50 protein-coding genes and 1 tRNA gene are annotated in these 57,671 nt (G+C 61.6%); 37 read left to right on the top strand and 14 right to left on the bottom strand.

What is annotated here, in order from left to right; translation table 11 throughout:
• The 5 genes from ACEK02_RS18875 to ACEK02_RS18895 form a co-directional block, all read left to right on the top strand.
• A partial coding sequence (locus ACEK02_RS18875; RefSeq protein ID WP_371423105.1) for a DctP family TRAP transporter solute-binding subunit occupies positions 1-870 on the top strand: 870 nt, incomplete at its 5' end.
• Positions 871-1,029: 159 nt separating this feature from the next.
• On the top strand, positions 1,030-1,641 hold the full coding sequence (locus ACEK02_RS18880) for a TRAP transporter small permease (protein WP_371423106.1): 612 nt from the start codon (positions 1,030-1,032) through the stop codon (positions 1,639-1,641).
• The gene (locus ACEK02_RS18885) at positions 1,638-2,963 is read left to right on the top strand and encodes a TRAP transporter large permease (protein ID WP_371423107.1); all 1,326 of its coding nucleotides are present in this window, start codon (positions 1,638-1,640) and stop codon (positions 2,961-2,963) included. Before ACEK02_RS18880 ends, ACEK02_RS18885 begins: the two co-directional genes overlap by 4 nt.
• Positions 2,964-3,079: 116 nt before the next feature.
• Positions 3,080-3,727 (top strand): Spy/CpxP family protein refolding chaperone, encoded by a 648-nt coding sequence (locus ACEK02_RS18890; RefSeq protein ID WP_371423108.1) that lies wholly within the window; start codon positions 3,080-3,082, stop codon positions 3,725-3,727.
• 173 nt (positions 3,728-3,900) lie between these two features.
• A tRNA-Lys gene (locus tag ACEK02_RS18895) sits at positions 3,901-3,976 on the top strand.
• Between the two features lie 164 nt (positions 3,977-4,140).
• Here the strand turns inward: ACEK02_RS18895 and ACEK02_RS18900 are convergent.
• Positions 4,141-4,281, bottom strand: coding sequence for a hypothetical protein (locus ACEK02_RS18900; RefSeq protein ID WP_371423109.1), 141 nt, complete (start codon positions 4,279-4,281; stop codon positions 4,141-4,143).
• Positions 4,282-4,440: 159 nt separating this feature from the next.
• Between ACEK02_RS18900 and ACEK02_RS18905 the strand changes: the two genes are divergently transcribed.
• From ACEK02_RS18905 to ACEK02_RS18935, 7 genes are all read left to right on the top strand, one after another.
• Positions 4,441-4,719, top strand: a complete 279-nt coding sequence (locus ACEK02_RS18905) for a hypothetical protein (protein ID WP_371423110.1) — start codon at positions 4,441-4,443, stop codon at positions 4,717-4,719.
• 289 nt (positions 4,720-5,008) lie between these two features.
• Positions 5,009-5,695 carry an MFS transporter gene (locus ACEK02_RS18910; protein ID WP_371423111.1) on the top strand — a complete coding sequence of 229 codons (687 nt, stop codon included), beginning with the start codon at positions 5,009-5,011 and terminating at the stop codon, positions 5,693-5,695.
• Positions 5,686-6,462: an MFS transporter gene (locus ACEK02_RS18915; RefSeq protein ID WP_371423112.1), complete on the top strand. Its 777-nt coding sequence runs from the start codon at positions 5,686-5,688 to the stop codon at positions 6,460-6,462. Before ACEK02_RS18910 ends, ACEK02_RS18915 begins: the two co-directional genes overlap by 10 nt.
• Positions 6,462-7,988, top strand: coding sequence for an FGGY family carbohydrate kinase (locus ACEK02_RS18920; protein WP_371423113.1), 1,527 nt, complete (start codon positions 6,462-6,464; stop codon positions 7,986-7,988). Before ACEK02_RS18915 ends, ACEK02_RS18920 begins: the two co-directional genes overlap by 1 nt.
• A 15-nt stretch (positions 7,989-8,003) precedes the next feature.
• Positions 8,004-9,677 carry an FAD-dependent oxidoreductase gene (locus tag ACEK02_RS18925; RefSeq protein WP_371423114.1) on the top strand — a complete coding sequence of 558 codons (1,674 nt, stop codon included), beginning with the start codon at positions 8,004-8,006 and terminating at the stop codon, positions 9,675-9,677.
• A gap of 3 nt (positions 9,678-9,680) precedes the next feature.
• Entirely contained in the window at positions 9,681-11,222 is a 1,542-nt protein-coding gene (locus ACEK02_RS18930; protein ID WP_371423115.1) for an FAD-binding oxidoreductase, read from the top strand.
• A 15-nt stretch (positions 11,223-11,237) separates the two neighbouring features.
• The gene (locus ACEK02_RS18935) at positions 11,238-11,822 is read left to right on the top strand and encodes a glycerol-3-phosphate responsive antiterminator (RefSeq protein ID WP_371423116.1); all 585 of its coding nucleotides are present in this window, start codon (positions 11,238-11,240) and stop codon (positions 11,820-11,822) included.
• Between the two features lie 112 nt (positions 11,823-11,934).
• Here ACEK02_RS18935 and ACEK02_RS18940 read toward each other — a convergent pair whose 3' ends face one another.
• Positions 11,935-13,107, bottom strand: coding sequence for a LacI family DNA-binding transcriptional regulator (locus ACEK02_RS18940; protein ID WP_371423117.1), 1,173 nt, complete (start codon positions 13,105-13,107; stop codon positions 11,935-11,937).
• 169 nt (positions 13,108-13,276) lie between these two features.
• Here ACEK02_RS18940 and ACEK02_RS18945 point away from each other — a divergent pair, with 169 nt between their 5' ends.
• From ACEK02_RS18945 to ACEK02_RS18990, 10 genes are all read left to right on the top strand, one after another.
• The gene (locus ACEK02_RS18945; protein WP_371423118.1) at positions 13,277-14,356 is read left to right on the top strand and encodes a maleylacetate reductase; all 1,080 of its coding nucleotides are present in this window, start codon (positions 13,277-13,279) and stop codon (positions 14,354-14,356) included.
• Complete coding sequence (locus ACEK02_RS18950; protein WP_371423119.1) at positions 14,353-15,720, top strand: amidohydrolase family protein; 1,368 nt, start codon at positions 14,353-14,355, stop codon at positions 15,718-15,720. Before ACEK02_RS18945 ends, ACEK02_RS18950 begins: the two co-directional genes overlap by 4 nt.
• Entirely contained in the window at positions 15,717-16,634 is a 918-nt protein-coding gene (locus ACEK02_RS18955) for an NAD(P)-dependent oxidoreductase (protein ID WP_371423120.1), read from the top strand. Before ACEK02_RS18950 ends, ACEK02_RS18955 begins: the two co-directional genes overlap by 4 nt.
• A gap of 9 nt (positions 16,635-16,643) precedes the next feature.
• On the top strand, positions 16,644-17,528 hold the full coding sequence (locus tag ACEK02_RS18960; protein ID WP_371423121.1) for an intradiol ring-cleavage dioxygenase: 885 nt from the start codon (positions 16,644-16,646) through the stop codon (positions 17,526-17,528).
• Positions 17,529-17,587: 59 nt separating this feature from the next.
• Positions 17,588-18,988, top strand: coding sequence for an FAD-linked oxidase C-terminal domain-containing protein (locus ACEK02_RS18965; RefSeq protein WP_371423122.1), 1,401 nt, complete (start codon positions 17,588-17,590; stop codon positions 18,986-18,988).
• Positions 18,985-20,523 (top strand): sugar ABC transporter ATP-binding protein, encoded by a 1,539-nt coding sequence (locus ACEK02_RS18970; RefSeq protein WP_371423123.1) that lies wholly within the window; start codon positions 18,985-18,987, stop codon positions 20,521-20,523. The genes ACEK02_RS18965 and ACEK02_RS18970 overlap by 4 nt, the downstream gene beginning before the upstream one ends.
• The gene (locus tag ACEK02_RS18975; protein WP_371423124.1) at positions 20,516-21,466 is read left to right on the top strand and encodes an ABC transporter permease; all 951 of its coding nucleotides are present in this window, start codon (positions 20,516-20,518) and stop codon (positions 21,464-21,466) included. The genes ACEK02_RS18970 and ACEK02_RS18975 overlap by 8 nt, the downstream gene beginning before the upstream one ends.
• Entirely contained in the window at positions 21,463-22,437 is a 975-nt protein-coding gene (locus ACEK02_RS18980) for an ABC transporter permease (protein WP_371423125.1), read from the top strand. Before ACEK02_RS18975 ends, ACEK02_RS18980 begins: the two co-directional genes overlap by 4 nt.
• A 36-nt stretch (positions 22,438-22,473) precedes the next feature.
• The gene (locus ACEK02_RS18985; protein WP_371423126.1) at positions 22,474-23,445 is read left to right on the top strand and encodes a sugar ABC transporter substrate-binding protein; all 972 of its coding nucleotides are present in this window, start codon (positions 22,474-22,476) and stop codon (positions 23,443-23,445) included.
• 66 nt (positions 23,446-23,511) lie between these two features.
• Positions 23,512-23,799, top strand: coding sequence for a YciI family protein (locus tag ACEK02_RS18990; protein ID WP_371423127.1), 288 nt, complete (start codon positions 23,512-23,514; stop codon positions 23,797-23,799).
• A 334-nt stretch (positions 23,800-24,133) separates the two neighbouring features.
• Here ACEK02_RS18990 and ACEK02_RS18995 read toward each other — a convergent pair whose 3' ends face one another.
• Positions 24,134-25,405, bottom strand: coding sequence for an acyl-CoA dehydrogenase family protein (locus ACEK02_RS18995; RefSeq protein ID WP_371423128.1), 1,272 nt, complete (start codon positions 25,403-25,405; stop codon positions 24,134-24,136).
• A 231-nt stretch (positions 25,406-25,636) separates the two neighbouring features.
• Here ACEK02_RS18995 and ACEK02_RS19000 point away from each other — a divergent pair, with 231 nt between their 5' ends.
• The gene (locus tag ACEK02_RS19000; protein ID WP_371423129.1) at positions 25,637-25,933 is read left to right on the top strand and encodes an HU family DNA-binding protein; all 297 of its coding nucleotides are present in this window, start codon (positions 25,637-25,639) and stop codon (positions 25,931-25,933) included.
• Positions 25,934-26,044: 111 nt separating this feature from the next.
• Here the strand turns inward: ACEK02_RS19000 and ACEK02_RS19005 are convergent, their stop codons facing one another.
• Positions 26,045-26,854, bottom strand: coding sequence for a GntR family transcriptional regulator (locus tag ACEK02_RS19005; RefSeq protein ID WP_371423130.1), 810 nt, complete (start codon positions 26,852-26,854; stop codon positions 26,045-26,047).
• A gap of 323 nt (positions 26,855-27,177) precedes the next feature.
• Here ACEK02_RS19005 and ACEK02_RS19010 point away from each other — a divergent pair, with 323 nt between their 5' ends.
• The 8 genes from ACEK02_RS19010 (at position 27,178) to ACEK02_RS19045 (ending at position 38,863) form a co-directional block, all read left to right on the top strand.
• Positions 27,178-28,236, top strand: a complete 1,059-nt coding sequence (locus ACEK02_RS19010) for an ABC transporter ATP-binding protein (protein ID WP_371423131.1) — start codon at positions 27,178-27,180, stop codon at positions 28,234-28,236.
• Positions 28,236-29,264 (top strand): ABC transporter ATP-binding protein, encoded by a 1,029-nt coding sequence (locus tag ACEK02_RS19015; protein ID WP_371423132.1) that lies wholly within the window; start codon positions 28,236-28,238, stop codon positions 29,262-29,264. The genes ACEK02_RS19010 and ACEK02_RS19015 overlap by 1 nt, the downstream gene beginning before the upstream one ends.
• Before the next feature lie 19 nt (positions 29,265-29,283).
• On the top strand, positions 29,284-30,837 hold the full coding sequence (locus tag ACEK02_RS19020; protein WP_371423133.1) for an ABC transporter substrate-binding protein: 1,554 nt from the start codon (positions 29,284-29,286) through the stop codon (positions 30,835-30,837).
• Between the two features lie 62 nt (positions 30,838-30,899).
• On the top strand, positions 30,900-31,856 hold the full coding sequence (locus ACEK02_RS19025) for an ABC transporter permease (protein WP_116662736.1): 957 nt from the start codon (positions 30,900-30,902) through the stop codon (positions 31,854-31,856).
• Positions 31,853-32,728, top strand: a complete 876-nt coding sequence (locus ACEK02_RS19030) for an ABC transporter permease (RefSeq protein ID WP_371423134.1) — start codon at positions 31,853-31,855, stop codon at positions 32,726-32,728. The genes ACEK02_RS19025 and ACEK02_RS19030 overlap by 4 nt, the downstream gene beginning before the upstream one ends.
• 27 nt (positions 32,729-32,755) lie before the next feature.
• Positions 32,756-34,471, top strand: a complete 1,716-nt coding sequence (locus ACEK02_RS19035) for an AMP-binding protein (protein WP_371423135.1) — start codon at positions 32,756-32,758, stop codon at positions 34,469-34,471.
• Between the two features lie 72 nt (positions 34,472-34,543).
• Entirely contained in the window at positions 34,544-37,852 is a 3,309-nt protein-coding gene (locus ACEK02_RS19040; RefSeq protein ID WP_371423136.1) for a carboxyl transferase domain-containing protein, read from the top strand.
• 51 nt (positions 37,853-37,903) lie between these two features.
• Positions 37,904-38,863 (top strand): hypothetical protein, encoded by a 960-nt coding sequence (locus ACEK02_RS19045; RefSeq protein WP_371423137.1) that lies wholly within the window; start codon positions 37,904-37,906, stop codon positions 38,861-38,863.
• 333 nt (positions 38,864-39,196) lie between these two features.
• Here the strand turns inward: ACEK02_RS19045 and ACEK02_RS19050 are convergent, their stop codons facing one another.
• Positions 39,197-39,346, bottom strand: a complete 150-nt coding sequence (locus ACEK02_RS19050; RefSeq protein WP_371423138.1) for a hypothetical protein — start codon at positions 39,344-39,346, stop codon at positions 39,197-39,199.
• Between the two features lie 305 nt (positions 39,347-39,651).
• Here ACEK02_RS19050 and ACEK02_RS19055 point away from each other — a divergent pair, with 305 nt between their 5' ends.
• The 4 genes from ACEK02_RS19055 to ACEK02_RS19070 all read left to right on the top strand — a co-directional run bounded on the left by ACEK02_RS19055 (position 39,652) and on the right by ACEK02_RS19070 (position 44,206).
• Positions 39,652-40,941, top strand: a complete 1,290-nt coding sequence (locus ACEK02_RS19055; RefSeq protein WP_371423139.1) for an acyltransferase family protein — start codon at positions 39,652-39,654, stop codon at positions 40,939-40,941.
• 222 nt (positions 40,942-41,163) lie between these two features.
• Complete coding sequence (locus ACEK02_RS19060) at positions 41,164-41,814, top strand: glutathione S-transferase family protein (protein WP_371423140.1); 651 nt, start codon at positions 41,164-41,166, stop codon at positions 41,812-41,814.
• 45 nt (positions 41,815-41,859) lie between these two features.
• Positions 41,860-42,639: an enoyl-CoA hydratase/isomerase family protein gene (locus ACEK02_RS19065; protein ID WP_371423141.1), complete on the top strand. Its 780-nt coding sequence runs from the start codon at positions 41,860-41,862 to the stop codon at positions 42,637-42,639.
• 121 nt (positions 42,640-42,760) lie between these two features.
• Positions 42,761-44,206: a hypothetical protein gene (locus ACEK02_RS19070; RefSeq protein ID WP_371423142.1), complete on the top strand. Its 1,446-nt coding sequence runs from the start codon at positions 42,761-42,763 to the stop codon at positions 44,204-44,206.
• Between the two features lies 1 nt (position 44,207).
• Here ACEK02_RS19070 and ACEK02_RS19075 read toward each other — a convergent pair whose 3' ends face one another.
• The 7 genes from ACEK02_RS19075 to ACEK02_RS19105 all read right to left on the bottom strand — a co-directional run bounded on the left by ACEK02_RS19075 (position 44,208) and on the right by ACEK02_RS19105 (position 53,121).
• Positions 44,208-44,891 (bottom strand): class I SAM-dependent methyltransferase, encoded by a 684-nt coding sequence (locus ACEK02_RS19075; protein WP_371423143.1) that lies wholly within the window; start codon positions 44,889-44,891, stop codon positions 44,208-44,210.
• Positions 44,892-44,905: 14 nt separating this feature from the next.
• Complete coding sequence (locus tag ACEK02_RS19080) at positions 44,906-45,898, bottom strand: glycosyltransferase family 2 protein (RefSeq protein ID WP_371423144.1); 993 nt, start codon at positions 45,896-45,898, stop codon at positions 44,906-44,908.
• A gap of 144 nt (positions 45,899-46,042) precedes the next feature.
• A complete protein-coding gene (locus ACEK02_RS19085; RefSeq protein ID WP_371423145.1) occupies positions 46,043-47,605 on the bottom strand; it encodes a hypothetical protein in 1,563 nt (520 codons plus the stop codon).
• Between the two features lie 2 nt (positions 47,606-47,607).
• The gene (galE, locus tag ACEK02_RS19090) at positions 47,608-48,621 is read right to left on the bottom strand and encodes a UDP-glucose 4-epimerase GalE (RefSeq protein WP_371423146.1); all 1,014 of its coding nucleotides are present in this window, start codon (positions 48,619-48,621) and stop codon (positions 47,608-47,610) included.
• 113 nt (positions 48,622-48,734) lie between these two features.
• The gene (locus ACEK02_RS19095; protein WP_371423147.1) at positions 48,735-49,700 is read right to left on the bottom strand and encodes a metallophosphoesterase; all 966 of its coding nucleotides are present in this window, start codon (positions 49,698-49,700) and stop codon (positions 48,735-48,737) included.
• Between the two features lie 7 nt (positions 49,701-49,707).
• The gene (locus ACEK02_RS19100) at positions 49,708-50,139 is read right to left on the bottom strand and encodes a heme-binding protein (protein ID WP_309946411.1); all 432 of its coding nucleotides are present in this window, start codon (positions 50,137-50,139) and stop codon (positions 49,708-49,710) included.
• A 12-nt stretch (positions 50,140-50,151) separates the two neighbouring features.
• Complete coding sequence (locus ACEK02_RS19105) at positions 50,152-53,121, bottom strand: FAD-binding and (Fe-S)-binding domain-containing protein (RefSeq protein WP_371423148.1); 2,970 nt, start codon at positions 53,119-53,121, stop codon at positions 50,152-50,154.
• Between the two features lie 231 nt (positions 53,122-53,352).
• Here ACEK02_RS19105 and ACEK02_RS19110 point away from each other — a divergent pair, with 231 nt between their 5' ends.
• Both ACEK02_RS19110 and ACEK02_RS19115 read left to right on the top strand, forming a co-directional pair.
• Positions 53,353-54,552 carry an alanine--glyoxylate aminotransferase family protein gene (locus ACEK02_RS19110; protein WP_371423149.1) on the top strand — a complete coding sequence of 400 codons (1,200 nt, stop codon included), beginning with the start codon at positions 53,353-53,355 and terminating at the stop codon, positions 54,550-54,552.
• Between the two features lie 127 nt (positions 54,553-54,679).
• Entirely contained in the window at positions 54,680-55,477 is a 798-nt protein-coding gene (locus ACEK02_RS19115) for an enoyl-CoA hydratase/isomerase family protein (protein ID WP_371423150.1), read from the top strand.
• Between the two features lie 48 nt (positions 55,478-55,525).
• Here the strand turns inward: ACEK02_RS19115 and ACEK02_RS19120 are convergent, their stop codons facing one another.
• Both ACEK02_RS19120 and ACEK02_RS19125 read right to left on the bottom strand, forming a co-directional pair.
• Entirely contained in the window at positions 55,526-55,930 is a 405-nt protein-coding gene (locus tag ACEK02_RS19120) for a hypothetical protein (RefSeq protein ID WP_371423151.1), read from the bottom strand.
• Between the two features lie 322 nt (positions 55,931-56,252).
• Entirely contained in the window at positions 56,253-57,416 is a 1,164-nt protein-coding gene (locus tag ACEK02_RS19125) for a glycosyltransferase (protein WP_371423152.1), read from the bottom strand.
• Between the last annotated feature and the right edge of the window lie 255 nt (positions 57,417-57,671).

The following is a 57,671-nucleotide window of genomic DNA, read 5'->3' on the forward strand; positions in this document are numbered from 1 at the left end:
GACAAGTTCAAGGAACTCGCCGAGAAATACACCAATGGCAAGGTGAAGGTTGAGGTCTATCCGAACTCGCAGCTCTACAAGGACAAGGAAGAGGTCGAGGCGCTGCAGCTCGGCGCCGTGCAGATGCTGGCGCCGTCGCTCGCCAAGTTCGGCCCGCTCGGCGTCAAGGAATTCGAGGTGTTCGACCTGCCTTACATCCTGCCGGACAAGGCGGCGCTGACCCGCATCACCACCGGGCCGATCGGCAAGGGCCTGCTGGCGAAACTCGAGCCCAAGGGCATCAAGGGTCTCGCTTACTGGGACAACGGCTTCAAGATCATGACCTCGAACAAGCCGATGCATAAGGTCGCCGACTTCCAGGGCATGAAAATGCGCATCCAGTCGTCGAAGGTGCTGGAAGCCGAAATGCGCGCTCTCGGTGCGATCCCGCAGGTGCTGGCCTTCTCGGAAGTGTATCAGGCGATGCAGACCGGCGTCGTCGACGGCAACGAGAATACGCCGTCCAATGTCTATACGCAGAAGATGCACGAAGTGCAGAAGCACATGACGATCTCGAACCACGGCTATATCGGCTACGCGGTGATCGTGAACAAGAAGTTCTGGGACGGTCTGCCGGCCGACGTGAAGCCGCAGGTCGAGAAGGCGATGGATGAAGCCACTGCCTATGCCAACGGCCTGTCGCAGAAGGAAAACGACGACGCCATCGTCGCCATGAAGAAGGCCGGTACCACCACCTTCTACGAGCTGAAGCCGGAAGAGCGCGCCGAATGGATGAAGGCGATGGAGCCGGTGACCGCGGACATGGCGTCGCGCGTCGGCAAGGACCTGATCGCGGCGTTCCAGAAGGAAGCCAACGCCAAGACCAATTGAGGCGCAATGTAGCTTGAGACTTCATCCTGAGGAGCGGCCTGATTGGGCCGCGTCTCGAAGGGTGAGGGAACGACATTCATGGTTCGAGACGCGCGCCAGGAGGCGCGCTCCTCACCATGAGGCCGCCGCCAGGCGGCCAGGGGGAAGGGGACATATTCCGTGCGGTTCTTGTTACGCATCCTCGATCGTCTCGAGGAAACCCTGATCGCGACGCTGATCGGCGCCGCGACGGTGGTGATCTTCGTCGCCGTGGCGCATCGCTACACCACCGATTTCGTGGTGTCGTACCGCAATCTGCCCGGCGCGATGGCGGCCTACAAGTTTCTCGCCGGCATCCATCTGTCCTGGGCGCAGGAACTTTGCATCTACATGTTCGTGTGGATGGCGAAGTTCGGCGCCGCCTACGGCGTGCGCACCGGCATCCATGTGGGCGTCGATGTGCTGGTGCTGCAACTGCCGCCGAAATGGCGCAAGGGCACCATCCTGTTCGGCCTGCTGTGCGGCGCGCTGTTCACCGGCATCATCGGCACCATGGGCGCGAACTTCGTGATGGGTCTGTCGCAGACCGACCAGACATCGCCCGATCTCGAACTGCCGAGCTGGATCGTCTATCTCTGCATTCCACTCGGCTCCTATCTGATGTGCTTCCGTTTCCTGCAGGTCGCCTACAGCTATTTCCGCTTCGACGATCTGCCGCATCATGATCACAGCCATGTGGAGGGCATCGAGGTCGATACCGCAGTTGGTCCGACGCCGGAGGGCGTCCGATGACCACGCTGATTATCTTTGCGCTGCTGATTGCGTTGATGCTCACCGGCATGCCGATCTCGATCGCGCTCGGCCTGACGGTGCTCACCTTCCTGTTCTTCCTGACCCAGGTGCCGATCGAGGCGGTGGCGCTGAAGCTTTTTACGGGGATCGAGAATTTCGAGATCATGGCGATCCCGTTCTTCATCCTCGCCGGCAACTTCCTGACCCATGGCGGCGTCGCCCGGCGCATGATCAATTTCGCGACCTCGATGGTCGGGCACTGGTATGGCGGTCTCGGCCTCGCGGGCGTGATGGCCTGCGCGCTGTTCGCGGCGATCTCCGGCTCGTCACCGGCCACCGTGATCGCGATCGGCTCGATCCTGCTGCCGGCCATGGTCGCGCAGGGCTTTCCGAAGCGGTTCGGCGCCGGCGTCATCACGACGTCGGGCGCATTGGGTATCCTGATCCCGCCGTCGATCGTGATGGTGATCTATGCGGTGGCCACCGGCGGCAGCGTCGCGCTCGGCCCCGATGGCGCGCGCGTCACCTCGGCCTCCGTCGGCCAGTTGTTCATCGCCGGCGTCATTCCCGGCCTGATGCTGGCGACGCTGCTCGGCGCCACCACAGTGTATCGCGCCTGGAAGTTCGATTATCCGCGGCTGCCGCGGGCGTCATGGGGCGAACGCTGGAAGGCCTTCCGCGAATGTATCTGGGGCCTGCTGCTGATCTTCCTCGTGCTCGGCGGCATCTATCGCGGCTGGTTCACGCCGACGGAAGCCGCGGCGGTCAGCGCCGTCTATGCCTTCATCATCGCGGTGTTCGTCTACAAGGACATGGGCCTGAAGGACGTCCCACGGGTGCTGCTCGGCTCGGCCAGCATGAGCGCGATGATCCTCTACATCATCACCAATGCGGTGCTGTTCTCGTTCCTGATGACGTCGGAACAGATCCCGCAGCAGCTTACCGCCTGGATCGTCGACATGGGCGTCAACTGGTGGACGTTCCTGATCTTCGTCAACATCCTGCTGCTGGTCGCCGGCAATGTGATGGAAGCCTCATCCATCGTGCTGATCACCGCGCCGATCCTGTTTCCCATCGCGGTCAAGCTCGGCGTGCATCCGGTGCATCTCGGCATCCTGATGGTGGTCAATATGGAGGTCGGCATGTGCCATCCTCCTGTGGGCCTCAATCTCTATGTGGCTTCGGGCATCGCCAAGATGGGCATCACGGAACTCACCATCGCGGTGTGGCCGTGGCTGCTGACTATGCTGATGTTCCTCGTTGCGGTGACCTTCATCCCGGAGATTTCGCTGTGGCTGCCGCGTATGCTCGGGATGCTGTGACGAAATTGCGGCTGTAAATATTGCGGTGACACATCGCGAAACCACATGGCCAAAGTGTAAGTTGAAGGTCTGGCGGTGCAGGATCATCCTCAGGTGACTTTCCAAAGGAGGTTGTCATGAAGAAGATCTTGCTCGCCGGTGCTGCTGTCGCCGTGATCGCCGGTTCCACCGCGGTCTATGCCCAGCATCGGCCTTGGATGCATCATCAAGCGCAAATGAATCCGGAAGACCGGGCCGCCTTCGCCGATGCGCGCATCGCCGCCGTCAAGGCCGGGCTCAAGCTGACGCCGGACCAGGAGAAGCTGTGGCCGGCGGTGGAGAGCGCGGTGCGCGATTTCGCCAAGCTGCGCATCGACCGCGCCAATGCGCGGATGGAAGAGCGCAAGAATCGCGACGATAGTGCCAAGGGACCGGAGACGCCGGACAATCCGGTCGCCCGCCTGCAGCAGCGCGCCAACGACATGGCCACGACAGCTGCGGCGCTGAAGAAGATCGCCGATGCGGCCGATCCGCTCTACAAGACCCTGGACGATGGCCAGAAGCGCCGTCTGGCAGTGCTGACCCATATGGGCCGCGGCTTCGGCGGGGAGGGCTGGCGCCAGCGCGGCCCGCGTTCCGGCTATGAGCGCGGCAGCTTCGAAGGCGAGGGATTCGGCCCGCGCGGCTTCGATCGCCCGCGCTTCGGCGACCATCATGACCGCGGTCCCGGCGGCCCCGGCGACAGATTCGACCGCGACGCCGCGCCAGACGCCGAACGGCTCTGACGCAACGCTGTTTTCCACTGCCGCAATAACGAAGAAGCCGCTGAATCCCAGCGGCTTTTTCGCATTTTTGCGAATGCGAAATTCGGTGCATTTTTTGTGACAGCGTCGCTGGACATCCCCGGATCGCTTTGCTAAACGACGCCGTCCCCACGGGGATATCCGGATCTGGATCCGGGCGCATAGCTCAGTTGGTAGAGCAGGTGACTCTTAATCACCGGGTCCTAGGTTCGAGCCCTAGTGCGCCCACCATTAAATCTCAACAAATCAATTTGTTAGAATTTCGGTGGCCAGTCATTCCGAACGGGTTTCGGTTTTCATTCCGACCTGACACGCCGTCCCAGCCGACGCCACATAGACGCACGCACCCCCGCCTTCTTCAGGTAGCCTTCAAGGGCAGTGTGTAGCCCCCCAAATCAACCCGCCACATCCTTCTGCTGATCGTGTTCCGCCCGTCGTTCAGTCGCCGGCTCTGCTTCATGAGCGGACGTCTCGATCCACACCTTGGCGCGCGAGCCGATCGGCGTCGTATCGGTGATCACCGGCCGATGCATCATGAAGTTTGGCGGGCATGCGCTTGATCGCGGACTTCAGAGCCGTGTGCTTTTGCTTCGAGGTCGTGTCCCCACCCGTTGCATGTGGCTGCCCCTGTGGCACGATGAGGCAACAACCGGCATTGGGTTTGTGCACAAATGATATTTGAGCCAATTCGATTGATGCCTGATGCACCCGGGCAAACCCCGGCGAAGAACCGCACGATCTTTTCTCTCCTGGCGGCGATTAGATGGGTCCAGCGCTACGTCGACAGCGAAGCCAAGACCACACCGCGATGGGCGAAGCTGATCGCTGTTTTGAACGAGGCGACCCTGGGGCAAATTGAGCCGCCCGAAGTTCGGACCGCGCTCCATGTCGCCTTGATGGCTGAAGGGTGGGCGATGCCGGACGAGCTTGAGCAACCCGATGTATTTTCGTCTACGCATACGGACCTCCCGTAGAGCTGGCCGGAACGTAACCGGGTAACGCTGCGGCTTGATGCGTGACTGAATCCCCGAACATGGCTAGCGAAGCTGGTCATCATCAGACGTCAGCTCTCTTCGCGGATCGCGCGCGCGTCTGCGGCGCTCCGTTCAACTAATTTGCGTTGACGCGTTGACACCTTCAGCAGGTCGCCCTAGGTTGCCCGCACAGAAGCAAGATTTAAGACTGTCTGTAAGATGGTCATCTTGCACGTCTATACTTTGCTTTGACCTCCTTACAGATCAAAATTCTGGGGAGGAAAGCAAAATGAAATCAACAACAACAATGAAGTTGCGTGGCGTGGACGACATCCTGTCGTTCATCGATTCACGCACTGGTATCAACGGCCGTGCCGGCGTCATCTGGTGGCTGGCCCTCGGCGGGCTTTTTCTTGACGCTTTCGCCAATTCCGCTTTGAGCGCAGGCCTCGGGCCGATGACCCGTAATCTCCAGCTCACGGCTGCGCAGGTTGCTCTACTGACATCCTTTGCGTCCTGGGTCGCCATCGCGTTCAACCCGATCGGTGGCTGGATGGCCGATCGCTGGGGGCGTGTCGTGCCTCTTGTCACTGCGAAGGTGCTGGCGATCGTCGGCGCCTTGCTGGTGGTCTTCGCGTCGAATTTCGAGACGATCATCGTCGGACGTTTCTTCGTCGGCGCCGCCTATGGCATCGATTTCGCGATCGCGATGGCCGTGCTCGCGGAATTTACGCCGGCGCGCCTCCGAAGCCGGCTCAATACCTGGCAGGGGATGTGGTACACCGCTGTTTGTACCAACCTGCTGCTCGCGCTGCTGTTCTTCTCATGGGACGTAGGTGACACGATCTGGCGTTACTCGGTCGCTGCGACGGCCATTTTCGCCATTGCGATCCTGATCCTGCAGTATTCTTTCCTGGTCGAGAGCCCGATCTGGCTCGCGCGCAAGGAGCGTCTGGATGAGCGGCCATGGCCATGACCCGCATCTACGGTCAGGCCTTCGTGGCTGCTTCGGCCGCAGAGCGCATTCCGGTCCTGAACCAGGCGCGTCGCGGCTTCGCGAATGTCGCCCTGATCTTCCGCGGCGTCTATCTGCCGCGCACGATCCTTGCCGCCACGGTGCAGATTGGACAGTCTATCCAGTACTTCGCTGTCGGCTGGTATCTCCCGCTGATCAGCGCTGCGCTGTTCGGCAAGGACTTCATCTATGCGACGCTCGGTGCGCTGATGTTCAACGTATTCGGCATTTTCGGCGGCTTCCTGTCGCCAACGATCGGGCGGGTGTTCGGGCTGCGCATAGCATCGGCCGTGGGCTTCGCCGCAGTATTCGTCATGCTGCTGATCCTCGGCCTGTTCAGCGACAAGATGCCGATCTGGCTGGCGGCGATCGTGCCGTCGCTGTTCATCCTGTTCCACTCCGGTGGCCCGGGCGCGAACGGCAAGAGCCTGTCATCGCTGTCGTTCCGCAGCGAACTTCGCGCCGGTGCCAATGGCGTGATCGGCGCTTTGGGATCGATCGGTGCTGCGCTGGGACTGCTGGTCTTCCCGCTGTTCCGTGAATGGTATGGTCTCAACCATACGTTCCTGATCCTGTCGGCCGTTCCGCTGATCGCGAGCATCATCTGCTTCTCGATCAAGTGGGATCCGACGCGGACCGCCATCAATCCCGACAACGAGGCAGGCGCGCCGCAATTCGCCGACGATACACGTCCTGTCAGCGCCGCGCTGCAGCCGTCGAAGTCCTGATGACCGGTCAGCTCAAAGACGTGATCCTGGCCATCGACGAGGGAACGTCCGGCACCCGTGCCGCGACGGTCTCCGCCGACGGCGACGTGTCTTGCCTCGAATATCTGTCACTCGAGGTCGACACGCCGCGACCAGGCGTCGTCGAGCAGGATGCGAATGCGATCCTCGAGAAAACTGTGGCGGCCTGTCGCGCGACCATCGCACAGGCCGGGCAGGCGGGATTGCGGATCGTCGCATTGGCGATCGCCACCCAGCGCGCGACCAGCGTGTTATGGGACAAGAACACCGGGCGGGCACTTGTGCCCGCCATGGTCTGGCAGGACACGCGCTATGCCAGCGAGTTGAACAAACTTGCTCCGGCCTGGGATGCAACTCTTGCCAGGCAGGTCGGACGCGCAGGCGGGGTCCGCTCGCCCTATCTGTGGGCGGCGCGGCACATCCGCGATACCGCGGAGGTCGCCAAGGCCTTTGCCGAAAAGCGACTGTGTTTCGGCACGGTCGATACCTGGCTGCTGTGGCATCTGTCGCGCGATCGCATCTATGTAACAACGCCCACCAATGCCACATCGGCTGGCGCCTACGTGCTTGCCGAGCATCGCTATCAACGCGACTGGCTCAATGCGCTCGCATTTCCACAGGAGTTGCTGCCCGAGCTGCGCTCGGATGCGGACGATCTTGGACGGACCGATCCGGCGCTGCTCGGAATCGATGTCCCGATTCTGGCAAGCATGGGTGACCAGCATGCCGGTGCGATCGGTCTCGGATGTCTTGATCGCGGACAGGCCATGTGCATCCACGGGACCGGCAGCTTCGTTGATCTGATCATCGGGCCAGAACAGCCGGCCAAAGCGGGCCTGTTTGCCGGCACCACGACCATGGTCGCGCGCCGCAGGAACGGTCAGTCGCAATTCGCCGTCGAGACATTCGCGGCGACGACGGGATCCGCGCTCGACTGGGTTTGCGAGAAATTGCATTGGTTCGAGAGCGCGACAGAGATCAGCCGGTTCGCCGCCGAGGTCCAGTCGTCGAATGGCGTGACCTTCATTCCCGCGCTGACGGGCCTGCGGACGCCCGACATGCAGCCCAACGCACGCGCATCGCTGACCGGGATTTCGATGGCATCGACGCGACCGGAAGTCGCCTATGCCATCCTCGAGGGGATCGCGCATTCCGTCGCGAGCTGTCTCGAATCCGACCGTGACATGTCGGGAGTCGATGTCGCGGAACTGATCGTCGGCGGCGGCTTATCGGCCAGCGATCCATTGTTGCAGATGCAGGCGGATCTGATCGGCGTGCCGATCCGGCGCAAGCCGAATACGGCGCGTGCGACATTGCGTGGAGTGGCCTATCTCGCAGGTTCGTCCGGTCTGTTCTGGGACGACATCCCGCGCAGCAAGGTATTCGCAACCGAAGAGCAGGTCTTCGAGCCGAAAATGGCGACCGATATGCGGGCCGAACGTCGCGCGCTGTGGCATGCGCGTATCAAATCCGAACTCGAACATGCCGAAGCGTTCGGGGCGTACTAGACGGAACTATAGACCATGAACTTTTTTCCATCGCTGAAACCCAATCGCGAGCGCGCCGAAATGACCGGCGTGACGCCTTTCGCTTTCGTGCGCAGCGAACATCTGGCACGGCTGGAGAGTGATCGCTTCGATATCCTCATCATCGGCGGCGGCGTGACCGGAGCCTATGCGGCGCTGGATGCGAGCCTGCGCGGCTTCCGCGTGGCGCTCGTCGAGAAAGACGATTTCGCGTCGGGAACATCCTCCAAGTCGTCAAAGATGGTTCATGGCGGCCTGCGCTATATCGAGCAGGGCAATCTCGGTCTGGTGCGCCATTCGCTGCTGGAACGTCAGCGGCTTCGGCGCAACGCACGGCATCTGGTGCAGCGGTTGCCGTTCCTGTTTCCGATCCTCGAAAAGGACGGCGTCTTCGACAAGCGCTTTGCTCGGGCATTCGAGAGTCTGCTGTGGACATATGACCTCGCCGGGGGCTGGCGTGAAGGCATTCTGCATCAGCGCCTCAGCAAGGCGGAGGTGCTGTCGCATTGTCCGACCTTCAAGGACGACAACCTGATCGGAGGGTTGATGTATTTCGACGCGCGCGTCGACGACGCGCGTCTGACGCTGAACCTGGCGCGCACGGCCGCCTATCACGGCGCAGCGATCGCCAATCATACGAAGGGTGTCGAGATCACCCGCAGCAATCATGGCAAGGTCACCGGTGCCGTCGTGCAGGCCGATGGGCGTGAGATCAACGTCCGTGCCGCAGCCGTCGTCATGGCTACCGGCGTGTGGCTACGCGACTGGAGCGGCATCAGGAAAGGCGAGGAACGCAAGCTGGAGATCCGTCCGGCAAAGGGCGTCCACGTTGCCATCCCCTGGCTGAAGATCCGCAATGACTGCACCGTGACGATCCCGGTGCCCGGCCGCAGCCGGCGCGCCACGATCACACGCTGGGGCAACGTCTCCTATCTCGGCACGACCGATGAGGACTATCAGGGCGATCTCGATGACGTGCATTGCACGCGCCAGGAACTCGACTTCCTGCTCGAAGGTGCACGGTCGGCACTAAAGACGGATTTGGGGCCCGAAGACGCCGTTGGCAGTATCGCAGGATGCCGGCCGCTGGTCGCGCCCCCCGGTGGCAAGACGCTGGAGATCAAGCGTAATCACAAGATCCAGATCGCAGATGACGGACTCATCACCATCGTCGGCGGCAAGCTGACGACTTCACGGCATATGGCCGAGCAGACCATCGATGCCGCGCAGAAAGTGATCGAGAAGAGCGGGAAGTGCCAAACCAAGAAGGCCTATCTGCTCGGCGCCGCCGGCTATGACGCGCAGGCCATCACCGCCACAGGCGGTATGCAGGCACATCTCGGCGAGCGCTATGGCACCGAGGCGCGCTTCGTCAGCGATATTCTTCAGGCCGATCCTGCCTCTGCCGTGCCGATCGTCGAAGGCCTGCCGCATAGCGAGGCCGAGGTGATCTATGCGGTGCGCCATGAGATGGCCGGCACCGTCGATGACGTGCTGTCGCGCCGCATGCGTGCCCGCATGAATGCGCGTGACGCATCGGCGCGCGCGGCCGCGCGCGTCGGCCGGATCCTGCAGTCCGAACTGGGACTGTCCGAACAGATTGTTGCGCAACAGGTAGCCGACTACACGGCCGGCGTTGCGCGCGAGAAATCCATTCTTCTGGGAGAGTAGAAAATGCTGAGCAAAGATGCCATCCGTCGCGGTTACAATCGCGGCAAATACGTTGTCGGCGCGCATACGCCACCGGCCTATGTCGCGCGCGTCAAGGAGACGTCGTCAACGCCCGGTTTGCAGCGCGATCCCGTCGCGGTCGGTCCCGACATCATTGCGGCGCTGCGCAAGGCGGCGGACCACGTCATCACCGAGACCCCGGATGTTGTGGCCTGGACCCGCGACTGGTGGGCGGGATCGATGATGACCGAAACTGCCGGGAAGCCGGCAACGCCGAATGCGGTCGTCGTCCGCGTGTCGTCCGTTGCGCAGGTGCAAAGCGTGATGCGGATCGCAAACGACGGCGGCATCCCCGTGACGGTTTCCGCCGGGCGCAGCAACGTTACCGGCGCCGCATTGCCAGTCCGCGGCGGTATCGTGCTTGATCTCTGCGACCTCAACAAGCTCATTGGCTTCGATGAGCAGAGCCAGATCGTCGAGGTCGAGGCCGGCATGTTCGGCGACGTCTTCGAGAACACGATCCAGCGCGACTACAAGATGACCATGGGCCATTGGCCGTCGTCCTTCGGCATCAGCACCGTGGGCGGCTGGGTCGCTTGCCGTGGAGCCGGACAGCTCTCCACACGCTACGGCAAGATCGAGGATATGGTGTTCGGCATGGACGTCGTGCTTGCGGATGGTCGGCTGATTACCGTCGGCGGCTATTCGCGCGCAGCCGTCGGGCCGGATTTGCTGCAGTTGTTCATCGGTTCGGAAGGCACGCTGGGCGTCGTCGTGAAGATCCGGTTCAAGCTGCACAGGCTGCCGGATTACGGCCGTGCCATCGCTTATAGCTTCAAGACCTTCGCGGTCGGCCTCGAAGCCTGCCGGCAGATCATGCAGCGCGGGGCCAATCCGGCAGCGCTCCGGCTCTATGACGAGCTTGAGAGCGGCGTCCAGTTCGGCATGCCGAAGAGCAATGTGCTGCTGATAGCCGATGAGGGCGCGCCCGAGATGGTCGATGCGGTGATGGCGATCAGCGAAACAGCTTGCGCAGAGCTCGGCGACAAACTGGACAGCGAGGCGATCCTCGAGCGCTGGCTCGACACCCGCTATCTCACCGGCAAGAGCGCGGAAGGCTTCACGCCAAGCCCGGGCTTCGTTGCCGACACGCTGGAAATGATCGGGCCATGGCGCGATCTGCCGGCGATCTATGATGAGGTCGTCAAGGCCATCAATGCCGTTCCGGGCACGCTGGCCGGATCGGCGCATCAGTCGCATGCCTATGTCGATGGTGCCTGTCTCTACTTCTCGCTGCGCGGCGAGGTCGAGGTGGAAAACCGGCAAAAGTGGTACCGTCAGGCGTGGGATGCAGCCAATGCCGTCATCATCAAATATGAAGCGACGTTGAGTCACCATCACGGCGTCGGCCTGCTTCGCGCGCCCTATATGGCGGATTCGTTGGGCTCGGCGTTTTCAGTCCTCGAAACGGTGAAGGCGGCCTTCGACCCGAAGAATATCCTGAATCCCGGGAAACTCGGATTGAGTGACAAAGTCAACGCGTAACTTTAGACTGAGGCCATGGATAAATCTCTGGCCTTGCGCCTGACAAGGCACCCCGTGATAGCAACGCTTTATGGCGCCGAGCTCGTCGAGGAATTCCTCGGCGGCGAGGCGGAGATAGCGATCGTTGCCAATTTCGAGTTGCGAAAGCTCGGGGCGGTCATCAAGGCACTTGTCGATGCCGACAAGTATCCTGTCGTGAATATCGACAGCTCCGATGGTCTGTCGCAGGACAAGGGCGGCATCGACTATCTCGTCGAGATCGGCGCTAAAGGCGTCGTCTCGACGCGGGTGGCGACCATTCAGCGCGCGAAGAAATCAGGGCTGGTTGCTATCCAGAAAGTCTTCGTGACGGATCGCTCGACCTTTCCGAGGAGCGTAGCCGCCCTCGGGCAGAGCGAGCCCAATCTTGTGCAGCTGATGCCGGCGCCGATGCTGTCCTACGTGCCCGCTCAGCATCGAAAAGCAATGCCGCCGATCATTGCATCAGGCTTCATTTGCGATCGCGGTCATGTGCTGGATGCCATCAAGAACGGCGCTGTCGCGGTATCGACCAGCGATGAAAAGCTTTGGCGGCTGAACGGAAAAGCGCTCCGCGGCTGATGGCTGCATGCCGAGGGGGGTAGTGGACCTCGCGTGTTGCTCTTGGACAGCAAATTCGGATCAGTCGCAGGCGCCTTTCGATGCCACCGCCGCAGAGCGTATCAGGTTTCGCTTAGCTTTGTCGGGACCGTATTCTGACGTCCCTTTTGGCCGTGTCAGAAAAATCTGACGAGCGTGCCCTGGTCGGAAGCTTGATCGCAGCGACAGAATCCCGCGCGAGCAAAACCGGCTTCAGCACGATCCGATCGTTCTGAACCGGCGTTCCCTTGATCATCGCAATAAGGATGTGAGACGCCTGCGTTCCCAGCTCCGCAGTCGGCGTACTGATAGTCGTTAGCGCCGGTGCGATCGCATCCATGAAAAGCATGTCGTTCATGCCGATCAGCGAGATGCTGCCGGGACATGAAATGCCCCTGTTTCTCAGGTGCCGAAGGCAACCTACGGCCAGCATGTCGTTGCCGGCCACAATCGCCGTAATATCGTGGTTCTCCGCCAGCAAACGTTCGCATGCGAACTGGCCTTCCTCGACCGTAAAGGCCTCACCGAAAACGGCCGTGGGCGCAACTCCGTCTTGAGCCAAGGCTTTGCAAGCGCGCCGGAAACCGCGATAGCGGTGATAACCCGTCGACACGTTTTGAGGGCCGCCGACATGAGCGATATGCCTGTGTCCATGTTCGGCGAGATGATGGACTGCCAGTTCCATTGCCTTGGCGTCATCGACCCGGACGCTCGGAACGAATTCGCTTTCAGGATCGCGAAATACTGCGACGACGGGGATATTGGCCTCGACGCAGGCCGCGATACCAGGATCATTTCGCTCGAAGGTCGCAACGATCAACCCCTCGACGCCTTGCTGGATGAAGCGATCGATCAGCGCGGCCTGCCGGAGCGGATGGTTGTCGGTATTGCCGACGATGGTGACGTATCCAATCTCGGCGAATCTGTCTTCGATCGCTCGAACAATTGGCGGATGCACGGGGTCGCCCAGATTTGAAACGATGACGCCAACGGTACGAGATCTTTGCGTACGGAGTGCCGATGCCATGGCATTCGCGCGGTAGCCGAGTTTCTTCGCGCAGGCCTCGACGCGTTCGATCATCTCCGGCGAGATCAGATGCCGCTTCTCGGGATTGAGCCCGCGCGAAACGGTCGACCAATGAACGCCGGCGCACTTCGCGACATCAATGATCGTCTTGCGCGACGACCGCTCCTGAAGGGAGAGGGATGACGTCTTGGTGGTCTTGGTTTTTTTGGGCATCGCCATCCAGCTGTTCGCGCGCGTCATCGTATCCGCTAACGATCACGTGAGAATGCCTCATCTTGCACAGGATGACAAACGTGTGCAGAGTTTCTTGACAAACGTGTGCACGAGAACAATGGTAGTGAAACTCTGCGGCACTTTCTTGGTGCAATGCAGCAGAAGCGCGCCAACGGCGTCGACGATCAGGGATGGAATGATGGAGAGCTTCGTCTATCAGGCGGCGCCCATGCGGGTCGTCTTCGGCTCGGGACGGCTGGCAGATCTGGCCGCCGAGCTCGACCGACTCGGCGTTAAGCGCGCGCTGGTTCTGACGACCGCCCAGCAGAAATCTCACGGCGAGCAGATTGCCGCTCTGATCGGTGACCGCGCTGCGGGGGTCTATGCGGGCGCCGTGATGCATACGCCGGTTGATGTGACCGAACTTGCAATGCAGCAGGTCAGGCTGCTCCAGGCGGACGGCATCGTCGCGGTGGGCGGTGGTTCGACCATCGGGCTAGGCAAGGCGATCGCGCTACGGACCGACTTGCCGCAAATCGTCGTACCGACCAGCTATGCCGGGTCCGAAATGACGCCGATCCTGGGTGAGACCCGCGAGGGACTGAAGACCACGCAATCGAGCCCGAAGATACTTCCCGAAACGGTCATCTATGACGTCGATCTGACGCGCACATTGCCGCCAGCATTTGCGGTGACGTCGGGCGTCAATGCAATCGCTCACGCTGTCGAAGCGCTCTATGCGCGCGATGCCAATCCGGTCGTGTCATTGATGGCGGAAGAGGGCATCCGCCTGTTCGCCGGCGCGCTGCCGAGGCTCGCGGCTGGTGAGGACGACGCGACGGCGCGCGATGATGCCCTGCGTGCTGCCTGGTTGTGCGGCGCCTGTCTCGGCGCCGTCGGCATGGGACTGCACCACAAGCTGTGCCATACGCTGGGGGGCACGTTCAATCTGCCGCATGCCGAGACCCATACGGTGATCCTGCCGCATGCGATGGCCTATAATGCTCCCGCCGTGCCGGTTGCGGCGGCTCGGGTCGCGCGCGCATTGGGCGCCGGACAGGCCGCGCTGGGATTGTTCGATCTCACGCAGGGCCTCGGCGCCAAAGTCGCGTTGCGCGATCTGGGAATGCCGGAGGATGGCATCGAGCGCGCCGCCGATCTTGCCGTCAGCAATGCCTACTGGAATCCGCGGCCGCTGGAACGCAACGCCATCCGCGATCTGATCGCGCGGGCCTGGGCGGGCGAGCCTCCTGTCGTTGAGGAAACAGTGCGATGACGGCGATGCGCACGCTCATCAGATCCGCGACGATCCTTTCGATGGATGATGCGATCGGCGATCTTACGCAGGCGGACCTGCTGGTGGAGGGGGATCGCATCGTTGACATCCGGCCGGGCCTCGATGCCGGTGATGCGGAGATCGTCGATGGTCGTGGCCGCATCGTCATTCCCGGCCTCATCAATGCGCATATGCATACCTGGCAGACCGCCTTGCGCGGCTTCTCCGCGAACTGGACGCTGCCTGAATATTTCCGCCGGATGCATGCGGGACTGGCCACGGTCTTCCGTCCCGAAGATATCCATATCGGCACGCTGATGGGGGCGCTGAACCAGATCAATTGCGGCACCACCACGCTGGTTGACTGGTGTCACAACAACCCAACGCCTGCGCACAGTGATAGCGCCGTCGCGGCGCTGAAGGAAAGCGGCATCCGTGCCGCCTTCTTCCACGGCTCGCCGAAACCGGAGGCCGCGCCGGGGCGGCCGCACTTCTCCGAAGTCCCGCATCCGCGCCACGAGGTCGAGCGCTTTCTGGCAGGGGCACTGTCCAACCGCAGCGACCGCGTCACGCTCGGGCTTGCGATTCTCGGCCCGCATTATTCGACCATGGATGTTGCCATCCATGATTTCGAACTGGCGCGTGAGTTCGGTCTAATTGCCTCGATGCATCAGGGCGGAGGCCCGGCCAAGACGCCGGAGGGCTGGGCGAGGCTGATCGCAGCCGGTCTCGTCGGTCCCGGCATCAACATCGTGCACGGCAACGATCTTCCGGACGATCTGCTGCGCCAGCTTGTCGATCTCGGCGTGTCGTTCTCGGTGACCCCGGAAAACGAGATGAATCAGGGCCATGGCTACCCGATCACCGGACGGCTGTTGGAGCTGGGATCACGGCCATCGCTTGGCGTCGATCTGGAATCGGTGCTGCCCGGCGACATGTTCAACGTGGGTCGCGTCGCACTGTCGATGCAGCGTGCGCTGGACAACGCCGAGAGTCGGCAGGCCACGGGTGCCATCCCCGCCGCCACGACGATCACGACGCGTGAGGCATTGCGCTGGATCACCATCGAGGGCGCCCGCATGCTCGGGCGTGACGACAGTATCGGCTCGCTCACACCGGGCAAGAAGGCGGATCTGGTCGTCATCAATGCCACCGACCTTAACCTCTGGCCGGTCCATGATCCGGTTTCCACAGTTCTGATGCAGTCCAGCATCGCCAATGTCGAGGCGGTCATGATCGACGGCATCTGGCGCAAGCGAGGCGGACGCCTGCTGGCGGAGAACCTCGATCACAAGAAGAATGAACTCGAGCGATCTGGTATGCGCATCGTCTCCGAGATCGAACGTCAGGAGAAAGCGGCATGACAGTTCCGTCCAAAGATCAAGCACAGGCCGTGGCCTGGATCGGTGTTGGCAAGATGGGCTTGCCGATTGCGGGCCGTATGGTGGAGGCCGGTGTTCGTGTCACCGGTTACGACCCGGGCCAGCAGCGCATGGTGTTGGCCCGGCAGCTTGGGCTTCAAACCGCCAGCTCAGCCGCAGACGCTGCCGCGAACCACTCCATCATCTTCACATCGCTGCCAGACGATGCGGCGCTGCGGGCGGTGTTGCTCGGGCCTGACGGTCTGCTGAACAAGCTGGCGCCTGGCGTATGTCTGATCGAGACCAGCACGGTGAGCGCCGAGATATCGGCTGAAGTCGGTGTCGCGGCCGAGGCAAGGGGCGTGGCCTATCTGCGCGCTCCGGTGTCCGGCAACGCAGCCATCGCGCATACCGGCGCGCTGACCTGCTTCGTGTCAGGGCCGCGCGACGCGTTCGATGCGATTCAGCCGGTGCTGGCGACGTTCACGCGGGCGCAGACCTATCTCGGCGTGGCCGAGGAGGCGCGATTTGCCAAGCTCGCGGTCAACCTGATGATCGCGGTGTCCGCCGGAATGATGGCCGAAAGCCTCGCGCTGGCGCGCAAGGGCGGGATCTCCTGGCCGGACATCCTGAAGGTCCTGGACGATAGCGCCGTTGCCTCGCCGATGGTGAAGTACAAGACGCCGCCGCTGGCCACGCGCAACTTCGACTCCACCTTCTCGTGCCGCCAGATGGCCAAGGATCTCGACCTCATCATCGGCGCCGGTCACCACGTCGGCGTGCCGCTGCAACTCGCAGCGCAGGTGCGGGAAATCTACGGATCGCTTGTTGCACAGGGCGATGGCGAATCCGACTTCATCGCCACTGTGCGCCATGTCGAACGACTATCCGGTCTTGGCGAACCGAAACTGGGATGAGAGGTGGCCATGCGGAATTTCAACGAGAACACCATTACCGACGCCGTACTGGATCGCATCACGGATGCCGGACAGCCGCGGATCAGGCAGATCAGCGAGGCGCTGGTCCGCCATCTGCATGCCTTCATCCGGGAGGTTCGGCCGACCCAGCGGGAATGGGAGCAGGGCATCGAATTCCTGACGCGCACCGGTCATATGTGCGACGATAAGCGCCAGGAGTTCATCCTGCTTTCGGATACGCTCGGCGTGTCGATGCTGGTCGATGCTATCAATCATGGCGCCGAGGATGGCGTGACGGACACGACCGTACTCGGGCCGTTCTTCGTCCAGGCGGCCCCGGAGAAGAAACTCGGCGATGACATCTCCGGCGGCATGGAGGGCGATCCGATGATCGTGACAGGCTCGGTCTCGACACCGGACGGCAAGCCGATCGCAAACGCCACAATCGACGTCTGGCACTCGGACGACGACGGTTACTATGACGTCCAGCAGCTCGACAAAATCGGCGATCTGGCGATGCGGGCGCGGTTTCATGCCGATGCCGAGGGCCGTTTCCGGTTCTGGTCGATCAAGCCGGCAGCCTATCCGATCCCGCATGACGGGCCGGTCGGCGATATGCTCACGGCTCAGGGGCGTCATCCGTGGCGGCCTGCCCATGTGCACTTCATGATCTCGGCGCCTGGCTTCGAGCAACTGGTGACCCATGTGTTCGTCGCGGGCGACAAGTATCTCGACTCCGATGTCGTCTTCGGCGTCAAGGATACGCTCATTCGCGAATTCGTCCGGAAAGATGCTGGCGAAGCTCCCGACGGGCGCATGCAGAACACGCCATACTATCATTTGAACTACGATTTCGGTTTGAAGCCAGACGCCAACAAGGCGCATGCTGTCTAGCTAACAATGCGCATCAAGGGCCGCAGAGCCTGAGCGCTGATCTGGAAGGGGAGGATGCCATGGGAGCGCCAGTGAGCGCCGAGACGGCCGTGGTCCGTCTCAACGAGATCATAGGGGCGCGCGCGACGATCGCGCGCGGCGTGCTCGATGATCACGGCCGGAGCGAGGCCTATCACGCCAGCCGTCCGCCGGATGTGGTGGTGTTTCCGGAAACCACGCAGGAAGTCGCCGAGATCGTGAAACTCTGCGGCGAACTCGGCATGCCGGTCGTTCCGTTCGGCGCAGGCACTTCGCTCGAAGGCAATGCGGCATCGGTGGCTGGCGGCGTCTGTATCGATTTTGCGCGGATGAACCGCGTGCTCCGGGTGCATGACAAGGACCTCGATGTCGTCGTGCAGCCTGGCATCACCCGCAAGCAGCTCAACGCGCATTTGCGCGACACCGGATTGTTCTTTCCGATCGATCCGGGCGCCGATGCGTCGATCGGCGGCATGACCTCGACGCGCGCCTCCGGGACCATGGCCGTTCGCTACGGCACCATGAAGGACAATGTGCTGGCGCTGGAAGTCGTGCTGCCCGACGGGCGAGTGATCCGCACCAGCCAGCGCGCCCGCAAATCGTCAGCCGGTTACGATCTCACGCGGCTATTCGTCGGCTCCGAGGGTACCCTCGGCGTGATCACCGAAATTACGCTGAAGCTGCATCCATGGCCGCAGGCGATCTCGTCCGCCGTCTGCAGTTTCGCGCGGCTCGACCAGGCGATCGATGCCGCGATCGAAGTGATCCAGTCGGGCATCCCGGTCGCCCGGATGGAACTGCTGGATGAGGTCATGATGCGCGGCATCAATGGCTATTCCAAGCTGGGCTATCACGAGGCGCCGACACTGTTCTTCGAATTCCACGGCACCGAGGCGAGCGTCGCGGAGCAGGCCGAACTGGCCGAGGCGATCGCCGCCGAACATGACGGCCAGGGCTTCCAATGGGCGCGTGCGGCGGAAGAGCGGACGAAGCTGTGGCATGCCCGTGACAACACGCTCTATGCCGGCCTGAGCCTGAAGCCAGGCGCCAAGGCCATGATCACGGATGTCTGCGTGCCGATCTCGCGGCTGACGGAATGTCTCACCGAAACACGTCGCGACATCGATGCCAACGGACTGATTGCGCCTGTTGTCGGCCATGTCGGCGACGGGAATTTCCATCTGCTGATCCTGATCGATCAGGACAATGCCGACGAAGTCGCGCGCGCCAAGGCACTGCATGCGCGGTTGGTGGCGCGGGCGATCGCGATGGAAGGCACCTGCACGGGCGAGCATGGCATCGGCACCGGCAAGATCGGATTCCTTCAGGGCGAACTCGGCGATGCCGTCGATATCATGCGTGGCATCAAGGCCTCGATCGATCCGAAGGGAATAATGAATCCCGGAAAGATATTCCTGCCCAACATGGCGGTGCAGTCATGATGCTTGCCGAACAATCCGAAGCGCGCGCCGTGCCCGCTCAGTCTCCACCACCACTGCTCGAACTGCGCGGCATCTCCAAGGACTTCCCGGGAGTGAAGGCGCTCGATGATGTGTCGTTCTCGGTCTGGCCCGGCGAGGTGCACATGCTGCTCGGCGAGAACGGAGCCGGCAAATCGAGTCTGATGAAGGTGCTGTGCGGGGCCTATCGTGCCGATAGCGGCTCATTTCACTACAACGGTGAGGCAGTCGAGATCGCGTCGCCGGCCGATGCGCGAAAGCTCGGCATCGCCGTCATCTTCCAGGAATTCTCGCTCGTTCCCTATCTCGACATTGCCCAGAATATTTTTCTCGGGCGTGAGCCGGCAGGACGTGTTCCCGGCACCATCGATCGCAAGCAAATCCTGGCCGATGCCAGGCGCGTGCTGGATTCGATCGGCTTCGACATCGACCCGTCAATCCGGATCGAGAAGCTGGGCGTTGCCCAGCAGCAGATGGTGGAGATTGCGAAGGCCATCAGCCAGAACGCGCGAATTCTCGTGATGGACGAGCCGACGGCGGCGCTGTCCGATCGCGAGACGGAATTGCTGTTTGCGCTGATCGCGCGGCTCAAGGCGGACGGCGTCGCCATCATCTACATCTCCCACCGCATGGCGGAGGTGTTCTCGCTCGGTGACCGCATCACGGTGCTGCGCGACGGGCGCCGGATCGACGAGGTGAGACCCGGTGCCGTGTCGTCGGACGATCTGGTCCGGATGATGGTCGGTCGCAGTGTCGATATGAGCTACCCGCGGACCTTCGCCCAGGCCCCCGGCAAGGTCATGCTCGAAGTGAAGGGTCTCGCCTCTGCCTCCGGCATTGCGGGCATCGACCTGGTGGTGCGGCAGGGCGAGATCGTCGGGCTGTGCGGGCTTGTCGGCTCGGGGCGCACCGAAGTGGTGCGGGCCATTTTCGGGGCCGACAAGGCGACGGCGGGACAGATCCTGTTCGGCGGCCGGGAAAAGTCCGGTGGTCCCGACGAAGCGGCCAGACTGGGGCTCGCGCTGATTCCGGAGAGCCGCAAGGCCGAAGGTCTGGCTCTGATCCGCTCCGTCGGAGACAACCTGATCGTTTCCGCGCTACGCAAGATTTTTCCACGTGGTCTCTTCGACCAGGGGAGATCCAGGCACGTCGCCAACGATCTGATCCGGCAGTTGAGGATCGCGACGCCATCGGACAAGCAGGCCGTGGGTCTTCTGTCCGGCGGCAACCAGCAGAAGGTCGTCATCGGTAAATGGCTGGCGGCCGGCGCCAAGCTGTTCATCTTCGACGAACCGACACGCGGCATCGACGTCGGAGCCAAAGCCGAGATCTTCGCGCTCATCGACCGGCTGGTCGCGGATGGTGCCGCTGCGCTGATGATCTCGTCGGAACAGGCGGAAATCTGCCACGTCTGCGATCGCGCCTATGTCATGCGCGACGGGCGGATCGCGGGTGAACTGGCTCGCCACGAACTGAGTGAGGAAAACATCGTGAAGCTGGGGATGCATCATGCGTGAACAAGCGATGGTAGTGAACACCAATCCGCTTCAGCGGATTCCCGGCGTCGCCGTCATGCTGGTGCTGCTATGTGTCGTCTTCAGCCTGATGACGCCGGGCTTCCTGACGGTGCCGAACATTTCCAACGTGCTCGTCCAATCGACGATCCTGTTGATGTTGGCGCTGCCGATGACGCTGATCATCATGACCGAAGGTCTCGACCTGTCGATGGGGGCGGTCTTGACGCTGACCTCGTTGATCGTGGCCATCGTCGCTTTGGCCACTGGCTCGTTGCTGCTCGGCCTGCTTGCGGCTCTGGCTGTTGGAGTCGCATTCGGGACGATCAATGGCTGGCTGGTCGCCGTTGTCGGCATTCCCCCCTTTGTCGCCACGCTGGGCACACTCGGGATGGCGCAAGGGCTCTCGCTGATCGTCAGCGATGGCCAGAGCGTTGTCGGCATGCCGGCCGCCGTTCGGGGCGTCTATTCCGGAACGCTCGGCGGCGTTCCGCTTCCGATCGTGCTGGCGCTGGGAAGCTACCTTGCCTTCCACGGATTGCTCTACCACACGCGTTTCGGGACTTATATTTTCGCGCTCGGGGGCAACCGTGAAGCGCTCAAATTCGCCGGCATCTCTGCGCGTCGCTTGCTGATCCTGGTCTACGCACTGGGGGGCGCCATGGTCGGCCTCGCCGGTCTCCTGATGACAGCGCGCATGAACTCCGGGCATCCGACTGCTGGCCTCGGTCTTGAATTCGATGCCATTGCCGCGGTCGCCGTCGGCGGCACGTCGTTCGAGCGCGGCAATGGTTGGCTGCTCGGTACCTTGCTTGGCGTGGTTACCGTTGGTGTGCTGCGCAACGGATTGAATCTGCTGGCGCTGCCGTCTTCGATCCAGGTGGCAAGCGTCGGCTTGCTGGTGATTGCAGCGTTGTTCGTCGATGGATTGCGGAGCCGATCATGACCGATATCTCAAAGCCGATCACAGGCGGCAGAATGTTGCTCTCCGACGAGATGATCCAGGTGTTCTATCGCCTGCTTGCAGCATTTCTGATCTGTGCGGCGCTGACCATCCTGACCAATTCGTTCTTCAGCCTCGGCAACATCCTCAACGTCCTGCGTCAGGCGAGCCTGCTGTTCTTCATTGCGTCGGGTCTAACGCTGGTGGTGCTGACAGGTGGCCTCGACCTTTCGATCGGCGCCAATGTCGCGATCTCCGCCTGTATTTCCGGAACGGTGATCCACCAGACGGGATCGCCGACCCTGGGGGTGTTGACGGGCATCGGCGTCGGTGGGGCAGTGGGAATGCTGAACGGCGTGATGGTGACGGCGCTGCGGATTCCATCCTTCATTGCGACCTACGGCATGCTGTGGGTGCTACACGGCGTCACCTACTGGTATATGGGAGGCGAGACCATGCATGGCTTTCCGGCTGGCTTTCGTCAGATCGGCAGTGGCTATTTTCTCGGTCTTCCGATCCCGGTCTATCTACTGCTGGTGTTCCTCGCCATCGGAACCATTTTCGCCCAGCGCACCACGTGGGGACAGGAAATCTATGCCATCGGCGCCAACCCGGTCGCCGCGCGATTGTCGGGTATTCCCGTCGCTCGCCGGCTTCTGCTGGTCTACACAATGTCGGGGGCGATGGCGGGGCTCGCCTCGATCATCTTTCTTGCGCGGCTCAATTCAGCCGAGGCCGACATCGGCGAAAGCCTGACACTTCCAGCGATTGCCGCGGTTCTGATCGGAGGCACCTCGCTGTTCGGTGGCCTTGGAACAGTGTTTGGCACGTTCGTCGGCGCACTCATTTTGACCCTGGTCCTCAATGGCATGAACCTGTTGTCGGTCAACGCGAGTTGGCAGCCATTGGTGACCGGCGTCATCGTCATTCTGGCAGTATGGCTGGATATGAAAACACGGCGCCGTGCGGCGTAAGTGTTCGATCTCAAAAACATAACGGAGGGAACGACTATGAAAAAAGCCTATGGCGCGCTTGCTGCACTGCTCCTGACGACATCACTCTCATCCCACGCATTCGCCGACGGTGAGACGATCGCGGTGTTTACGAAAAACCAGACCAATCCATATTTCCAGACCGTGCGGGTCGGGTCCGACGCGGCCGCGAAGGCGATGAAGGCAAAGACGCTGCATTATATCCCGACAAAGCCTGACAGCATTCCGGAGCAGCTCAGCCAGATCGAGGACGTGGTGGTGAAGAAGCCGTCGGCGATCGTCTTCATCCCGGTGGACTACAAGGCGATGGTCCCCGGCGTCGAGAAGATCAATGACGCAAAGATTCCGGTTGTGAACGTGACGGATCGTTCCGCCGGCGGCAAGTTCGTCGCCTTTGTCGGTGCCGATGATTACAGCCTCGGTCTCGAGACCGGGCGCTATCTGCTGAAGACACTGGGCGGCAAAGGCAATTTCGTGATCATCGAGGGTGTCAAAGGTTCCTTGACGAGCATCGACCGTGTCCGCGGCTTCAATGATGCCCTGAAGGAAAACCCGGGGGCCAAACTGCTTGCGTCGCAGCCGGGCAACTATCAGCGGCTGCAGGCGCTTCAGGTCATGGAGAATCTCATGCAGTCGAACACCCAGATCGACGGCGTATTGGCTGCCAACGACGCGATGGCGATCGGCGCGATTGAGGCGCTCGATGGCGCCAACCGCAAGGCACAAGTAATCGGCGTCAATGGCACCAAGGAGGCGATCGACGCGATCAAGGCCGGGAAGTTGCTGGCGAGTGGCGACTATAATGGCTTCATGCAGGGATGTCTCGGCATGATGATCGCCATTCGGTCGCTGCGGAACGAGCCGGTGATCAATGAGATCGTTCTCAAGCCGACGGTGATCGGCAAGGAGAATTATCAGCCCTACGACGTTCCGCTGGAATCGCGGACCTGTCCGAGCTGGGACGAGGCTGCGAAGCTCGGCACCAAGTAATATCTTCGACACTTAAGGACGGTCGCCGCAGATCGGCGGCCGTCTTCTGCTTTCCAGGAGCTACATATGCTGTTTGCTATTCATGCCGTCGATCATGCCGGGGCGCTCGACAAGCGCTTGTCTCACTACGAAGCTCACAAGGCCTTTTTGTCCGACACCTCGGCCTATGGTGTGACCATCGTCATGTCCGGCCCGCTGACAGCCGATGACGGCCAGACCATGATCGGCAGTCTGTTTCTCGTCGAGGCCGCGGAGCGCGCGGCTGTCGAAAGGTTTCATCACGCCGATCCGTTCTTCGCCGCCGGCATCTGGCAAACGGTAACGATCACCGGCTTCCTGCGCCGACAGGGATAAGCGCAGTGGAGGAGGCCGGCGCCTCGCCATCGTGCGCTGTTGGCCGCCAGCCTGTCGAGCGCGGTTCCCGACATTTTTTGCGTGCGCAGCCTGCTATCACTTCGGTCCGGATGCCGTGCAGTGATTGTAGCGCCGCCGCCGGGATCGCCGCTGCCACGGCTACTGTCTAGCGGCTGGGTGGCCAGCTATCACGCCTCCATCGGCGCGACGTTCACCGAACCCAATGTCGCGCACGGCAGCGCTGCCTGTGAGGTACGCAAAGTCGAATAAGAGCGGCGGAGTCCCGCTGGTTTGCCGGCTGCCGTTGGTTGGTCCAACGGCAGCCGGCTGGATGTTAGAGAGTCAATTCGTGGCGACCGACGACCATCCAGTGAACCTCGTCCGGCCCATCCGCAAAGCGCAGATGGCGGACGTCGGTGTACATTTCAGCCAGCGGCGTCCATTGCGAGATGCCGGTGGCGCCGTGCATCTGGATCGCCTGATCGATGATCTTGCAGGCGCGCTCCGGCACCATTGCCTTGACCATACTGACCCAGATCCGCGCTTCCTTGTTGCCGAGCACGTCCATGGCCTTCGCAGCCTTGAGCACCATCAGCCGCATGGCCTCGATCTCGCAACGTGCCTGCGCGATGATCTGCAGGTTACCGCCGAGATGCGCGATTTTCTTGCCGAAGGCTTCGCGCGTCAGGCCGCGCGCCACCATCATGTCGAGCGCTTTCTCGGCCTTGCCGATGGTGCGCATGCAATGATGAATGCGGCCGGGGCCGAGGCGGAGCTGCGAGATCTCGAAGCCCCGCCCTTCGCCGAGCAGGATGTTTTCCTTGGGCACGCGCACATCGTTGAACCGCATATGCATGTGGCCGCGGGGCGCATGGTCGTGGCCGAACACATGCATGGGACCGATGATTTCCACGCCGGGCGTGTCGACGGGGACGAGGATCTGTGACTGCTGCTTGCTGGGCGCGGCGTCGGGACTGGTCTTCACCATCACGATCATGATCTTGCAGCGCGGATCGCCAAGCCCGGAGATGTAATACTTCTCGCCGTTGATCACCCACTCGTCGCCGACGAGCTTGGCCGAGGTGGAGACGTTCTTCGCATCCGACGAGGCGACATTCGGCTCGGTCATCGCGTAGGCCGAGCGGATCTCGCCGGCCAATAGCGGCTTCAGCCACTTTTCCTTCTGCTCTTTTGTGCCGACGCGCTCAATAACTTCCATGTTGCCGGTATCCGGCGCCGAGCAGTTCATTGTCTCCGAGGCCAGCGGGTTTTTGCCGAGTTCGGCCGCGATGTAGGCGTAATCGAGATTCTTCAGGCCTTCGCCGGTTTCGGCATCCGGCAGAAAGAAGTTCCAGAGGCCTTCTTCCCGTGCCTTGTTCTTGGCCTTGCCGAGAATCTCCAATTGCTCCGTTGTGAACGACCAGCGGTCCGTCTTCTTCTCGCCGGCACGATAGAACTCGTGCGACATCGGTTCTACGGTCGTGGCGATGAACTTGCGGACATGGTCGTAGAGCGGCCGGACCTGCTCCGACATCCGCAGGTCGTTCAGCGTGTCTTCGGGGGCAAGGGTGTAGGGCGTCTGGCGGGCTGCATATGCCGTCTTCATTGTTGTCGTTCTCCCGATGCGATGATCGCATTCATGCGCCATCTCGAATGGATGGCTGTGCGCCAGTTATAGACACGAACCTTCGTGGTGTCGAAGACAAGTGACGCGCAGACGGGCGGAAGCATTCAATACCGTCCGCCATGGAAGTTATACAGAGCCCCCCGCAGCGGTGATTTTACATCTTCGCGAGAGTTCCTAATGTGCGCCCAGCGAATCAGAAGGAACTTTCCGATGCCTAAAATGACCAAAGCGCAGCTTATCGAAGCGATTTCAGAGGCCAGCGAGATCTCGAAGAACGACGTCAAGTCGGTCTTCGACCATCTGGCGACCGTCGGATACAAGGAGTTGAATGAATCCGGCGAATTCGTCATTCCCGGCTTCGTCAAGATGTCCGTCGTCAACAAACCGGCGACCGAAGCACGGAGCGGCGTCAATCCGTTCACCAAGGAGCCGATGGAATTTGCCGCTAAGCCTGCCAGCAAGTCGGTCAAGGCTTCGCCGCTGAAAGTGGTGAAGGACGCGGTCTAGGGCAGCGTATTGTCGGGTGCGCGTCAGCGATGAGGCGCACTCGCAACCTGTTCTGGACCGATCGCGTAGCTCGTCGAACCCGCCAGCAGCCCATGCGGGAGCGGGGTCGGCTCAGGCGCGCAGGATCGTCTTGCTGAGGGCCGTGTCGACCGGCAAGCCGCCGTATTCATCGCTGTGCGACAATGCGGTCAGGTCAAACGTTTCACCGCGGATGCGCGACAGGGTGGCCAGAGCCCGGTCGCGGTCGCCTTCCAGCAGTTGACCGAGATGTGTGACCGCCGCGTTCGGCCTGCGCTGCCGGATCGCTTTCAGCGTGGATGCCATCAGGTCGGCGCTGAGCATCCTGATGTCGCGGGTTTGATAGTCCAGCGGCGTTTTCCAGATGGTTTCCCACACCGTCTGATTGGCGAGATCGGTGAGCAGTTCGACGAGTAGATCGTTGCCCGAACCGCGGGCGATAGTCTTGACGGCGCGCGTAGTGGTACGCGCAAAGCTCATGGGATCGTTGCTCTCGACCAGCGCCTTCAACTCGTCGCAACGGCGCGCCAGCGTATCGATAAAGCTTTCGACCGGCGATGTCGCCATGGTGCGCACCGCCAGCATCGACAGCGCAGTGCGGACATTGAACAGATCGGCGACTGACTTGAGCGATAGCGGCCTGATATAGGCGCCGCGCCGCGGAAAGATGTCGACGAGTCGTCGACGTTCGAGAATGCGAATTGCCTCACGGATGGGGCCACGGCTGACGCCGAAGTCGCGCGCCAGATCCAGTTCGACCAATCGCTCGCCCGCCTTGCGACGGCCGGACACGATTTCGGCGCCGAGCTCTTCCGCAACCTGATCGGGAAGCGTGCGCGGCGCAAACTTCCGTTCGACGTCATTTTCCGTCTCAGTCGATGGCCTGCGAAGTACCGCCGCCATGACACCCTCCTGTCGATGCGCCTATGCGCTGTCAGCTGTCATAAAAGCCGATGTGTCGCAGAAGTCAATTGTTGACAATTGACAATAGCGCGTCTCTCATGGGGCGACCGTCGCTGCGCACATACCGGCCCAAGCCGGAGCGCGATGGAACGTCCTGGCGTAAGACCGGGATGCAAGGGAGGTGAAGATGGCGACATCAATCGCATCGGCGCATGTCCGACCGGCAACATCCCGGCAGATTTCGGTTTGCGGCTGCATTTCGCTGTCGTGCACCTGCCTGCGCCGCCCATCTGTTTCGGCCGGCCACGGCGCGCGGTGCCGCGATGACTGACTTGATCGACATATCGGCCCGGTCGACGGAGCGGGCGCGTGGCGCAGCGCAGGTGACTGCGTCGCAGCCGCCTTTGCTCGAAGTGCGCGATCTCTCGCTGTCATTCGCGACGGCGCGCGGCGCATTGTCGATCACCCGGAATGTAAATTTCACCATTGCACCGGGCGAGCGCGTTGGTCTGGTCGGTGAGAGCGGCTGTGGGAAGACTGTCACGGGTCTGTCGCTGCTGCGCCTGCTGCCGCCGCAATCGGCGCGGATCCAGGGCGATATCCTGTTCAACGGGATCAACCTGGCCACGCTGTCGCCGCGGCGCATGCGCGCCGTGCGCGGCCGCGAGATCGCGATGATTTTTCAGGAACCGATGAGTGCGCTCGATCCGGTCTTCACGGTCGGTGACCAGATCAGCGAAGCCTATCGCATCCATTTTCCGGTCAGCCGTCAGGAAGGGCGCGAGCGCGCTATCGCTGCGCTGCGTGAAGTCGGCATCCCCGCGCCGGAACGCCGCTGCGACGAATATCCGCATCAACTCTCTGGCGGCATGCGCCAGCGGGTAATGATTGCGATGGCGTTGATCTGCAAGCCGAAGCTGCTGGTCGCCGACGAGCCGACCACCGCGCTCGATGTGACCGTGCAGGCGCAGATCACGGACCTCTTGCGTTCGTTGAGCGAGCGCACCGGGACTGCGCTGATTTTCATCACCCATGATCTCGGCGTCGTCGCCGAAACCTGTACCCGCATGATCACGATGTATGCCGGCGAAGTCGTCGAGGATGCCCCGGTAGACGATGTGCTGACGCGGCCACGGCATCCTTACACGTCAGGGCTGCTGCGCTCGTTGCCTGGCCTCAGCAAGCGCCGCGGCGTGTTGACCTCGATCCCGGGTCGTGTGCCATCGCCCAATGAGATGCCGGTCGGCTGCCGCTTCCGATCACGTTGTACGCATGCCGTGGCGGGCTGCGAGCGGAGCCAGCCAATGGTCGAGATCGAAAGCGGCCGTACTGCGCGCTGCTGGCGTGCCCCGGAACTCGTGCTGCCGGGAGCGGTGAACTGATGTCTTCCACGCAGAACCATAATAGCGATAGCGGCATTCTCGCGGTGCGCGATCTGCGCATCCTGTTCCCGACGCGCGACGGCCGCGACACGGTGAAGGCCATCGACGGCATGGACTTCGAGGTCCGCGCCGGTGAGACTTTTGGCATCATCGGTGAGTCTGGTTCGGGCAAGACCACGCTCGGCCGCGCGCTGGTGTCGCTGTTGCCGCCGAGCCACGGCCAGATTCTGCATGACGGCACGGATCCGGCGATGCTCGGCACCGGCGCTTTCCGCAAGCACCGCCGCGACTACCAGATCATCTTCCAGGATCCCAACGCGGCGCTCAATCCGCGGATGACCATCATCGACAGCGTGGTCGAGCCGCTGGAGATCATGGGAGAGGGTGATCACGCGTCGCGCCGCCGCCGCGGCATCGAGGTGCTGGAACGGGTCGGTCTCGCAGCGGAGGCCGCCGATCGCTATCCGCACCAGCTCTCGGGCGGCCAGAAGCAGCGCGTCAATATCGCGCGCGTGCTGACGCTACGGCCAAAGGTCATTGTCTGCGATGAAGTGGTCGCGGCGCTCGACGTCTCCATTCGCGGCGACGTGCTCAATCTCTTTGCGGATCTGCAGCGCGAATTCGGCCTGACCTATGTGTTCATCACCCACGACATCTCCGTTGTCTCGCATATCTCGGACCGTATCGCCGTCACTTATCTCGGCAAGCTGATGGAACTCGGTCCCGCGGAGGATGTCGTCGGACATCCGCTGCATCCCTATACGCGAGCACTGCTTTCGGCAGAGCCCGTGCCGTTGCCATCGCATCTGCGCGTCGATCGTCGCATCATTCTCGAAGGCGAGATTCCGAGTCCGGTAGCGCCGCCATCCGGCTGTCGCTTCCGCACGCGCTGTCCGTCAGTACAGGCGCGCTGCGCAGAAGAAGTGCCGGCCTGGCGCGACGTCAAGCCGGGACACCGCGTCGCCTGTCATTTTGCGACCGCCGACGGGCCGCCGCCAGACAATCAAAAAGCGCATGGCGCATCATAATCACCGGGAGGAATTTCAAATGACCACAATCGATCTGGGCAAACGCGTGTTGCGTCGTCGCGACATCCTGGCGCTGATGGGCGGCGTCGCCGCCACCGGCGCGCTCGGCCTGCCGGCCTGGGCGCAGGAGGCCAAGAAGGGCGGCGTGCTGAAAGTCGCCGCTCCGGCCAATCCGTCGTCGCTCGATCCGGCCACCGGCGGCGCGGGTTCAGACCACAGCATCCTGTGGACCATGTATGACACGCTCGTCGAATGGGATTACGAGACGCTCAAGCCGAAGCCGGGCATGGCGAAGTGGTCGTTCCCCGATCCGAAGACGATGGTGCTCGATATCAGCACGGGTATCAAATTCCATGACGGTACGGCGATGGACGCCGAAGCCGTCAAGTTCAATCTTGAGCGCAACCGCACCGACCAGCGCTCTAACGTGAAACCCGACCTCTCCAGCGTCGAAGCGGTCGAAGTGACCGGTCCGCTGCAGGTCACGCTGAAGCTGAAAAACCCCGACACCGCGCTGCCGGCCATTCTGTCGGACCGTGCCGGCATGATGGTGTCGCCGACCAATATCAAGGCGCTCGGCAACGACACTGATCGCAAGCCGGTAGGTGCGGGCCCGTGGAAATTCGTGCGCTGGAACGACAACGAGATCATCGTCGTGACGCGCCATGACCAATACTGGCGCCCGGGCCGCCCTTATCTGGACGGTATCGAATTCAATATCATCCCGGAAAATGCCACGGCATTGCGTTCGGTTGTTGCCGGCCAGAACGACATGGCATTCCAGCTGCCGGCGCGGCTGAAGCCGGTGATCGAGCGCGCCAAGAATCTGGAGACGGTCACGTCGCCAACCCTGTATTGCATCCAGCTCTACTTGAACTATGCCCGCTCGCCCCTCGACAACATCAAAGTCCGTCAGGCGATCAATTTTGCGCTCGACCGTGATGCATTCGTCAAGGCGGCCCTTAACGGACTTGGCGAACCGGCACGGATGACGCTGCCGAGCTCGCATTGGGCGTTCAATAAGGACGTCGCGGGGATGTATCCGAACAATCCGGAAAAGGCGAAGCAGTTGCTCGCCGAAGCCGGCTACAAGGATGGTCTCGAATTGACCATCGGCGGTTACACCGACCAGGATTCGGTGCGACGTGGCGAGGTGATTCAGGATCAGCTTGGCAAGGCTGGCATCCGCCTCAAATTCACCCGCGGCACCATCGCTGAAATCAGCGCGCAGTTCTTCGCCACCGAGAAGAAGTTCGATCTGCTGGTATCGGCCTGGACCGGTCGTCCGGATCCGAGCATGACCTATGCGCTCGGCTTCGATAAAGGCGCCTACTACAATGCCGGCCGTACCGCGGATCCCGAGCTCTCCAAGCTGATCCAGGAGAGCCGCATCAGCGAGGACCTCGCCAAGCGCGCCGAAGTGTTCGCCAAGATCCAGAAGTTCACGGTGGAGAACGCCCTGTCGGCGCCGCTTGCGTTCCAGTTTGAACTCGATGCGCTGTCGGCCAAGGTGAAGGGCTTTAAGCCCAATCTGCTCGGCAAGCCGAAATTCGAAAACATCTCTCTCGGCTAACTCTCCGACATGACAACCAGCGCCGCGATCATCGCGGCGCCCTCAACGGGTATGATATACGCATGTCTAATTCCGGACGTCTCCGCATTATCGGTCGTCGCCTGCTGCAATCGATCCCGGTGGTGGTGCTGTCGACCTTCATCGTGTTCGGTCTGCTCAAGCTGGTGCCGGGCGATGTTGCGGTGACGCTTGCCGGCGACAATGCGTCTGATCAGCGGATCGCTGAAATCCGCGAGCTTTACGGCCTGAATCAGCCGTTCTTCCTGCAATACGGCTCGTGGCTCTGGAAGGCGGCGCATGGCGATCTCTCCAACTCGCTGATTTCAAATGAAGCGGTGCTGACCTCGATCCAGCGCTGCCTGCCGCATACGCTGCTGATCGTTGTGCTCGCCTTGTTGACGGCCATGCTTGTCGGCATTCCCCTGGGCATTGCTGCCGCGACCAAGCCCGGCTCGTGGATTGACGGTTTCGTCATGGCCATCGCCTCACTCGGTGTCGCCGTGCCGAATTTCTGGCTCGGCATGTTGCTGGTGGCGTTCTTCTCGCTGCAGCTGAACTGGCTGCCGGCCACCGGTGCGGTGTCGCTGATGAAGGACCCCTGGGCCTCGCTCAGCCATGCCATTTTACCAGCTGTGGCACTTGCATCGGGCGGTATTGCCGAGGTCGCGCGGCAATTGCGGTCCTCGCTGGTCGAGATCCTGTCGTCACAGCAGGTCCGCACATTGCATGCCAAGGGCCTGCCGCCGTCATCGATCCTGTGGCGGCACGGTTTGAAGAATGTCAGCGTCAATCTGCTCACTGTGGTCAGCCTGCTGGCCAACCGCATGCTGGCCGCGACCGTAGTGGTCGAGGCCGTGTTCGCGATCCCCGGCATGGGCGGCCTGATCGTCAACGGGGCGATGAACCGCGATTTCCCGGTGGTGCAGGGCGTGGTGTTCACCATGGTGCTGATCGTCGTCACGCTCAATCTGCTCACGGACATTCTCTATAGCGTCCTCGATCCGAGGATCTCGTCATGACCGATGCTGTGATGGCGCCCGAGCGCCCGCCGGGACGTTTCTCGGGTTTCGTGCGCTGGTTCGTCAGCGATCTACGTGGCGCGTTCAGCCTGACCTTCCTCCTCGCGCTGTTCGTGATCTCGGTCCTCGGCCCGTGGATCTCGCCATACGCGCCAGCCGCTCAGGATCTCGATGCCGCGCTGGCAACCATGTCGGCTCAACATTGGCTTGGTGCTGACGATCTCGGCCGGGATACGCTCAGCCGCCTGATCTATGGCGGCATGGCGTCGCTCTATGCGAGTTTTCTTGCCGTCACGATCGCTGTTCTGATCGGCGTCCCGGTCGGCATCCTCGCCGGCTATCTCGGCGGCTGGGTCGATGCCGTGATCAGCCGCATCATTGACAGCTTCCTGTCATTTCCGGCCATCGTGCTGGCGATCGCGGTCACCGGCGCTCTCGGCATCGGTTTGACCAATGGCATGATCTCGGTCGGCATCGTGTTCGCGCCGCAGCTGGCACGACTGGTGCGCGCCCGCACGCTGGTGGTGCGCAACGAACTCTATGTCGATGCTGCGCGCTGCTTTGGCGGCTCCACCAAACGCATTCTCTGGCGTCATGTGCTGCCGAATTCGATCCAGCCGGTGATCGTCCAGGTCACGCTGTTGCTTGCGGGCGCGTTGCTGGCCGAAGCCAGCCTCAGCTTTCTCGGTCTCGGCATCCAGCCGCCGGATCCGAGCTGGGGTGGGATGCTGGCGCGTGCCTATCAGAACATGGAGATCGCGCCGGAGCAGATGTATCCGCCCGGCCTCGCCATCCTGTTTACCGCACTGGCCTTCAACACGCTGGGTGAATCGCTGCGCGTCGCGCTCGACCCAACCATGAAACGCAATTGACCAAGACCAAGAACAAGGAAGACGGTGATGACCGCAAGCGCCAAGGAAACTGAATATCTCGCCAGGCTGCGCGAGCTGTGGGCCAAGGCCTGGCCGAAGGGCACGCCGAACAAGCCGCAATATCTGCATGGGGAGGTGGCGCTGACCGAATATCTGCGCGCCTGGGCCAGGCGTAATCCTGAAAAGCCTGCGGTGATTTTCTATGGTCACGTCACCACTTATGCCGAACTCGACGCGCAGAGTGATCGCTTCGCGGCATTGCTGATGGAGAAGGGCGTCCGCAAGGGCGACCGTGTCGCGGTGTTCCTGCCGAACTGCCCGCAATTCCATATCGTATTCTTTGGCATCCTCAAGCTTGGCGCTATTCACGTGCCGGTCAGTCCGTTGTCGCGCGCGTTCGAACTGTCCTACGAATTGAACGATACCGACGCCGAAGTCATCGTGGCGCTGGATCAACTGGCACCGGTGGTCGATCAGGTACGGGGCGAATCCAAGCTGCGCGAGGTGATTGTCACCAGTTTCGCGGATGTGCTTCCGGCCAAGCCGACCATTCCCGTTCCGGACTCGATCAGTGCGCCGCGTATTGCCATCCCCGGTGCGACCGATTTACTGCCAGCGCTGGCTGCACTGCCAGCGCCAAAGCCGCTGCCGCCGGCCGGGCTCGATGATATCGCCGCGCTGAATTACACGGGTGGCACTACCGGTATGCCGAAGGGCTGCGTACACACCCAGCGCGATATGGTCTATACGGCCGCCGCCAATCACGGCATCTCCGTCGTTGCCAATGAAGACAGCGTCTTTATGTCGTTCTTCCCGGAGTTCTGGATTGCCGGCGAGAATTTCGGCCTGATCTTCCCGATGTTTACGGGTGCAACACTTGTCCTGCTGGCGCGCTGGGATGCGATCGGGGCACTGTCGGCAATCGATCACTACAAGGTCAATGTCACCGCGATGCCGGTGGATGGCGCCGTCGAGTTGATGGATCACCCGCGCTTCAAGGAGTTTGACCTCTCGTCGCTCAGCCAGGTGCGCGTCGTATCCTTTGTGAAGAAGCTCAATCCGGCCTATCGCAAGCGCTGGAAGGATCTCACCGGCACGATCCTGACCGAAGCGTCGTGGGGAATGACCGAGACCCATACATCCAACACCCTTACGGCCGGTTTCCAGGATGATGATTTCGATCTGCTGTCGCAGCCGATCTTTGTTGGCCTTCCGGTGCCAGGTGCCGAGTTCAAGATCACCGATTTCGAAACCGGCGAGCTGGTGCCGCTTGGCGGCGAGGGCGAGATCCGCGTCCGCACGCCGTCGCTGCTCAAGAGCTACTGGAATAAGCCGGAAGCGACAGCGGAGTCGCTGATCGACGGCTGGCTGCGCACTGGCGATATCGGCACCATCGATACCGACGGCTTCCTGCACTTCCTCGGCCGCCGCAAGGAAATGCTGAAGGTCAAGGGCATGAGCGTATTTCCGCCGGAAATCGAGGCGCTGCTCGGCCAGCATCCAAAGGTGCTCGGATCGGGCGTGGTCGGTCGCGACGATGCCAGCAAGGGGCAAGTGCCGGTTGCCTTCATCCAGCTCAAGCCGGAAGAGATCGGCACCGTTACGCCTGCTGAGCTGCAGGCGTGGTGCGCCGAACGAATGGCCGTTTACAAGGTACCGGAGGTCCGCATCATCGACGCGCTGCCGATGACTGCCACCGGCAAGGTGAAGAAGCAGGAACTCGACGCCAACGCGCCGCAGTAAATCGAAACGTTACATGGCCCCGGGTGTGGATAATGCCGCCCCGGATCGCGTCTATTGTTCACGGAGAGTTTGATGTCCTTTCGCAAATTGCTGATCGCCAATCGCGGCGAGATCGCCATTCGTATCGCGCGCGCCGCGGCTGATGCAGGTCTTGCCACCGTCGCGATCTATCCAGCCGATGACGCGCTGTCGCTGCATGTACGGATCGCCGACCAGTCCACGGAAATCCCCGGCCGTGGTGCGCGTGCCTATCTCGACATCGACGGCGTGATCGCTGCCGCCAAGGCCACCGGCTGCGATGCGCTGCATCCGGGCTACGGCTTCCTCAGCGAGAACGCCGATCTGGCCCGCCGCTGCGCCGAAGAGGGCATTACCTTTGTCGGCCCGTCACCCGCGGCATTGCAGCTGTTCGGTGACAAGGTCGCGGCCAAGCAACTCGCCAAGCGCTGTGGTGTACCGATCATCGCGGGCACCACCGGCCCCTCGACGCTTGATGAGGTAAGAGCGTTCTTTACATCGCTCGGTAGCAATGCTGCCGTGATGATCAAGGCCATGGCTGGCGGCGGCGGCCGCGGCATGCGCGTTGTCGAGCGTGCGGAGGATCTCGACGAGGCCTATGCGCGCTGCCAGTCGGAAGCCAAGGCGGCCTTCGGCAGCGACGGCGTCTATGTTGAGCGCCTCATTCGCAATGCCCGTCATATCGAAGTGCAGATCATCGGCGATCGTCACGGCGATATCAGCCAGCTCTGGGAGCGTGAATGCACGATCCAGCGCCGCAACCAGAAGCTGGTCGAAGTGGCGCCGAGTCCGTCGCTGTCACATAAATTGCGCAGCCGCATCGTTGAATCCGCCAAAAATCTCGCGGCAGAGGCGAGGTATGACAGCCTCGGCACGTTCGAATTCCTGGTCGATGGCGAGGCCGGCGAGGGCGATGGCGCCTTCGCCTTTATCGAGGCCAATCCGCGGCTGCAGGTCGAGCACACCGTGACCGAGGAAGTGCTATCGGTCGATCTGGTGCGGTCGCAGCTCGCGGTCGCCGGCGGGGCCACGCTGGCGTCACTTGGCCTCGATCAGGCCTCGGTGCCGAGCCCGCGCGGCTTCGCCATGCAGCTCCGCATCAATATGGAAACCATGGACGCGTCAGGAGCGACCAAGCCCACCGGCGGCACGCTGGCGGTTTTCGAGCCGCCATCGGGGCCCGGCGTGCGCGTCGATACGTTTGGCTATGCCGGTTACAGGACCAGTGCGGCTTTTGACTCGCTGCTGGCCAAGGTCATCGTCCATACGCCGATGAAATGGCCGGACGTCATCAAAAAAGGCTCGCGGGCGCTGCGCGAATTCCGCATCGAAGGTGTCGCCACCAATATTCCGTTCATGCAGGCGATCCTCGCCAATGCCGATTTCCAGGCCAATCGCATCAGCACCAGTTTCATCGATCGTAATGTTGCCGAGCTGGTCGGCGCCGCGCAGACCCCCGGAAAGCCGCTGTTCGACGCGCTCGGCCAGTCTGCGCAGTCGGCCACATCCGCTGGCATAGCGACACCCGTACCGGAAGGATCGGTACCGGTCGCGGCGCCGCTGCAGGGGACCGTTGTGTCGATCCCGGTGGCCGAGGGCGACGTTGTACGTCCTGGCCAGCAGCTCGCCATCATCGAATCGATGAAGATGGAGCATCTGGTGACGGCGGAGCAGGGCGGCCGTGTCACTCGCATCGCGGCGGCTGACGGCGTCACGCTGATGCAGGGCGAGCCCATTCTTTATATCGAGCCGCAGGACGTCGCTGGCGATGCAGCGGCGGAAGAAGCGGATGTCGATCTCGATCACATTCGTCCCGACCTTGCCGAACTGATCGCTCGCCAGGGCAACACCCTGGATGAAAACCGGCCATCCTCGGTCGAGCGTCGCCGCAAGACCAATCAGCGCACGGCGCGTGAGAACATCGCGCAACTCGTCGATGACGGCTCCTTCATGGAATACGGAAGCCTCGCCATTGCCGGCCAGCGGAGGCGGCGCGCCCTCGACGATCTCATCAAGAATACGCCGGCCGATGGCCTCGTCGCCGGCACAGCCACGGTCAATGCAGCGAAATTCGGCGATCACGAAGCGCGCTGCATGGTGATCTCCTATGACTATACGGTGCTGGCCGGCACCCAGGGTCATATGAACCACAAGAAGATCGACCGCATGCTGTCGCTGGTCGAACAGTGGAAAATGCCGCTGGTGTTCTATGCCGAAGGTGGCGGCGGTCGTCCCGGCGATACCGACCGGCTCGGCTTGACCGGGTTGGACGGTCCGTCCTTCGTGCAATTCGCCAAGCTGTCCGGGCTGGTCCCCGTCATCGGCGTCGTGTCCGGCTATTGCTTCGCCGGCAATGCCGCGATGCTCGGCTGCTGCGATGTCATCATCGCCACCAGGAATGCTTCGATCGGGATGGGCGGTCCGGCGATGATCGAAGGCGGCGGGCTCGGCGTCTATCATCCCGCCGAAGTCGGGCCGGTATCCTTCCAGTCGCCGAATGGCGTTGTCGATATCCTCGTCGAGGACGAAGAGGAAGCGACGAGGACCGCGCAAAAATATCTGTCCTATTTCCAGGGTGCCGTCACGGAGTGGCGCGCGCCCGATCAGCGGCTGTTGCGTCGCGCAATCCCGGAGAACCGGCTGCGCGTCTATGACATTCGTAATGTGATCGATCTGATTGCCGACGAGGATTCTGTATTGGAAATCCGTCGCGACTTCGGCGTCGGCATGATCACGGCCTTCATCCGCATCGAGGGCAAGCCGTTCGGCCTCATCGCCAATAATCCGAAGCATCTCGGCGGTGCCATCGATGCGGCGGCCGGCGACAAGGCGGCGCGATTCCTGCAGCTCTGTGACGCGTTCGACATTCCGATCGTGTCGTTGTGCGACACGCCGGGCTTTATGGTCGGGCCGGAAGCCGAGAAGACTGCGATCGTGCGCCATGTCGCGCGCATGTTCGTCACCGGCGCGAGCATCACGGTGCCGCTATTCGGCATCGTGCTGCGCAAGGGTTATGGGCTCGGCGCGCAGTCGATGATCGGTGGCGGTTTTCACGCCTCGTTCTTCACAACGGCTTGGCCGACTGGCGAATTCGGCGGCATGGGGCTGGAAGGCTACGTCCGGCTCGGCTTCCGCAAGGAGATGGAGGCGATTGCGGATCCGGTCGAGCGCGAGACCTATTATAAGAACAAGGTCGCTGAGCTCTATGCGAACGGCAAGGCAACCTCGATCGCCTCGGTATTCGAGATCGACAATGTCATCGACCCCGCCGAGACGCGGCGCTGGGTGATGGCCGGCCTGCGCTCGGTGCCGAAGCCGCCGCAACGACAGGGCCGCAAGCGTCCCTGCGTTGACACCTGGTAGCCACAACACCGGCGCAAGCGTCGATAGACCGCATTTTTCGAGGAAACGTCAATGACATCAGCCGCTTTCGACACCTTGATCGAAGATAGCGAAAATATGTTCGTCGGCCCATGGCGCCAGCCGCGTCAGATGCTGCATGCGCAGACCTACGACTCGCACGCCTCCATCCATGACGACGCCACTGCGCAGAAGCTGGGCTTCAAGGGCGGCACTATCGAAGGTCCGACTCATTTCAGCCAGTTTGCACCGCTCTGCGAGCGGCTGTGGGGCAAGGAATGGTTTGAGACCGGCTGTATCTCGGCGCACTACCGCGCCGCCGCCTTCGAAGGCGAAGAGGTGCAGGCCATCGTCGAGAAGCCGGCCGACGGCGGCAACTACGCCACGATCCGAATGATGAAACGCGACGGCACCGAAGTGCTGCGTGGCAGCGCGTCGATCGGCAGTGATGCGCCGGCCTCCGCGCTGGATATCCGGCTCACCGAGTTGAAGCCGTTGAATGATGCGGTAATCCTGCGCGACATCAAGCTCGGCATGACCACTGCGTCGCAGACCGTTCGGATGGATTTCGATCAGAACATGGGCGAGCTCTATCCATTCTCGCTGGAACAGAAGCTCAAGGTGATCACCGAGCCCTCGCCATATTATGAGCCCGAGTGCGCAGGCGCCTCGCCATGGGGACGCGCGATCATTCCGGTCGAGATGCTCAGCGTGTTGTTTCAGCACGGTAGCAAGAAGGATCGCCTGCCGGTCAAGGGGCCGGCTGTGGGCCTGTTCGCCGATCAGGAAATCCGGCTGCTGCGCGGGCCATTGTTCGTCGGCGAGGACTATCGGATCGAACGCAAGGTCGTCGCCATGTCCGGCAGCAGGCGCACCGAAAGCCTGTGGGTGCGCACCGCGGTGTTCGATGGTTCAGACGCGCTCGTGGCCACCATGCTGCTCAATCTGGCCACGCTCAAGGAGTCATACGCTACCTATGACCAGGAATTTGCTTTGTTGCATCCAGGTTTATGAGGCAAGGGTTGACCCCCCAGGGGCAATTTCTATCAAATCGGCGGCCGATCGAAGTCATCGGCTCACCGGCCTCCCGGCTCTCGGAGTGCCGAGCTGCCGAGTAGCGAATGCGACGCCACCATTTCATACTCGCGCCCATCTTTGCTACGAGATTTGAGTGCTGCACCGGCCGTTTGAACCCGCCACGCAAAGCGAACGTTCACTTGCACTTGGTCTGTGAACGTCTCGACTGCTCGTCAACAGCTGGTTCTCAAGGCGGCGGTTGGCGGCTTTCAGCCTTCTTTCTTGCCGGGCAAATGGCAATCGATGTTCCATGCCTCCCGCACTCGTGCGTCAGTGAGGCATCCACATCGTCGAGGCCTGATCGCTCGATTCGCGTTGCTCGAGGCGATCGGCTTCCTGGCGGTACTCGTGCGATGCTTCGATCAGTCGCGAAACAGTGACGGCATCCAGAATGGTCCTTGCCAACCGTTCGGCGCGCATCGCCTGGTCCCTGAGATACTGAACTCTGGTCATCTTCTGCCCTCACACTTGCCGATACAAGTTGAGTCAATTTCAATCGTTCCCAGCCTGTTCCCAGATGCTTAACAGACCGTAAGCGGCGCTGGTGTCTCAGAGAGAATTCTCATGCGCCGTGATCGACGCGATGTCGTCAACCCTAACGCTCCCCCGTCGCCGTGCATTCAGGTTAAGCCCGAACATTTCGCCTGAGGTGGTAGATAGGTAAATCGCCTTCACTTTCGATGTTCACGCGGTTGCTACCCCCCGGTTCAAACGGGGAGATCGCAATGTCAGGGAATGCAGGAATCGCCAAGCGGCTGGAGAAATTTCCGGCGTTCGACGGCTTTCGGGGAATCGGCGTGGTGGTGGTGGTGTTCACCCATTGCCCGCAGGTACTGGACAGCAGCGCCTATAATGCGATCTGGTATGTCAACCAGCTGTCACGCGTGGGCTATATCGCGCTCGATATCTTCTTCGTGATCTCAGGCTTCTTCATTACGCGTTTGCTGCTGCGCGAGCGAGCCAAAACCGGTCGCATTTCCTTCAAGGATTTCTATATGCGCCGGGCGCTGCGCATCTTCCCGGTCTATTATCTCACGATCTTCGCTTGCTACTTCATCTTTAGATTAGGCCCCGCGGAGACGCTGAGCCTTCTGACCTACACGTTCAGTTTCTATCACCCGCTGCATGGGGCGCCGAACCCGCTGGAACACACCTGGTCATTGTCGGTGGAGGAGCAGTTCTATTTCTTCTGGCCGATGCTGATCCTCATCGTGGCGCCGGCCTGGCTCAATGTCGTGACCGGCCGGGTAATCCCGCTGCTGGCAGTGGCGAGCGGGTTGTTGATGGCGCTGCTGTTCATCAATCACGACTCGCGAGAGGCAGGCGACCTCGTCTATATGTCGCTGTTTACCCGCATGCTGTCGCTGTCGCTCGGCGGCTGGCTGGCAGTGCGCGAATTCGAGAACCGGCCGCTGCGCGGTTGGCGCTGTGCAGCGCTCGTGGGCGCAGCGGTGGTGATCCTTGTGATTGACCGGAGGGGCCGCGACCTCGGCATTATCACCTCGCAACCAGTCTACTGGACCCTTGCGCTGATCGCCTATTCGATGGTGAGCGTGTCCTTCGTCGCTACGCTGGTGTTCGATCGTGGCATTATCAAACGTGTGATGACGGCGATCCTGTCGCTGTCCCTGTTCCGCGGGCTCGGCCATCTCTCTTACGCGATGTATGTGTTCCATCTGCCGGTGTTGTTCTATCTCGGCCTCAACGATGCCGCGATCCATGGCGCCAAGGTACCGATCCTCCAGGTCGCGCTTGCTTTCGGCATTACGCTTGGCCTGTCGATCCTGTCCTACTATCTGCTCGAAAGTCCGATGGCGAAACTGAAGCAGAATTTCAGCGGCACCAGGCCGGCGGAGCCGGCCAACGCAAAGCCAGCAAGCATCACCCAGGACGACCGGCTTGCGGGGTTTGCGCGCGAGGCGTTTCTTCCCCGAGAGCATCGCGCCAGACCGCTCGACGACCTCCCGCAGCGGACGACGATCTGGCCGGGCGTTCGTCGCACTCAGGCGAAATAATGTCGACTGCGGCGACGCGGGGCACCCAATTGCGATCGAGGCGCGAAGCCGTCGTGGTCAGCCTCGGTGACGTGCGCGTGATGACGGGGATCGTCGATCGGAGAGGGCGAAACCGGTTCGCCGAGGCCATATGGCGGCGGCAAGACTTGACGAAGCCTCGTGGCTGCGTCTCATTGGCCGGCAGCACGGCGATAGTCCGTGCCTGCCCGGAGGTCTCGCCCGATGATCACGCTCTACCATTGCGCCCGCGCGCGCTCGTTCCGCCCGCTGTGGACGCTCGAGGAGCTTGGACTGCCCTATGAGCTGAAGATGTTGCCATTCCCGCCGCGTGTCTTTGCCAAGGAATATCTCGGCATCAATCCGCTCGGCACCATTCCGCTGATGCTCGATGGCGAGACGCGGATGACGGAATCAGCGGCGATCGCGCAATATCTCGTGACCAAATATGGCCCGACGCCGTTGGCCGTTGGCGTCGATGAACCGGATTTCGGCGCGTTCCTGAATTGGTTGCATTTCGGCGAGGCAACGCTGACCTTCCCGCAGGCGCTGGTGCTGCGGTATTCGAAGCTTGAGCCGGAGGAGCGCCGTCATCCGCAAGTGGTCGAGGATTACTCGAAGTTCTTTCTGGGCCGGTTGCGCATGATCGAGACCATCACCACCGGCAACGACTATGTCTGCGCCGACCGTTTCACCGCCGCGGATATTTCCGTCGGCTATGCACTGCTGCTCGCCAATCGTCTCGGGCTTGCATCGCAATTCGGGCCGAATGTCACGGCCTACTGGGCACGATTGCAACGGCGCGAGGGCTATCTGCGTGCGATGGAGTCGGAAAACCGCGCGGGCGACGCGCTGGGTTTGGCGCGCCGCTTCTAAACGGCTATACCAACGACATCACATTCAATTGAGCGAGCAACTCCGATGGCCAATGACAGCGTGATCCTGGAGAAGAAAGACGCCGCACTTTGGATCACCATCAACCGCCCCGAGAAACGCAATGCCATGAATGCCGATGTCATCGCCGGCATCACCCATGGCTATCGCACGGCGCACGAGGACTCGGATGTGCGGGTCATCGTGCTGACCGGTGCGGGCGAAAAGGCGTTCTGTGCCGGGGCCGATCTGGCAAATGCCGGCGCGGCCTTCTCGATGGATTTCTCCAAGCCGAATGGCGATCTCGCGGATCTGATGCGGCTGTCGCAGAGCGCGACCAAGCCTGCGATTGCGCGCGTCAATGGCGTCTGCATGGCCGGTGGCATGGGCCTGTTGTGCATGACCGACATGGCGGTGGCTGCGGACAACGCGATCTTCGGCCTGCCAGAGGTGAAGGTCGGCGTGTTTCCGATGCAGGTGCTGGCGCTGCTGCAATCGATCGCGCCGCGCCGGCTGGTCAACGAATGGTGCATCACCGGTGAGCCGTTCGACGCGCAGACCGCGCTTGGTGCGGGCCTGCTGAATCACGTCGTGCCGGCGGCCGAACTCGATACCAAGATCGACTGGTTGATTTCGCGTATCACCGACAAGTCGCCGACGGCGATCCGCCGCGGGAAGTATGCGATGCGCGCTATTGCCGCAATGTCGTTCGACGAGAGCATTGCCTATACCGAAAGTCAGATCGCGATCCTGTCGATGACCGAGGATGCGAAGGAAGGCCTCAAGGCATTCGGCGAAAAGCGCAAGCCGGTCTGGCCGGGGAGGTAAGCGCGGGCTTCCCGGCGGAGGATTGCCTGCCTCTGCAGCAGACCATGTCATCGTCCATGCAAGCTGGCCGTATCGTCAGCCTTAAAGTGGAATTAACAGTGTCGCTGTACCCTCGCAGCCCGTGAGCGACCAGGCAATCAGCAGCGCAACCAAACAGTTCCCGGTGCGGGCAGCGATGCCGTTGCTGGTGAGCGCGTGCGTCTATGTCATGCTGCTGGCGCTCGGGCCGCGGCTCCTGAACGATCCGGACAGCTACTCCCATATCGCCATCGGACGCTGGATCCTGGCCAATGGCGTCATCCCATCGACGGACTCGTTCTCCTTCTCCATGCATGGCGGCCACTGGCTTGCCTTCGAATGGCTTTCCGAGGTCATTTACGGGGCGATCTACACGCTTGCCGGCTGGCATGGCGTCGTGGCGCTCGCTGCCGCAGCGATCGCGCTTGCCGTCGGGCTGCTGACGCAGTTTCTGCTGCGGGAATTTTCACCGAAGCCGGTACTGTTCATCGTCGCAGCGGTGGTCGTCCTTCTGGCTCCGCACCTGTTGGCGCGGCCGCATGTATTGGCACTGCCGGTCATGATGGCCTGGGCAACGGCGCTCGTTCGCGCCATGGATGCGCGCGCACGCCCGCCTTATTGGGCGTTACCCCTGCTGGTCCTTTGGGCCAATCTCCATGGCAGCGTGATCCTGGCTTTGGGATTGATCGGACCCGCAATCGTTGAAGTCCTCATACGAAACAAGCTGCGCGAGCAGCCTCGCGAGCTGCTCCACTGGCTCGCCTTTGCGGCTCTTGCTGTTATCGCATCCTGTCTGACCCCTTACGGGCCCGGCACGCTGCTGATGCCGCTGACGACTCTCGGTCTTGGCGATGCGCTCAACTGGATCGGCGAATGGCGGTCGCAGAATTTCAGCCGCGTCGGCACTTTCGAAATCCTTTTGCTCGCGGGAATCTTTGCTCTGTCGCGCGGCGTGACGCTTCCCGTGGTGCGTGCCCTGGTCGTCATCGGGTTGTTGCATTTTGCCCTGGCGCAGGTGCGCAATGTCGATCTGCTTGCCATGCTGGCGCCGCTCTATCTGGCCGCGCCGATCGCACGGCAGTTTCAAGCAAAGGCCGAGGAGGGCGAGGCTCACTCAGGCTGGAGCCTGCAGGCCGCGGCTGTCGGCGTCATGATCCTGGCGACCGCGGTCGCGACCGCGCGCGACGTTCGGCCTGCTTCCCGAAACACGCCGCAGGCGGCGCTGGCCGGTGCCGGCCTGACGGCGGGGCACCGTATCCTCAACGACTATTCGTTCGGCGGCTATCTGATCTTCGCAGGCATTCCCACCTTCATCGATGGTCGCGGCGAGCTCTATGGCGGTCGCTTTCTCCATCGCTACAACAGCGGCCTCTCGCTGGCTGACCTGAATGATTTTCTGAAACTGCTCGACGACTATAAAATCGACGCCACGCTGCTGGAGCCGGACACGCCGGCGGTGGCGTTGCTTGATCGGCTGCCGGACTGGAAACGTGTCTATGGCGATGACGTCGCGGTGGTCCACAAGCGTCAGAGCGCGGCAGCGAAGTAGCTCAGGCGGTACCAAAGGTCGCGTATTGCGCGCCGAGCGGCAGGCCGCCCAAGGCGCTTTCGACGCGCCGCGCGACTGTCGCTTCCCAGGGCAGCAGCAGGAAATGCTGCGAAGCGATCTGGCGGAAACCGGCGCTCGCCATGAGCTTTTGGGTCCTGCCGGCGCCGAGCAACACGGCGTCGCGGTCGAACTCGCAGCGTGCAACGGCAAGACGCGTCAGCGGATTCAACGGATTGTGCTCGATGACGCAGACCACGCCGCCCGGCCGCACCACGCGACGCATCTCGCTCATGAAACCCGCCCATTCCGCAGGCGGGACGTGATGCATGACGCAGATCGTGGTGACCAGATCGAAACTGGCATCTGCGAACGGAAAATGGATGCCGTCGAAAGCCCGGTAATCGACGTCAGGGTTGTCGACCTGCGCCTGCGCGATGCTGGCGGAGGATACGTCGATGCCGCTGAGCTGGCCAACCATTCCGCGCAGCAGCGGATGGAAGCTGCCGACGCCGCAGCCGGCGTCAAGCATGTCAGGCTTTTTCGATTGCGGTCGCGCTGCGATCAGGTCACGCAGCAGATCGGCCTTGGCGCGCATGAAAAAGCTGTGCGGCAGGCCGGAGAAGTCGATCGAGGATTGAACGACGTCGCGATAGTTGCTGCGGTAACTGTCGAAAAGCTGGCTCATGACAATCCGCTCAATCAGGCACTGCGTGAAGTGCGGTAAGAGGCTTCGTTCTGATCGCGTTCGAAACCGACGCGGTTCTGGACCACATAAAGCGGGCGATGCTTCGCTTCTGCATGAATGCGTCCGACATAGAGACCGACGATGCCGGTCATCAGCATGTTCAATCCACAGAGCAGCGACACAATGACGATGATCGACGACCAGCCCGCGACCAGGTGAGGGTCGTTGGTCAACCACAGCACCAGCACCCTGCCGCCGTAGAGGAGTGCCAGGCCCGACACAACGAGACCGCACCAGATCGCCAGCCGCAGCGGCGCGTCGGAAAAGCCGAGCGCGGCCGACATCGCGAGGCGAGCCATCTTGAACAGCGGATATTTGGTTTCGCCGGCGGCGCGTTCGAGGCGATGGAAGCTGACCTCGGCCTGGCGGAAGCCGAGCCAGGCGATCATGCCGCGCACGAAGCGATCGCGCTCCGGCATCTGGCGCAGCGCGTCCAGCACCTTGCGATCGATCAGGCGGAAGTCGCCGACGTCTGCCGGGATACGAACCGAGGTCATACGGCCAAGCACGCGATAGAACACATGGGCGGTGGCGCGCTTGAACGCGCTTTCGCTGGCGCGAGACAGGCGGCGTGCATAGACCACATCATTGCCTTCGCGCCATTTGGCGATCAGTTGTTCGACCACTTCGGGCGGGTCCTGCAGATCCGCGTCCATGACGACGATGGCGTCGCCTTGCGCGGCGTCCATGCCGGCGGTGATGGCCACCTGATGGCCGAAATTGCGGGACAGGCCGATATAACGGAACCGCGGGTCATCCTTGGCCAGCGCCTGCAGCACGATGGGGCTGGCGTCACTGCTGCCGTCGTCCACGAAGATGGCCTCTGCGGGGCCGCCGAGGCGATCAAGCAGCAATCCGAGCCGGCGGATCAACACGGGCAGCACGGCCTCTTCATTATAGACCGGCACGACGATGCTGTAGATGATCCGTCCGCCATCAATCGTCATTTTGGGGTTCCGCCCTGCTGAATGGCGGGATCCTAAGCCCTGATGGTTAAGGCGGCCTTGCAAAGAGCCTTGAAATCAGGCGCCTTTGAGCCGCCTTCATAGGGCCGCGCCACCGCAAGCGGGATTACCTTGTGGTCCGCTCGGCTATGGCTGCCGGTGTATTTTGTAGAGGACAAAACGTGCGGACCTGTCCACCTCCTGCAGTCTGTCGGGCAGCGGGTTCGCCGAAGCGGGACCGAGCACATAGAGATAGTCGAAATCGCGGTGCCAGGTCTGGATGAACGGAGGAAAGTCTGTCGCGGTGCGGCCGGCCGCAACTGCGCTAAGCAAACGTATGGGGACCGGCCCGCCATATGGAATGGCAAGGCGCTGCATGCCGGCGATGGGGCGAATTGGCTGCTTTCCGACCTCGGTGAACAGGTTGGGGACGAATGCGTTCGCATAATGCACGGCCAGGGTCGGAGCATAGGCCATCGGATATTGCGTGAGGTCTCTGAACGGCGGGTCTTCGCCATCGCCGCTCGTTCCCGTGAGTACCCGCGCGCCGCGGTCAATCCGATGAAACGACTCGATCAGAGTTGTATAGTCCGCACGGTAAGAGAGCCAGACGGCAAACACGGTCGCAAGATTGGCGAGGATAACGCCGGTGACCAGGAGCAGCGCGGCAGCCACCCATCGTCGGCTTGGTAACGAGAATGAGCAAAATGCCGCAACGATCATCGCCGCGGCGGGTATAATCCGGAGGTCGGCAAATGACGTCCCGAGAAGCTTCGAAGGAATGACCAAATACAGCAGCGCGAAACCGGCGGCGAGCCAGATGCCGACCGGTTCGATCGTCAGGACATCGCGCTTGAGCGCCAGATACAACGACACCAGCAGGACAAGAACGCACGCGGCGGACACCGTCAAATTATAGCCGTTCATGATCCGAAACAGCCAGATCGGCTTGTACTGAAACAGCCATTCCGTGCCCTCGCTGCCAACAGAGCCGGCGGTGGCGCGCATCACCACCAGCAGAAGAGCGACGGGCACTGCGAGAAGCATCAGGCGCAGTGCGGTGACGTGATACGACGCCTTCTGCCGGTGAGCGCGCCACAGCTCGTAAAAACCGATAGCTGCGCCGTAGATGCCCAGCGAAAAGAAATGCACCGCGAACAGCGCGCCGACGAAGATGGCGTTGACAACGAAGCGCGTGAACAACGAACGCTCGATGACCGTCAGATAGGCTGCGACGCCCCAAAGCGAGACGCCGAGACCGAATTCAAAATTCAGGAACCCCCAGCTGAAGGGCAGGCAGTAGAGGAACAGCAGCGCGGCGAAGCCGCCCATCTGGGTGCGACCCTTCGCGACCCGTTCGAGCGTCAGCGCGCCGCCGATAATCAACAACTGGCTGCAGAGCAGAAACAGCCGGGTCGCGTTTTCGACACCGACCCATCGTGCCATCTGTGGGATGAGCAAATCCATCCCGAGATTGGGATAGAGCGCCCAATGCACTTCGTAATACGGGTTGGCGCCGGGCTTCCCATTCTCAGCCAGAAGATACATGCGGGCCAGGTGATTGGGATAATCGACCATCGCCGGAATCGGTGTCAGTACTGTGGGAAGAAGCGAGGCCGCCGTCAGCAATGCAAAAACGACGATCGCTGCAGTCCGATACGGATCCGCATGCGTCCAGGCAGACATGGCCTTCGATTTTTGCGTGATCATGCTCACTGGTCGAGATAGCCATTGGGATTTTTCCGCTGCCAGTTCCAGGCGTCGCGACACATCTCCGCAATGCCGCGCTTTGCGTGCCATCCGAGAACATTTGCGGCAAGCTCTGCGCTTGCATAGTAACTGGCGATATCACCGGCGCGTCTCGGTGCAAAAGTGATAGGGATCGTCTTGCCGCACGCGCCCGCATAGGCGTCAACCAACTCCAGCACACTGGTGCCTCGTCCGGTTCCGAGATTGACCTTAAGGACCCGCTGCTTGTCGGCACAGTCAAGGGCCGCTACGTGCCCGGCTGCCAGATCGGCCACATGGACATAGTCGCGTATGCCGGTGCCGTCCGGTGTCGGGTAATCGTTGCCATAGACATTCAGCACGGGCAGGCGTCCAATAGCGACGCGCGAGATGTAAGGCATCAGATTATTCGGAATGCCATTGGGGTCTTCTCCGATCAGCCCGCTTTCGTGACTGCCGACCGGATTGAAATAGCGCAGAATCACGACATTCAACGGGCTTTGGGATTGCGCAATGTCGCTCAGCAATTCCTCGGCCTGCATTTTGGTGCGGCCATAGGGGCTGAACGGTGCGAGCTTGTGGTCCTCCCGCAAGGGCAACATATCTGGCTCACCGTAGACCGTCGCCGACGACGAGAACACGATATTGCGCACGCCGGTCTGCTGCATGGCCTGTGCCAGCCTCAGGGTTCCGACCACGTTGCAATCGTAATACTCGGTCGACTTGCTGACGGAATCCGCAACGGACTTCAGTCCGGCGAGATGAATGACCGCGCTGCAGCCATGCGCTGACAGTGCCGATATCAGCGCTTCGACGTCGCGCACGTCGCCTCTGACGACCTCCGGCGCCGTACCGGTGATCCGCCGGATCCGATTGATGACTTCGGGGTGGCTGTTACAGAAATTGTCATAGACCACGACCTTGCGACCGGCGTGGATCAGCTCCACGCAGATATGCGAACCTACAAAGCCGGCGCCGCCTGTAATCATCACCGTCATATCGGAATTGTCCTGCCTGGAAGCCGTCGGGCTGCACCGAGACTAGCTCTGTCAGCTTAATAAACGGCAGTTCGTGGCGATAGTCGCCTTAGTTAGCGAATTATATATATGGATTAGCCAGCGCGCGTCAGCCGATGCAACGTCACTTCCGGTGGGCAGTTGAGCCGCACCGGCAGCAGGCTGGTGCCGACGCCGGCGGAGGTGTAGCCGGCCATTCCCTCATGGCACCACGCACCGTTGCCCATATGGCGGGGCAGCACGGCCTCCAGCTTGATGGCGTAGCCGCCGGGCAGGCAGAGCTGGCCGCCATGGGTATGGCCGCTCAGCATGAGGTCGAAATTGTGCTTGGCCGCCTCGGCATAGGTCTCCGGCGTGTGCGACAGCAGGATCGAGAAGGCATCCTTCGGAATTTGCGACGCGGCCTTCGGGATGTCGTCGGCGAGATAGAAATGCGGATCGTCGACACCGGCGAGATAGATGCGCGCATCGCCGCGGGTAATCGTGTCGCATTCATTGAACATCATGCGGATGCCCATGGCTTCCAGCGCCGGCGTCATACGGATGCTGTCGTGATTGCCGAGAACGCCATAGACGGGGTCGCGCAGCTTTGCACGCAATTCGCCGACACCTTCGGTGGCGCGCTGATACGGACCGTAGGTCTTGCCGCGATAGTCGCCGGTCAGCACACAGATGTCATATTGGAGATCGCCGACGAAGGAGATCAGGTGGCGGAGCGCGTTTTCGCTGAGATCGACGTGAAGATCGCTGATATGCAGGATCGTGAAGCCATCGAATGCGGCGGGCAGGCGCGGCGAGGCGACGATATTCTCACGCACCAACACGCGGTCGGCCTCGCGGCGGGCGCGGCCATAGAGGCCGGTGAACTTCAGCGCGGTGCGAACGATCGGCGGCGCGGTGAGCCAGTTCTCCAGATTGAAGAACAGGCGACCCTGGCCGAACAGCTGGTGATCGTGATGGGTCTCGATCTCCAGCCGCGCCTTCACATGCGCATCCCCGATACGGTCGATCAGCGGGCGTAGCGCGCTGTCGTCGATCGGGAGATGCAGTGGTCGGGTCAATGCGGTTCTAGCCGGTCGAGGCCTTGAGGCCGGCCGCCTCGATGCCGGCGACGGCTGCGATCTCGTCATTGTCCGATGTATCGCCGGAGATCCCGATGGCGCCGAGCAGGCTGCCCGATGCGTCATGAATGAGAACGCCGCCCGGCACCGGGATCAGCGCGCCGCGGGCCATGGTATTCACGGCATCGATGAAGAACGGCTGCTCTTCGGCACGCTTGAACAGTGCCCGCGAGCCGAGCCCCATGGCCAATGCGCCATAGGCCTTGCCGTGTGCGACTTCGCCGCGCATCAGGCTGGTGCCATCCTGCGCGATGGTGGCCTTTACGCAGCCGCGAGCGTCGAGCACCGTGATGACCATCGGCTTGAGCTTCATCTCGATCACCTTGGCGAGGGCGCCATCGATGATCTTGCGGGCTGTGTCGAGGGTGAGGTCGGCCATATCGGTTGTTTCCTAGTTGAGCGTGGAAGAATGGACGTTTGTTGCGGCGCCGTCGAGGCTCATGGCCAGCACGCGGGCGACATGCAGCGCATGGCGCGCGGAGCCGTCAGCGATCTGGTGGCGGCAGGAGGTGCCGTCGGCGACGATCAGTGTATCGGATTCGGCCTTGCGCACGGCGGGCAGCAATGACGCCTCGGCCATCTGGATCGAGACGTCATAGGTATCGGCGCCGTAGCCAAAAGCGCCAGCCATGCCGCAGCAGCTCGACTCGATAGTCTCGACCTTCAGATCCGGGATCAGCCGCAAGGCCTGTTCGACCGGCTTGAAAGCGCCGAACGACTTCTGGTGACAGTGCCCATGCACCATCGCCTTCGGCGCGATCGGTTTCAGCGGCAGTTGCAGTCGGCCAGCCTCGGCCTCGCGCACCAGGAATTCCTCGAAAAGCATCGCGTGCGCGCTGACGGTTTTGGCGCTGTCGTCCGATCGCAGCGACAGCAATTCATCACGCAGCGTCAGCAGGCAGCTCGGCTCAAGTCCGACAATCGGCACGCCGCGCGCTGCGAAAGGCGCATAGGTTGCGACCAGACGATCCAGTTCGGCGCGCGCCTGATCGACGAGCCCCGCAGAAAGGAATGTACGGCCGCAGCACAAGGCACGGTTGCTGCGATCCATCGGCTTCGGCAGATGCACGCGATAGCCACCGGCGATGAGAACGCGCAGCGCGTCGTCGAGGTTCTCGCGCTCATAGGCGCGGTTGAACGTGTCGGCAAACAGCACGACCTCGCGGCCGTCGGCCGGGCCGACGGCGTCTGTATCACGATGAAACACATCGCTGCGCCATTCCGGCAGGCTGCGTCTGGCGCTGATGCCCGCATAACGCTCCAGCAGCTTGCGCAGCAGTGGGCTCTTGTTGCGGAGATTCGCGAGGGGCGCGGCGCGGGCGGCCAGGGCGGCATAGCGCGGCAGGTAGCCGACGAGTCGATCACGCAGCGTAAGGCCATGCTTCGCAGCACGGGCGGCCAGCACCTCGATCTTCATCTTCGCCATATCGACGCCGGTCGGGCATTCATGGCGGCAGGCCTTGCACGACACGCAGAGTTTCATCGTGTCGGCCATGGCATCCGACGTCAGCGCATCGGGGCCGAGCTGGCCGGAGATCGCCAGCCGTAGCGTGTTGGCGCGGCCACGGGTGACGTCCTTTTCGTTGCGTGTCGCGCGATAGGACGGGCACATCACGCCGCCCTCTAACTTCCGGCATGTGCCATTGTTGTTGCACATCTCGATGGCGCCCTGAAAACCGCCGCCGGCGCCGGGCCATGCGGACCAGTCGAGCGCGGTCTTCAATTCGCCGACGCGATAGTCCGACGCGTAACGAAACAGCGAACGATCATCCATCTTGGGCGGATCGACGATCTTGCCGGGATTCAAAACATTGCCGGGATCGAAGCGCCTCTTCACCTCGGCGAAATCTTCGATGATCCGCTGGCCGAACATCTCGGCGTGGAATTCGGAGCGTATGAGACCGTCGCCATGCTCGCCGGAATGCGAGCCCTTGTATTCGCGCACGATCGCGAAGGTTTCCTCGGCAATGGCGCGCATCGCCTTGACGTCCTTGTCGAGCTTCAGGTTCAGCACGGGGCGCACATGCAGGCAGCCTTCGGAGGCGTGCGCATACATGGTGCCGGTGGTGTCGTGCTTCCTGAAGATCGCGGAGAGGCGTTCGGTGTAATCAGCGAGATGCGGCAGCGGCACCGCGCAGTCCTCGATGAAGGAGACCGGTTTGCCGTCCTGCTTCATCGACATCATGACGTTGAGGCCGGCCGCGCGAAATTCGGCGATGCCAGCCTGAAGCGCGGGCTCGATGACGTCGACCACGCCGCCCCATTTGCGCGGCGGATTATTCCAGCCAAAGCCGAGATCGCCCATCAATGCGCCCAGCTCTTTCAGCTTGGCGGCGTTGGCGGCCTGATCCTCTTCCGCGAATTCGACGATCAGGAGTGCATCCGGATCGCCGCGCACAGCACTCTTGATGATCGGCTGGAACATCGCGATGTCGCGGCCGAGTGCGATCATGGTGCGGTCGACCAGTTCGACGGCAATGGGCTTGAGCTTGACCAGATGCTGGGTCGCATCCATCGCTTCGTAGAAACTGCCGAAATGACAGACACCGAGCGCCTTGTTGCCGATCAGCGGCCACAGCTTGAGTTCGACCTGTGTCGTGAAGGCGAGGGTGCCTTCGGAGCCCACGAGGAGATGCGCGAGATTGTTGGCCGTGTTGCGCGGGACGAGTGCATCGAGATTGTAACCGCCGACGCGGCGCTGCACCTGCGGGAAGCGCGCGGCGATCTCGGCGGCTTCACGCTCGCCGAGTGCCAGCATGTCGCGAAACAGGGCAGGCGCATCGTCCCCTGAATTCACTTCGCCGAAATGCAGCAGGTTGCCATCGGCCAGCGCGGCATCCATCGCGATCGTGTTGTCGCGCATGGTGCCGTAGCGCAGCGAGCGGCCGCCGCAGGAATTGTTGCCGGCCATGCCGCCGATGGTCGCGCGTGAAGCGGTCGACACATCGACCGGAAACCAGAGGCCGTGCTTCTTCAGTTGGCGGTTGAGATCATCGAGCACGATCCCGGGTTCGACGATACAGGTGCGATTCTCGACATCAAGCGAGATGAGCTTGTTGAGATGTTTGGAGAGGTCGATGACGATGCCGTCATTGACGGTCTGTCCGCATTGCGAGGTGCCGCCGCCGCGCGGCGTGACGATGCGGCCGTCGTCGCGGCAGATCGCCATGGCGCGCAAGGCCTCGTCGATGGTGCGAGGGACGACCACGCCGAACGGGACGATCTGGTAGAATGAGGCATCGGTGGCATAACGGCCGCGGTTGAATGGGTCGAAGAACACATCGCCGGAGACTTCGCGCGCGAGCTTTGCCGCCAGCGCGCTGTCTGCGGCCGTGCTCCGAATGATTGCCGCCTTCGCCATGGATTCCTGCCTCGTCCCTCTATCGTCCTGTCTTGCATCCGGATTCCGGCTTGGCAACCCGGAGGTGCTGCGCCAGCGGTGGTGAGGACGGGATACCGGAGGGATAAGAAATCCTCATGGCTGCCCCACGCTTTTCTTCGGCGCTCTGGTATACCAGACGCGCGACAAGTCCTCTGAAAGGTGCTATCCGGGCGCTTCAATAAAAAATGGACTCCCTGGGAAGGACGAGACATGACCGTGCATACCGGAAGGCATTTCCTGCAGATTCCTGGCCCGACCAACGTACCCGACCGGGTGCTGCGGGCGATGGATATGCCCACGCTGGACCATCGCGGTCCCGAATTCGCCGAGCTTGGCCTCCACGTCATTGCTGCGATGCAGCGTGTGTTCCGGACCAAGCAGCCGGTGATGATCTATCCGTCCTCCGGCACCGGCGCCTGGGAAGCCGCCATCGTCAACACGCTGTCGCCGGGCGACAAGGTGCTGATGGCCGAGACCGGCCAGTTCGCCACGCTGTGGCGGAGCCTTGCCGAGAAATTCAAGCTCGACATCGATTTTGTCCCGGGCGACTGGCGCCACGGCGCCGACCTCCCGGAAATCGAGAAGCGTCTCGCCGCCGACAAGTCGCACGCCATCAAGGCCGTGATGATCGTGCATAACGAGACCTCGACCGGTTGCGTGACCCATCCGCAGGATGTCCGCAAGATCATGGACCGCGTGAAGCACCCGGCGCTGCTGATGGTCGACACCGTCTCCGGCCTCGGCTCGCTCGAATACGAACATGACGCATGGGGCATCGACGTGTCCGTCGCCGGTTCGCAGAAGGGCCTGATGCTGCCGCCGGGCCTCGGCTTCAATGCCGTGTCCGACAAGGCCCTGGCGGCCTCCAAGGCCAACAGCTCGTTCCGGTCCTATTGGGACTGGGCCGAGATCATCGCCGCCAACAAGCTCGGCTCCTGGCCCTATACGCCCGCCACCAATCTGCTCTACGCGCTGAAGGAAGGCGTTGCGATGCTGGAGGAGGAGGGGCTCGATAATGTGTTTGCGCGCCACAAGCGCCATGGCGCCGCCGCCCGCGCCGCCGTCAAGGCCTGGGGCCTCGAGACGGTCTCGATCGAGTCGCATGATCACTCGCCGGCGCTGACCGCGGTGTTGATGCCGGACGGGCATGATGCCGACAAGTTCCGCAAGGTGGTGCTCGATAATTTCGACATGTCGCTCGGCACCGGCCTCAATAAATGGAAGGGCAAGATCTTCCGCATCGGCCATATCGGTCACTTCAACGACCTTATGCTGATGGGCACGCTGGCCGGCGTCGAGATGGGTCTCGAACTCGCCAAGGTCCCGCATCGCGCTGGCGGTGTGATCGCAGCCATGGATGTGCTGACTGGCAAGAGCGTGGTGCCGATGACCAAGGCTGCCGTCGCGTAGTGGCGGCGGTTGCTTAAGCCCGCGAATTCCCGTCTTTGAGGCCTAACAATCTACCGGAGGCTGGAGCATAATCGCTCCAGCCTTTTCAACATGTTGCAGCGGAATGCTGCACCAGAGGACGAATCACATGAACGCGCCAACGCCCGCTACCGAAGACCTGCTCTACTCCGTCGAGAACGGGATCGCGAAGATCACGTTCAATCGCCCGCAGGCGCGCAATGCGATGCTGTTCTCGATGTATGAGCGGATGGCCGAGATCTGCCAGGCTGCCAATGAGGACCGCTCGATCAAGGCGATCATCCTGACCGGCGCCGGCGACAAGGCCTTCGCTTCCGGCACCGACATCTCGCAGTTCCGTGAATTCAAGACGGCGCAGGACGCGCTCGATTACGAAGCGCGGATCGACCGTGTGCTCACCGCGCTGGAGACCTGCCGGGTACCGACCATCGCCGCGATCGCAGGCGCCTGCACCGGCGGCGGCGCCGGCATCGCCGCCTGCTGCGATCTGCGCATCGGCACCGCCGCAACGCGCATGGGCTTCCCCATTGCGCGCACCCTCGGCAACTGCCTGTCGATGTCCAATATCAGCCGCGTGATGGCGTTGGTCGGCCCGGCGCGCACCAAGGACATGATCTTCACGGCGCGTCTGATCGAGGCCGATGAGGCGCTGGCGCTCGGCCTGATCAACGAGATCGTGCCCGATGTGGAGGCGCTGCAAAAGCGCGCGTTGGAACTCGCGCAACTGGTGGCCAGCCACGCGCCGATCACCCTCGAAGTGACCAAGGAAGCCGTGCGCCGGCTGCGTCCGACCCTGACCCGCGAGGAGGGCAAGGATCTCGTGCTCAAGGCCTATATGAGCGAGGACTTCCGCGAGGGCATGGATGCCTTCCTGAACAAGCGCAAGCCGAACTGGCAGGGGAAATGAGCCGCGAAATGTCGGCGCGGCACGACTTTGCTCAGTACGGCGAGTCAGCTAGGTCGCCTCGACCGTGATTGATCTCACCACAAATTCAGACGGCGAGTCCCCGGAGGCGAGATTGCGAATAACCAAGTTAGCGAGCTTCGCTATGTCACCTGCCTGAATAGTAAACGGAGCCGGTTGCGCACCAGGTTCGCAGGCAGTCTCAGCTAGGAATGACGAGCCGTCACCTTGGATGGCGCCGAAGCCAACAATTCCCGAGAGTACGTCGGCATCGAAGGTCACTATGAGATCGGAGCGACAAGCTTTGATCGGCTGGGGAATTCTATAAACTAGACTATATGAGCCTTGGACCCCGCTTGATGTGCAAATGTTCTTGTCGGACTCGCGAACAATTCGGTTTACATGCTGATGCACGCCGAGCCAAAGTGGGATCTTCCAAAATTGTTCTTTTGTCATTGCCATCTCGAAGCCAACGCAACCATGATCCACGTTTGATAGGTTGATTTAGGTCTGCGTTCAACGGCAATTTCCGACGCCGATGGTTCTCTCTACTACCTTGGCCTCTAGTGAGACGGATGCAATCTCTCGCCCCGGGCAAGCGCAGACAAACTTTCGGTAACGCTATCGTGCGGTATTCCACAAGGTTGGAACGCTAATCCTCTATTGATCACGTTCACGCCTTCTCATTCAAATCTGATGGCGGAACGGGCGGTGGGCAAGCGCCCCGAGCGTCATGCTGACAGCGATCGCCGAGTATGTAGTCGCTGTGTTTCCTTAACTAAGCGGAAAATCGCAATTCTTTGGAACGGCAGATGGCTTGAGCGAGAGCTGAAACGTCGGGGGCGGACCAAACCGCGCCCGTGAGGTCTGCGTAGTGACCTTGGGGGTCTTTCAAGGGGATGAGTGTAAACGGAACTTCGACGAGGCCCGGCAAATCGCGAACTTCTGCTGCGAGGTTCCAACCGCCGGTAATGACTGGCAGGCCGCACTGAGATGCCTCTACGAGATTAAGGCCATAGCCCTCCGAGCGAGACGATGAGACGTATACATCAATGAGCGAATAGAAATCAGCTATGCTTATTCTGTTCGATGAATCGAATATCCGGACTCGCGGATCTCCGCCGATTACTGATTCGAGCATCTTTCGTTCGAATGGTCGGTGGCTAAGATCATTGCAACGCAGAAGTAGCTGCTCGGCACCTTGCACAGGAAACGCGGCGAAAAAAGCCCTCACCGCGTCCTCCGGATTTTTCCTATAGTAGTTGGAATCTACCGAGAATGAATAACCAACAACAAACGAGCTATTTGAGATGCCGCGGTCGGCACGGATTGCTGCTCGATGTTGCTGATCGACGACCGGGAAAGGTTCGGATGCGATCGAGTATGGAACAACTTTGATTGGCCCCGAGAATTTACGAAGATTTTTCGCGAAGCACTTCTGGAGAATATCGGTAGGTGCCCAAATCTCGTCGTAAGTGCGTGTGGCTTTTATCCAAAACGTGGGTAGTGTTTCGATCTCCCAAATCCAGTGACCGATGATAGTGCGTTCGACCAACCATGACCTATCAAATGTAGCAATTGCTGCTTGATCTGGATTGGCGACGAACACCACATCCGAAATATCCAGATGATAACAGTCTGCAGGGGAAAGGTATGAGGTGGAATTGGGGCTGGGTGTAAGACCCAAAGACGAGGTCAAGTCTATACGGGATACGATTGATCCTTGGTCTTCAAGTGTCTTTGCTACCAGCTCCGCGGCCCGCGCGAGTCCGCTGCCCGCGCTAAACACACCTGCTACAGCAACATGTGTCCCCTCGAACACCCGGGATGCCCGATATTTCGAAAGATCGAAGTGGCTGTCCTTCAGTCGATAGATTTGGCGAGCGCGACTGATTTTTCTTCGCAACGCAGGCGGCAGTAAGCGTAAGGCTATCTGGAACATATTACCCCTAGTTCGCCGACAGATTATATTCGCAATCTCAGCGCGTAAACTCCCAAGGTCTGAGAATTCGCCATCATAATAGCCGCCTCTGTGGCGGACGGTCATTGGACCATTTTGCTAATCACCTGCAGTTCACGCCCAAAGCCTTGACCTCGAGCCGGATGACGGTCTGGATTTCTCTGATTGATTCTTTGAAGGTGCCCAACGATCGCATTGGCGTCATTTATAGCCCAGATATGGGCCACCAAGTTCCAA

The organism is Tardiphaga sp. (assembly GCF_041424195.1).
GTDB lineage: Bacteria > Pseudomonadota > Alphaproteobacteria > Rhizobiales > Xanthobacteraceae > Tardiphaga.

What these genes read in the sequence shown, in the direction of transcription:
- ACEK02_RS18885 (WP_371423107.1), top strand. Translation starts at nt 1,638, where the DNA reads ATGACCACGCTGATTATCTTTGCGCTGCTGATTGCGTTGATGCTCACC.
- ACEK02_RS18890 (WP_371423108.1), top strand. Translation starts at nt 3,080, where the DNA reads ATGAAGAAGATCTTGCTCGCCGGTGCTGCTGTCGCCGTGATCGCCGGT.
- ACEK02_RS18900 (WP_371423109.1), bottom strand. Translation starts at nt 4,281, where the DNA reads ATGATGCATCGGCCGGTGATCACCGATACGACGCCGATCGGCTCGCGC.
- ACEK02_RS18905 (WP_371423110.1), top strand. Translation starts at nt 4,441, where the DNA reads ATGCCTGATGCACCCGGGCAAACCCCGGCGAAGAACCGCACGATCTTT.
- ACEK02_RS18910 (WP_371423111.1), top strand. Translation starts at nt 5,009, where the DNA reads ATGAAATCAACAACAACAATGAAGTTGCGTGGCGTGGACGACATCCTG.
- ACEK02_RS18915 (WP_371423112.1), top strand. Translation starts at nt 5,686, where the DNA reads ATGGCCATGACCCGCATCTACGGTCAGGCCTTCGTGGCTGCTTCGGCC.
- ACEK02_RS18920 (WP_371423113.1), top strand. Translation starts at nt 6,462, where the DNA reads ATGACCGGTCAGCTCAAAGACGTGATCCTGGCCATCGACGAGGGAACG.
- ACEK02_RS18925 (WP_371423114.1), top strand. Translation starts at nt 8,004, where the DNA reads ATGAACTTTTTTCCATCGCTGAAACCCAATCGCGAGCGCGCCGAAATG.
- ACEK02_RS18930 (WP_371423115.1), top strand. Translation starts at nt 9,681, where the DNA reads ATGCTGAGCAAAGATGCCATCCGTCGCGGTTACAATCGCGGCAAATAC.
- ACEK02_RS18935 (WP_371423116.1), top strand. Translation starts at nt 11,238, where the DNA reads ATGGATAAATCTCTGGCCTTGCGCCTGACAAGGCACCCCGTGATAGCA.
- ACEK02_RS18940 (WP_371423117.1), bottom strand. Translation starts at nt 13,107, where the DNA reads ATGACGCGCGCGAACAGCTGGATGGCGATGCCCAAAAAAACCAAGACC.
- ACEK02_RS18945 (WP_371423118.1), top strand. Translation starts at nt 13,277, where the DNA reads ATGATGGAGAGCTTCGTCTATCAGGCGGCGCCCATGCGGGTCGTCTTC.
- ACEK02_RS18950 (WP_371423119.1), top strand. Translation starts at nt 14,353, where the DNA reads ATGACGGCGATGCGCACGCTCATCAGATCCGCGACGATCCTTTCGATG.
- ACEK02_RS18955 (WP_371423120.1), top strand. Translation starts at nt 15,717, where the DNA reads ATGACAGTTCCGTCCAAAGATCAAGCACAGGCCGTGGCCTGGATCGGT.
- ACEK02_RS18960 (WP_371423121.1), top strand. Translation starts at nt 16,644, where the DNA reads ATGCGGAATTTCAACGAGAACACCATTACCGACGCCGTACTGGATCGC.
- ACEK02_RS18965 (WP_371423122.1), top strand. Translation starts at nt 17,588, where the DNA reads ATGGGAGCGCCAGTGAGCGCCGAGACGGCCGTGGTCCGTCTCAACGAG.
- ACEK02_RS18970 (WP_371423123.1), top strand. Translation starts at nt 18,985, where the DNA reads ATGATGCTTGCCGAACAATCCGAAGCGCGCGCCGTGCCCGCTCAGTCT.
- ACEK02_RS18975 (WP_371423124.1), top strand. Translation starts at nt 20,516, where the DNA reads ATGCGTGAACAAGCGATGGTAGTGAACACCAATCCGCTTCAGCGGATT.
- ACEK02_RS18980 (WP_371423125.1), top strand. Translation starts at nt 21,463, where the DNA reads ATGACCGATATCTCAAAGCCGATCACAGGCGGCAGAATGTTGCTCTCC.
- ACEK02_RS18985 (WP_371423126.1), top strand. Translation starts at nt 22,474, where the DNA reads ATGAAAAAAGCCTATGGCGCGCTTGCTGCACTGCTCCTGACGACATCA.
- ACEK02_RS18990 (WP_371423127.1), top strand. Translation starts at nt 23,512, where the DNA reads ATGCTGTTTGCTATTCATGCCGTCGATCATGCCGGGGCGCTCGACAAG.
- ACEK02_RS18995 (WP_371423128.1), bottom strand. Translation starts at nt 25,405, where the DNA reads ATGAAGACGGCATATGCAGCCCGCCAGACGCCCTACACCCTTGCCCCC.
- ACEK02_RS19000 (WP_371423129.1), top strand. Translation starts at nt 25,637, where the DNA reads ATGCCTAAAATGACCAAAGCGCAGCTTATCGAAGCGATTTCAGAGGCC.
- ACEK02_RS19005 (WP_371423130.1), bottom strand. Translation starts at nt 26,854, where the DNA reads ATGGCGGCGGTACTTCGCAGGCCATCGACTGAGACGGAAAATGACGTC.
- ACEK02_RS19010 (WP_371423131.1), top strand. Translation starts at nt 27,178, where the DNA reads ATGACTGACTTGATCGACATATCGGCCCGGTCGACGGAGCGGGCGCGT.
- ACEK02_RS19015 (WP_371423132.1), top strand. Translation starts at nt 28,236, where the DNA reads ATGTCTTCCACGCAGAACCATAATAGCGATAGCGGCATTCTCGCGGTG.
- ACEK02_RS19020 (WP_371423133.1), top strand. Translation starts at nt 29,284, where the DNA reads ATGACCACAATCGATCTGGGCAAACGCGTGTTGCGTCGTCGCGACATC.
- ACEK02_RS19025 (WP_116662736.1), top strand. Translation starts at nt 30,900, where the DNA reads ATGTCTAATTCCGGACGTCTCCGCATTATCGGTCGTCGCCTGCTGCAA.
- ACEK02_RS19030 (WP_371423134.1), top strand. Translation starts at nt 31,853, where the DNA reads ATGACCGATGCTGTGATGGCGCCCGAGCGCCCGCCGGGACGTTTCTCG.
- ACEK02_RS19035 (WP_371423135.1), top strand. Translation starts at nt 32,756, where the DNA reads ATGACCGCAAGCGCCAAGGAAACTGAATATCTCGCCAGGCTGCGCGAG.
- ACEK02_RS19040 (WP_371423136.1), top strand. Translation starts at nt 34,544, where the DNA reads ATGTCCTTTCGCAAATTGCTGATCGCCAATCGCGGCGAGATCGCCATT.
- ACEK02_RS19045 (WP_371423137.1), top strand. Translation starts at nt 37,904, where the DNA reads ATGACATCAGCCGCTTTCGACACCTTGATCGAAGATAGCGAAAATATG.
- ACEK02_RS19050 (WP_371423138.1), bottom strand. Translation starts at nt 39,346, where the DNA reads ATGCGCGCCGAACGGTTGGCAAGGACCATTCTGGATGCCGTCACTGTT.
- ACEK02_RS19055 (WP_371423139.1), top strand. Translation starts at nt 39,652, where the DNA reads ATGTCAGGGAATGCAGGAATCGCCAAGCGGCTGGAGAAATTTCCGGCG.
- ACEK02_RS19060 (WP_371423140.1), top strand. Translation starts at nt 41,164, where the DNA reads ATGATCACGCTCTACCATTGCGCCCGCGCGCGCTCGTTCCGCCCGCTG.
- ACEK02_RS19065 (WP_371423141.1), top strand. Translation starts at nt 41,860, where the DNA reads ATGGCCAATGACAGCGTGATCCTGGAGAAGAAAGACGCCGCACTTTGG.
- ACEK02_RS19075 (WP_371423143.1), bottom strand. Translation starts at nt 44,891, where the DNA reads ATGAGCCAGCTTTTCGACAGTTACCGCAGCAACTATCGCGACGTCGTT.
- ACEK02_RS19080 (WP_371423144.1), bottom strand. Translation starts at nt 45,898, where the DNA reads ATGACGATTGATGGCGGACGGATCATCTACAGCATCGTCGTGCCGGTC.
- ACEK02_RS19085 (WP_371423145.1), bottom strand. Translation starts at nt 47,605, where the DNA reads ATGATCACGCAAAAATCGAAGGCCATGTCTGCCTGGACGCATGCGGAT.
- galE (WP_371423146.1), bottom strand. Translation starts at nt 48,621, where the DNA reads ATGACGGTGATGATTACAGGCGGCGCCGGCTTTGTAGGTTCGCATATC.
- ACEK02_RS19100 (WP_309946411.1), bottom strand. Translation starts at nt 50,139, where the DNA reads ATGGCCGACCTCACCCTCGACACAGCCCGCAAGATCATCGATGGCGCC.
- ACEK02_RS19105 (WP_371423148.1), bottom strand. Translation starts at nt 53,121, where the DNA reads ATGGCGAAGGCGGCAATCATTCGGAGCACGGCCGCAGACAGCGCGCTG.
- ACEK02_RS19110 (WP_371423149.1), top strand. Translation starts at nt 53,353, where the DNA reads ATGACCGTGCATACCGGAAGGCATTTCCTGCAGATTCCTGGCCCGACC.
- ACEK02_RS19115 (WP_371423150.1), top strand. Translation starts at nt 54,680, where the DNA reads ATGAACGCGCCAACGCCCGCTACCGAAGACCTGCTCTACTCCGTCGAG.
- ACEK02_RS19120 (WP_371423151.1), bottom strand. Translation starts at nt 55,930, where the DNA reads ATGACAAAAGAACAATTTTGGAAGATCCCACTTTGGCTCGGCGTGCAT.
- ACEK02_RS19125 (WP_371423152.1), bottom strand. Translation starts at nt 57,416, where the DNA reads ATGTTCCAGATAGCCTTACGCTTACTGCCGCCTGCGTTGCGAAGAAAA.